Source organism: Neisseria sp. P0019.S003, assembly GCF_051957115.1.
Lineage (GTDB): Bacteria > Pseudomonadota > Gammaproteobacteria > Burkholderiales > Neisseriaceae > Neisseria > Neisseria flavescens_D.
The window spans coordinates 1-55,394 of sequence record NZ_JBQCWT010000005.1; the positions used below are offsets into that span (position 1 = coordinate 1).

The following is a 55,394-nucleotide window of genomic DNA, read 5'->3' on the forward strand; positions in this document are numbered from 1 at the left end:
CGCCTAAGGCCGCCCAGCCTGCCGTGAAAAAATAAGTCTGACGGACGTTTGTGCCGTATATGCCGCCCCGAGGCCGAACCGTTTGCCGGTTCGGGCTGACGGGCGGCTTTGTATGGGCAGTGGCAATGAGAGTTTGGATCAGTGGGGGATTTCAGTGGGTAATAACTGAAAACAGCCGAATCCCTGTGCTTGGATCTCAGCTGTTGAGTACCGAGGGTTATTTTGCAAAGGTATAGGCCGTCTGAAAACTTGAAGGAAGCGGCCGTCTGTTAAATATGAGATAATGTGGGGGATTTCATGGGTGTGGTAGAAACATGGTTGAGACTGTCCGGTGGGAATCATGCCGGACAACGATGGAATCGGTTTGCTTGAAACGCCCGCCTGTTGCGGGATTTTTTATGGGAAGGAATGGTCATGCCTAATCCGCTTTATCGGCAACATATTATTTCAATTTCAGATTTGACGACGGAGCAGCTCGAATTGCTGCTTCAGACGGCCTTGAAGTTGAAAAAGCAGCCTCGTGAAGATTTGCTTGAAGGTAAGTTGATTGGTTCGTGCTTTTTTGAACCGTCCACCCGTACGCGTTTGTCTTTTGAAACGGCGGTACAGCGTTTGGGTGGGAAAGTTATCGGTTTTTCCGATGGCGCGAATACCAGTGCGAAAAAGGGTGAAACGCTTGCGGATACTGCGAGGATTATTTCCAGCTATACGGATGCGATTATTCAGCGACACCCGAAAGACGGTGCGTCCCGTGTAGCGGCTGAATTTTCGAGCGTACCTGTGATTAATGCCGGTGATGGTACCAACCAACATCCGAGCCAGACACTTTTGGATTTGGTAACGATTTATGAAACGCAGGGCAGTTTGAGCAATTTGAAGATTGCGATGGCCGGTGATTTGAAATATGGCCGTACGGTACACTCATTGTGTCAGGCATTGAAGCGTTGGGGTTGTGAGTTTGCATTTGTATCCCCTCCCAGCTTGGCGATGCCGGACTATATTACTGAAGAGCTGGAGGAGGCCGGTTGCCCTTACCAAGTTTTGTCCAGTTTGGAAGAAGCGGTCGAATGGGCGGATATTTTGTACATGACCCGCGTTCAGCGCGAACGTTTTGATGAGCAGGAATTTGCCAAAATCCAGGGTAAATTCAATCTTGATGCGTCAATGTTGGCAAACGCCAAACCCAATTTGCGCGTCTTGCATCCTTTACCGAGGGTAGATGAAATTCATCCGGATGTGGATAAAACACCTCATGCCTATTATTTTGAACAGGCAACCAACGGCGCGTATGCACGGATGGCGATTTTGTCTTTGGTATTGAACGAAGAAGTTTAAGGAGCGAAAGATGGAAAACTCAAAACTCAGCGTTGAAGCGATTGAACAAGGTACGGTGATTGACCATATTCCTGCCGGTAAAGGCTTGGCCATTTTGAGGCAGTTTAAGTTGCTGCATTATGGCAGTGCGGTTACGGTCGGCTTTAATTTGCCCAGCAAAACGCAGGGAAGCAAAGACATTATCAAAGTCAGCGGCGTATGGTTGGATGCCAATGCGGCCAACCGTTTGGCTTTATTTGCTCCTGAAGCAGTGGTAAACAAAATTGATCAGTTTAAAGTGATCGACAAACAGCATTTGTCATTGCCGGACGAAATTTCGGAAGTATTCCGCTGCCCGAATACCAATTGTGCCAGTCATGGAGAGCCGGTCATCAGCCGTTTTTATGTCCGTTCACATAATGGTCAGACGCGTTTGAAATGCCATTATTGCGAAAAAACCTTCTCGCGTGATTCGGTTGCCGAAGCCTGATAAAAATCTCAGGCCGTCTGAAAATACGGCTATACGGTTTGAGTTGTCTGCTTGATACATTAGTTTCATAAAAAGCAAGATATTAAGCAAATTGCGTTAAAATTACGTTAAAATAATGCCTTCCGGGTTGATGACATTATTCGCCCGAAAGGCATTATTTTTTAATAACATGATACGAAATGTAGGAAAACTCATGCACTCATCCATACAAAGCCGGTTTGCCCCAATTTTATACGTCTTGATTTTCTTTGCCGGATTTTTAGCCGCACAAGTTTGGTTTAATCAGCAAGCCTATTTGACCAATCTTCCCCTTTTGGTTACAGCCATTTCTGCCGTTGCATTTGTTTGGTTGATTTGGGCCGTCGTATCTGCGCGATCCAAAGCTAAAAGCAAGATGTTGCACCGTGAGCAGCTGATTCAAAAAGAGAGCATTCATCCGGTTTTGCATGCGACGTTGCAGCGTTCTGACGGGCAAACGGATTTATTGGTTTTGGTTGTCCGCAATAGCGGTAAGGGCTTGGCGAAGAATGTGCGCTTTGAGGCTGAGGCTTTGCCGGATCACTTGCCGAGCAAGCTGGTTGCCGATGCAGTTATGCGCTTGGAGATGTTTTCAGGAGGCGTGGATATGCTGGCATCGGGCGAATTGTATGGCGGCGTGTTTGCAAGCATGTTTGCGCTGGCTGCCGAATTGCCGGACCAGACATTTGGCGGCGTGTTGAAACTGAAGGCCACTTATGAAAATGCCTTTGGCGATCAATGCACTTCTGAAAGCGTCTTGGATTTGAGCATATTGAATTTCAATTTGTCAGAAATTAAATCCAATGGCGAGCAAAAGCCCCGCAAGAAATTGTTGTATTGATATTCAAAATATGCAGGCCGTCTGAAACCGAAATACTTGTTTTCAGACGGCCTGTTGTTATTTTTCAAATGATTTTTGAAGAAAAAGAGGCGTATCGGGTATAATAATCAAAGAATTCGAAACGGATTGTCAGGATCGGCAAGCCGTCTCATCATTGTCGTATTTCAAAACCTTACTGATATTTTTTCAATAATCTGTTGCTATGTATCGGAACTTTTTCTGATGTTGGCACTGGCGAAATATTCCTTCAGCCATTTACTCTCAGGAAGCTGCTTATGTTAGTGTGTAATCCTTATGAAGTTGTGATCCATGGTACGACCAGCAAAGGCAAGATTTTCCGACCAAGCGACTGGGCGGAGCGCCTGTGCGGTATTTTGTCTTCCTTTACTAAAGACAACCGCCTTTCCTATTCGAATTGGGTGCGTCCGATTTTGGTGGACAATGTCCGTTGTGTGGCAGTCGATAAAAAACTGGAAGAAGACAATCCGCAAATGTTCCGTTTCTTGATGGACTTTGCGGCGGATAATGATTTGCGCGTGATTGACTGCAAAGCCTTGCTTAAAGAGCAAGAGAGCAAACAGCAGGGCGAAGTGCCGGTTGAGCGCGTTTTGTTGGCGCAGGTGATTGAAGAAAAACATGCCGCCGAGCGTGCGGAGGCGGCCAATGCGCAGCCTGAGCCTCAAGCTGCCGCTCCTGTGGTCGGCGTATTGCGTGAAATTCCGCCGGAAGAAACCGCGACTGCTTTTGCGGCACTGAGCATTTTGCGTTCTTCTTTGACTGATATTCACCGTTTCGTCGAACAAATCAACGAGCACCAGCGCAAAACCGGCTACCGCCTGTTGGGTATTTTTGAAGAAGGCAAACAAAATGCCGTGGCCGTATGCGGTTTCCATACTGCACATAACTTGGCCAGCGGTTACCATATCCATATTGATGATCTCGTAACCATGCCGCAATGCCGCCAAAAAGGCTATGCTTCTCGTTTGTTGGAAGAAGTACGCAAAATCGGTGCGGAAACTGGCGCGACCAAAATCCATCTGAATGTCCATGTTAACCATGACCGTGCAGGTGCGCATCGTCTCTACTTCAAAAACGGATTTGAAATTTGCGCTTACCATTTCCGTTGCGATCCGAAATAATTTTTGTAGAAAGAGGGAATCCAATGTTGAAGATTTTGACTGCGGTTGTTTTGACACTGAGCTTGGCGGCCTGCGCATCGGGCAGCGGAGGCAGCTCGCAAATGTATGGTGAGATTAAGGCCGGTGTAGAAACCAGCCATCAACGTTGAGATATACAATGACAAGGCCGTCTGAAATAGGTTTTCCTGTTTCAGACGGCCTTTTTGTAACTTGATTAGAGGGTCGTGGAGGTGTCGTCAGCGGCAACAGTCCGATGCAGGCGATACCAATTGTACAGGCGCAGGATGCACAAGAAAGCGATGATGGGCATGCAGGTTGCGGTAACCAGATAACGTGGGTTGCTGAAGTTTAAAACGTTGTGCCCAGAAAGTAGCGACAAAGCGGCATGCAACCATTCCCATAAAGACGAAATGCTGAATGCCAAAACAGCCAACAGGCCGAGGGTTCGGAAAATACCGATGGGCAGGATTTGTCGGCGTAATACGGCGCGGTTGAGTTGGAACAAGACAATCAAACCGAAGCCGATAATGCAGACCATGCCGCCGTTGGCGACGATTTGCAGGCTGTTGAAGGCAATGTCGGGCGTAACGGAAATTGTACCGGACTGGTTGGCGGCGGTTTGTTGCAAATTTAAGCCTTGCATGACATTAAGTACGAAACCGTAGATCAGGTCAGCCAAAACGATGCCTATGGGTAGCGGAGTCAAAAAACGTTTCATGGATCGGTCGGATATTTCAGTATTATTCGTATGAGTGAGGCCGTCTGAAAAATTAAACATGACGACGTGAGGGTATATTGTATCCGATAGGAAAGTAGGTTAATGCAAAAATAAATTTAGTTTAAGTCAGAAAATAATGTAATTTTACGCCAACATTATTGCATTAAGAGTACAATCCTCTTCATTATCAAACGTGAAATCAATAGGAAAGGACGTTTACATGAGCCAATTGCAACGTGATTTAACCCGTATCAGCCACAATACCAAAATTGTTGCCACACTGGGTCCGGGCAGCAACAATGTACAATTGTTGGAAGACATGATCCGTGTCGGCGGCCTTAATGTCGTCCGTTTCAATTTCAGCCACGGTACGCCGGAGTTTCATGAAGAAAATGCCCGTATCGTACGCGAAGCCGCAAAACGTGCGGGTCAGGAAATCGCCATTCTTGCCGACTTGCAAGGGCCTAAAATCCGCGTGGGCAAAATTGCCGGCGGCAGCATCGAGCTAAATAAGGGTGAAACCTTGATTTTGGATGCCGCGCTTGACGGCGAAGGCACCCGTGAAGCAGTGGGTTTGGACTACCGTGATTTGCCCAATGACGTCGCTGCCGGCGATGTTTTGTGGCTGGACGACGGCCTGTTAACGTTGACCGTTGAAGCGGTCGAAGGAAGTAAGATTATTACAAGGGTAGAAAACAGCCATGTGCTGAAAAGTAACAAAGGTATCAATAAACGCGGCGGCGGCCTGTCTGCCGGTGCGTTGACTGAAAAAGACTTTCGTGACCTGAAAACGGCGATTGCCATCGGTTGCGACTACTTGGCCATCAGCTTTGTGAAATCTGCTGAAGATTTGCACATCGCACGCGCCAAAGTCGAAGAAGAAATGAAAGGCAGTACGGCCGTACGCCCCGGTTTGGTTTCCAAAATCGAGCGCGTAGAAGCCATTGAAAACCTGGACGAAATCATCCTTGCCAGCGACGGTATTATGGTTGCCCGCGGCGACTTGGCAGTGGAAGTCGGCCATGCCGCCGTACCTGCCCTGCAAAAACGCATGATCCGCCGCGCCCGTGAGTTGCGCCGCTTCAGCATTACCGCAACTCAAATGATGGAATCCATGATTACCAACCCTGTACCGACTCGCGCGGAAGTCAGCGACGTGGCCAACGCAGTATTGGACGGTACCGATGCGGTGATGTGTTCCGCCGAAACCGCCGTCGGCGCGTATCCGTTTGAAACCGTCAGCCAAATGGCGATTATTTGTGCGGCTGCGGAAAAAGAACAAGATTCGCTCAACGGCGTTGCCGAACAGGTCGAGTATCCCGAAGCCGTCAGCACCAACTTGGCGATTGCCGGCGGTGCGGTCAGCGTGGCGCGAGCAGTTCACGCCAAAGCCATCGTTGCCCTGACTGAAAGCGGTTCGACCGCCTTCGAAGTCAGCCGCCACAACATCACCCTGCCGATTTTTGCCCTGACGCCGAGTGTTTCAGCGCAACGCCGCATGGCGATGTACCGCGGTGTACGTCCGTTGATTTTGGCAACCAGTACCGATCACGATACCGCGCTGAACGAAGTGGAAGCCATGCTGGTAGAACACAAAATCCTCCAAAGCGGCGACCAATACATCATCACCAGCGGTTCGCAAATGCGCGAATCCGGTTCGACCAATACGCTGGAAGTGTTGCAGGTCAAATAATTGCAGTGATCCAATGATTGGAAAAGCAGGCTGTTTCAGCCTGCTTTTTTTGTGTAAAAAAAGAAAAGATTAGGCAAAAATAATGATGTAGTATAGAATTGAGTGCCTATACTAAATCAATAAAGGACGTTTCAGACGGCCTTTTTCTTTGTCCGCTACTTTCACGGTAAACCAAAATGATTCATTTCAATCTGAAAAAAACAGCATTTATTTTAAGCGCAGTACTGTTATCTACCGCCGTCCAAGCCTCCGGCTACCACTTCGGCACACAATCCGTTAACGCACAAGGCACGGCCAACGCCGCTGCCGCCGAAGCCGCCGATGCCTCAACTATTTTCTACAATCCGGCCGGTTTGAGCAAAATCGACAGCAGCCAAATTTCCGTCAACGCCAATATCGTTTTCCCAAGCATTCATTATGAGGCAGAATCTGCGAAACACTTCCGCACGGGTGCCGATGTCAGCGGCTCGACCAGCGGCAAAATTACCGAAACTACCGTTGCTCCGCACGTCTATGGTGCGTACAAAGCCAGCGACGATGTGACTTTGGGTTTGGGCGTGTACGTTCCTTTCGGTTCCGCAACCGAATACGAAAAAGATTCCGTCTTGCGCCACAACATCAACAAACTGGGTTTGACCACCATCGCCATCGAGCCGGTAGTCGCGTGGAAACTGAATGAGCAACACGCCGTCGGTGCTGGTTTGATTGCCCAATATTCCAAAGCCGAATTGCGCAAATACTCCGACTGGGACGCTTCCGGCGCCATCAGCCAGTTGGCCAGCGGCTTGGCTTCCCGTCAAGCAGGCCGTCCCGTTGCTGTCGATGCGACTGGCAAAGCTGACGGTCATGCCGATGTAAAAGGCCACGATTGGGGCTTTGGCTACCAACTGGCGTGGATGTGGGACATCAACGACCGCGCACGCGTGGGTGTGAACTATCGTTCCAAAGTATCGCATACGCTGAAAGGCACTGCCGATTGGGAAGCGGACGGCGCATATGCAAAACGCGCTTGGGATTTGGGTGCAATGGCTGCACGCGGTTATGTGCCGAACGAAAAAGCCAGCGTAAAAATCGTCACGCCTGAGTCTTTGTCTGTTCACGGTATGTACCGCGCCACCGACAAAACCAACCTGTTCGGCGATGTGACTTGGACACGCCACAGCCGCTTCAACAAAGCCGAGCTGGTGTTTGAAAACACCAAAAAAGTTGTCAACGGCCAATCCGACCGTACCGTCATTACGCCTAACTGGCGCAACACTTATAAAGTTGCATTCGGCGGCTCTTACCAAGTTACCGAACCATTGCAACTGCGTGCCGGTATCGCTTTCGACAAATCGCCGGTTAAAAGCGCCGAAGACCGCATGAACAGCCTGCCTGACGGTAACCGTATCTGGTTCTCCGTCGGTGCCAAATATCAACTGGGCAAAAACCATGTTATCGATGCGGCGTACAGCCATATCCACATCAATGACACGGTTTACCGCACCGACAAAGCCAGCGGCAACGACGTGGACAGCCGTGGTACATCCTCTGCCCGCTTCAAAAACAAAGCGGACATCTTGGGCTTGCAATACACTTACAAATTCAAATAATCGGATTTGAGTTGTGGATAAAAAGGCCGTCTGAAGATTTCAGACGGCCTTTTTGATTGGAAGGAACGGATGGAGCAATCAACAGGCAATAAATGGCGTGCCGTGCTTTTCATATTTCTGATTTGAATGGCAGAACGGGAAAACAATAGAAAAGGGGGACAGCCGATAAATAGCTGGAGAAATGAGATGTTGTTTGCGCTTTAAACAATATGTTACAGATTTCTTTATTCTGATAGGCAATCAAAAGGCCGTCTGAAAAACAGGTTTTTAGACGGCCTTTTGATTGCCGGATGGCTGCTAAAAAAGCTCAATTAGTTGCGGACTTCCAGTTCGATTTCTCTTTCCTGTTCGTCTTCAGCAGGTTTGTCCATGGTTTTTTCATCAGCCATATTGTCCAAATCTCGGCCGGGTTCGGAGGCGGTATCGCCGATGGAAACGCTGTTCAGGCTTTCCAAAATAATGGCTGAGGCCAGATGGTCGGATGTGCGGTACACCATTGCCAAACCGATTTCTTCCGCCGGAATGGAAACCAATTCAACCGTATCTTTGTCTTTCGGCTTGCGAATCAGATTGTTGGACAGATTGACACGGACTTGGCGGCCGCGTTTGTAGAGGCTGACCACCGTGCCTTTGTCCAAACCGTCGAGTTCGCCTTTATCCAACGTAATGGTTTGGAACTGGCCGGCTTCGCCCACGCCGTCGAAGATGGAAACGACTTTGGCCTGAATCGGACGGGCAGGGGCGTGAGGCATCACATTGAAGCTCTCAAGGCCTTCGGGCAGTTTCAGCAGATAGTCGTCTTTGCGGATTTCGGAAACGGCTTCTTCAATAACCAAAGGTTGTGCGGATTGGGTGCGCAGCTTCATGGCTTTGTTGACTTGGGTGTAATACTCGTTGCTTTTGAGTTTTTCGTCAGAAGCGCGGGTGCGGTTTTCCAAGGCGGAGTCGGTGTAAGGTAGCGTGTTGGCGATGCCGCTGAACACGACTTCTTGACCGAGGAATTTGCCGGTTTCCGGATCAGTGATGTTTTTATTGACGCGGTAGGTCAGGTAGCGGCCGGGTTCGGTCAGGCCGTATGCGTACACGCGGTTGCCTTGGGTGTAGAGGACGCGGTTGTCGGGACCGGCAATCAGGCGCGGCGCGTTGGCGGTTTCTTCCGGGGCGATAATCTGCGGATGTTTCATGAACATGCGGTAGAGGTTGACGTTGACGGTCGGAATGCCGTAGCCGGAAGTTTCGCGTACGCGCGGATGCAGTTTGATCACGGGAATGCCGTCTGAACGGGTTTGAGCGTGTTCAAAACCCAGTCGCGGCTGGCCGTTGACGTAGCGTAAAACCAACACCTGACCCGGATAGATCAGGTGCGGATTGCGGATGGCGTTGCGGTTGGCGCCCCAAAGGCGGTTCCATTGCCATGGGCTGTACAGATATTTGCCGGAAATACCCCACAAGGTATCGCCGTTTTTAACGACATAGCGTTGCGGCGCATTGGGGCGGATTTTTAAAGAAGCTGCCTGAGTGTGGGCAGAAATAGCCATGCCTGCTATGCAAAGCAGGGTTATAATACGTTGTTGCATAACCGTTCCCCTTGAAATCGATTCGGTTTGTCTTCAGATGATAAACAGAGAAGGCTGGAGTTTGCGAAACTGCCGCCCATTCATCAATACGATAACGAACGGCCTCCGTCGCGCTATCTTAACATTTTTCGGCGTTATTTTAGCATTGAATGTTGCTGTCATGACAGGAGATTGTGGCGGCGGAAACCAAATCTGTATGAAAATCACACATCAGTTTTATAAAACGAGAATATTATGGCTTTACTGAACATCCTCCAATACCCCGATGAGCGTTTGCACACGGTTGCCAAACCTGTTGAAAAAATCGACGAGCGCATCCAGACATTGGTTGCCGATATGTTTGAAACCATGTACGAAGCACGCGGTATCGGCTTGGCGGCCACTCAGGTCGACGTACACGAGCGTATCGTCGTGATGGATTTGACTGAAGACCGCAGCGAGCCGCGCGTGTTCATCAACCCCGTCATTGTTGAAAAAGACGGCGAAACTACTTACGAAGAAGGCTGCCTGTCTGTGCCGGGCATTTACGACACCGTTACTCGCGCCGAGCGCGTCAAAGTCGAAGCCTTGAACGAAAAAGGCGAGAAATTCACGCTGGAAGCAGACGGCTTGCTGGCAATCTGCGTTCAGCACGAATTGGACCACCTGATGGGCATCGTGTTTGTCGAACACCTGTCGCAGCTGAAACAAGGCCGCATCAAAACCAAACTGAAAAAACGTCAGAAACACACCATCTGACCTAAGCATCGCTTAAAGGCCGTCTGAAAAGACAAAACAGAAGGCAGACTTCGGTTTTCAATCTTTCAGACGGCCTTTTCAGCTGAAACAGTTTGCCCAACGCGCCCATTCAAACCATTTCCACAAGGACACAACATGAAAGTCATCTTTGCCGGTACGCCCGATTTTGCCGCCGCCGCCTTGAAAGCCATCGCCGCCGCAGGTTTTGAAATTCCGCTGGTGCTGACCCAGCCCGACCGCCCCAAAGGCCGCGGCATGCAGTTGACCGCATCGCCGGTCAAACAGGCTGCCTTGGAATTGGGTTTGACTGTGGCGCAGCCGGAAAAGTTGCGCAATAACGCCGAAGCCCTGCAAATGCTCAAAGATACGGGCGCGGATGTGATGGTGGTGGCCGCGTATGGCTTGATTTTGCCGCAGGAAGTGTTGGATACGCCCAAACACGGCTGCCTCAATATCCACGCTTCGCTGCTGCCCCGTTGGCGCGGCGCGGCACCGATTCAACGTGCGATTGAAGCCGGCGACGCAGAAACCGGCGTGTGCATCATGCAGATGGACATCGGCTTGGACACCGGCGATGTGGTCAGCGAACACTGCTATGCCATCCAACCTACGGATACCGCTAACGAAGTGCATGACGCGCTGATGCATTTGGGTGCGGAAGCGATTGTTGCCGACTTGCAGCGTCTGCAGGCAGAAGGCCGTCTGAACGCGGTTAAACAGCCTGAAGAAGGCGTTACCTACGCCCAGAAATTGAGCAAAGAAGAAGCGCGTATCAATTGGAACGAGTCCGCGGACATTATCGAACGCAAAATCCGCGCCTTTAACCCCGTACCTGCCGCGTGGGTCGAGTATCAAGGTAAACCGATGAAAATCTGGCGTGCCGAAGTCGTGGCCAAACAGGGTAAGGCAGGCGAAGTATTGTCCTGCACTTCAGACGGCCTGCTGGTGGCGTGCGGTGAAAATGCGCTGAACATTACCGAATTGCAGCCTTCCGGCAGCAAACGCATGAGCATACAGGCATTTGCGGCAGGCCGGACGATTGAAGTCGGAACGGTTTTGTAACAGGCTGGAAACCAACACAGAGGAAAGAAAACAATGGCTGTTTTTGAAGTGGTCGAGAGTGATATTACCCGATTGGCAGTCGATGCGATTGTCAATGCTGCCAATTCATCGCTGCTGGGCGGTGGCGGCGTGGACGGTGCGATACACCGCGCTGCGGGCAAAGAGCTGCTGGACGAGTGCCGCACTTTGGGCGGTTGCCGGACAGGCGAAGCCAAAATAACCAAAGGCTACCGTTTGCCTGCGCGTTTTGTCATTCATACGGTCGGGCCGGTATGGTTTGGCGGAAAACAAAATGAAGAGGCCAAATTGGCACAATCCTATGCCAATTCTTTGCTGCTTGCCCAGAAACACGATCTTCACAGCATCGCCTTTCCGTGCATCAGCACCGGTGTGTACCGCTTCCCGGCCGAAGCCGCCGCGCGTATCGCTTTGGAGAGTTTGAAGCAAACCCTGCCGCAATGTCTGGCAGTGGAAAAAATCATCTTTTGCTGTTTTTCCAAAACAGATGCCGAATATTATCGGGCATTGCTGGCTGCCGAACAGGCCGTCTGAAATCCGCCGAACACTTGAAATCAAATATAAATCAGAAAGCAAAAATATGAGTATGTCCCTCGCCCAAAAACTGGCCGCCGACAGCGTTGCCGCGGTTGCCGAAGGGCGCAATCTTCAGGATGTCTTGGCGGAAATCCGTGCGGCGCATCCGCAGTTGACGGCGCAGGAAAACGGCGCGTTGCAGGATATTGCATACGGTTGCCAGCGTTATTTGGGCAGTTTGAAGCACATGCTTGGTCAAATGCTGAAAAAGCCGATTGACAATCCTCAGCTTGAAAGCCTGCTTTTGGCGGCAATGTACCAACTGCATTACACGCGTAATGCCCCTCATGCCGTGGTCAATGAAGCGGTGGAAAGCATTGCCAAAATCGGCCGCGGCCAGTTCCGATCGTTTGCCAATGCGATTTTGCGCCGCTTTTTGCGTGAACGCGACAAGCTCGCGGCTTCCTGCAAAAAAGACGATGTTGCGAAACACAATTTGCCGCTGTGGTGGGTGGCTTACTTGAGAAACCATTATCCGAAACATTGGCACAACATCACCACCGCGCTGCAATCGCATCCGCCGATGACTTTGCGCGTCAACCGCCGACACGGCAATGCCGAAAGCTATTTGGAAAAATTGGCAGCGGAAGGTATTCCGGCCAGGGCATTGGACGAATACGCCGTGATGTTGGAAGAAGCTGTGCCGGTAAGCCGCCTGCCCGGTTTTTCAGACGGCCTGGTGTCGGTGCAGGATTTTGGTGCGCAACGTGCTGCCTATTTGTTGAACCCGAAAGACGGCGAACGCATTCTCGATGCCTGTGCGGCGCCGGGCGGTAAGACAGGTCATATCTTGGAGCTGGCAGATTGTCATGTTACCGCTTTGGATATAGACGAGGGCCGTCTGAACAGGGTGAAGAGCAATCTTGACCGTTTAGGCTTTCAAAAGGCCTCTTTGGCTTGTGCCGATGCGCAGGACTTGACAGCGTGGTATGATGGCAAGACCTTTGACGCTGTTTTGGCCGATGTGCCGTGTACCGCTTCGGGTGTGGCGCGGCGTAATCCCGACGTAAAATGGCTGCGCCGACCGACCGATGCCGTCAAAACCGCACGCCAACAGGAAGCATTATTAGACGCGCTGTGGCAGACCCTGACGAAAAACGGCAGGATGTTGCTGGCTACCTGCTCGGTCTTCGTCGAAGAAAACGACGGTCAGTTGCAAAAATTCCTTAACCGCCATGCCGATGCCGAGTTGATCGAGTCGCATGTGCTCTTACCGAACAAACATCAAGATGGCTTTTATTACGCGCTTATTAAAAAGCAGTAAAACGCTGATTGTACCGCTCTTGCTCGCCGTGTCGTTGAATGCGGCGGGCGAGGGCATCAGTGCGACCCGTGCCGAGGCAAAGCTGACCCATGCCGGACAGCTTTCCGTCAGCAGCCGTTTCCGCACCGACCTGCCCGACCAGCTCAAAGAAGCACTCAAACAGGGTGTCCCCCTGCATTTCAATTTGAGTTGGCAGCTGTCAGCGCCGTCTATGTCGTCTTATAAATTCAAGTTCGACCAGCTGCTCAACAACGACAGCACGATTCAATACAAATTGTCCTTCCATCCGCTGACCAACCGCTATCGCGTTACCGTCGGTACGTTTTCTACCGAGTACGACACGCTTGAGACTGCCTTGCGCGCAGTGGGCGCGGTCGCGAATTGGAAAGTTTTGTCCAAAGGCGCGCTGAGTGATGTGGCCGCCAAAGACACGAAGGCTGAAATCCGCCTGCTGCTGACAACTGCCAAGCTGCCCAAACCGTTCCAAATCAATGCCCTGACGTCTAAAAACTGGCATTTGGATTCGGGTTGGAAATCCTTGTCGGTCGAGCAGGAGTAAACCATGCGCCGCTTTCTTCTGATTGCCGCCGTATTCGCCGTTGTTTTGTTGTACGGTCTGACTGTTGCAACGGGCAGCAGCAACGTATTGTCTGATTACTTCTGGTGGATTGTCGCTTTGTGCGGCTTGCTGTTGCTGGTGTTGGCCGCGGTGTTGGTACGCTATGTCGTGCTTTTGATGCGCGACAACAGCAAAAGCGTGTTCGGTTCGCAGATTGCGCGTCGGCTGTCGGGGATGTTTACCTTGGTTGCCGTATTGCCGGGCGTGTTTTTGTTCGGTATTTCCGCCCAGTTTATTAACGGTACGATTAATTCTTGGTTTGGCAACGATACCCATGAGGCTCTAGAGCGCAGCTTAAACTTGAGCAAATCCGCGCTGAACTTGGCGGTGGACAATGCTGTCAGCAACGCCACGCCAGTGCAAATCGACTTAATCAGCGCCGCTTCGCTGGACGGCAACTTGGGGCAAACGCTGACCCAATCCGCACTTACTGCCGACTTTGCCCAGCTGGCGCTTTATAACGCGACCACCCATAAAGCCGAGAAAAGCATCAATCCCCTGAAACTAAATCAACCCGAGCTTAACAAAGAAGGATGGGAGCAGCTGGAGCAGACCGGTTCGGTTCGCAGCTTGGAAAACATCGGCGGCGTGCTGTATGCTCAGGGTTGGATGCTGATCGGTACGCATAAAAATCAGGATTATGTGCTATTTTTCCGGCAGCCGATTCCGAAAGATGTTGCCCAAGACGCGACGTTGATTGAAGCGGCCCGCGCCAAATATGCCGAGCTGAGTTATACCAAAAAAGGCCTGCAAACCTTTTTCTTGTCCACGCTGTTGGTCGCGACATTGTTGGCTATCTTTTTGGCGTTGGTTATGGCTTTGTATTTTGCCCGTCGTTTTGTGGCACCGGTGTTGTCGTTGGCAGAGGGCGCTCGGGCGGTGGCTCAGGGTGACTTCAGCCAGACCCGGCCGGTATTCCGCAATGACGAGTTCGGCCGTTTGACCCAATTGTTCAACCACATGACCGAGCAATTGGCGATTGCCAAAGAGGCGGATGAGCGCAACCGTTTGCGCGAAGAAGCCGCTCGCCATTATTTGGAATGCGTGTTGGAAAGTTTAACCACAGGCGTGATTACTTTGGATGCTGATGGCCGTCTGAAAACCTTTAACAAGGCCGCCGAACAGATTTTGGGCGTTTCGCTGGTGTCTTTGTGGGGCAGCAACTGGCATCAATGGCACGGCAAATCGCCGCAGCAAACCCTGTTGGCCGATGTGTTTGCCGCCATTAATGAAACCGCCGACAGCGACAAACCCGTCCAAGTCGAATATGCCGCGCCCGATGATGCCCGAATCTTGTTGGGTAAGGCCACCATCCTGCCGGAAGACAACGATAACGGCGTGGTAATGGTGATTGATGACATTACCGTCTTGATACGCGCGCAAAAAGAGGCCGCATGGGGCGAAGTGGCGAAACGCTTGGCGCATGAAATCCGCAATCCGCTTACGCCTATCCAGCTTTCCGCCGAGAGATTGGCATGGAAATTGCATGATAAACTTGACGAGCAAGACGCCCAAATCCTCAGCCGTTCAACCGATACCATCGTCAAACAGGTTGCCGCGCTGAAAGAAATGGTCGAAGCATTCCGCAATTATGCGCGTGCGCCATCGCTGAATTTAGAAAAACAAGATTTAAACGGTTTGGTGTCGGACGTATTGGTATTATATGAGGCCGGCGCGTGCAAATTTAATGCGCGGCTCAATACGGACCCTCTGCCGATTGTTGCCGATACGACGGCGATGCGCCAAGTGTTGCATAACCTATTTAAGAATGCCGCAGAAGCGGCAGAGTCGGACGAAGCTCCGCAAGTAAACGTCGAAACAGGGCGCGAAGGCGGACAGGTTTTCCTGACCGTCTGCAACAACGGTAAAAGTTTCAGCAAAGAAATGCTACACAATGCTTTTGAGCCGTACGTTACCGACAAACCGACAGGAACGGGACTGGGTTTGCCCGTTGTGAAAAAAATTATCGAGGAGCATGGCGGCCGCATCAGCCTGAGCAATCAGAACAGCGGCGGCGCGTGTGTCAAAATAGCTTTACCGGAAATGGCAGAAACTTATGCGAAGCAGTGATATTTTGATTGTAGATGATGAAGTAGGCATCCGCGACCTGCTCTCCGAAATCCTTCAAGACGAAGGCTATACCGTTACTTTGGCCGAAAATGCCGAAGAAGCGCGCCAATTGCGTTATCAAACGCGTCCGGCCATGGTATTGCTGGACATTTGGATGCCCGATTGCGACGGCATCACTTTGTTGAAAGAATGGGCGAAAAACGGCCAACTCAATATGCCTGTGGTGATGATGAGCGGCCATGCCAGCATTGACACCGCGGTTGAAGCCACCAAAATCGGCGCGCTCGATTTTCTGGAAAAACCGATTGCCCTGCAAAAACTCTTGTCTGCGGTAGAACGCGCCTTGAAACATGGCGAAGTTCAGACGGCCTCCGGTATGACTTTGGACAAACTGGGCAACAGCCCCGTCATTCAAGAAATGAACGGCAGCATTGAAGCGGCCGCCAAACACAACCGCCCGCTGTTGTTGGCCGGTGAGGCAGGTTCGCCGTTTGAAATTGTCGCCCGCTATCTGCACAAAAGCGGTACGCCTTGGGTGGCAACCGACCGTGTCGAACACATTGTCGATACGCCGATGGAGCTGTTGCAAAAGGCATCAGGCGGCATTTTGTATGTCGGCGATATTGCCCGTTACAGCAAAAATATCCAAAACGGCATTGCTTTCTTGCTGGAAAAAGCCGACCGCTATAATGTCCGTGTGATTGCTTCATGCGGCTTTAAACGCGGTGAGAGCGCCGATGACGTCGTTGCCGGCCGACTGGCGGAGCTGTTGAAAGAGCGCATCAATGTTCCTTCTTTGCGCGGCCAACCAGACGACATTGTCTTTTTAATCAACCGCATCATGACCGATTTGGCCGAAAGTCAAAAAATCCAGCCGGTAAAATTCAGCGACAGCGCGTTGGTGGTTTTGCGCCAATACGATTGGCCGGGCAATTACGACCAGCTTGCCGAAACGGTGAAAAACATCATGTTGGAATCGGACGGCAAAGAAGTGGACGAGCAGGCCGTTGCCGTGGCTTTGGGTCAGAAGGAAAACGCGACGGCGACAGAAATCATCGGCGGCTTCAATTTCAATATGCCTTTGCGCGAATTGAGGGAAGAAGTCGAGCGCCGCTACTTTGAGTACCACATCGCCCAAGAAGGCCAAAATATGAGCCGTGTGGCGCAAAAGGTCGGTTTGGAGCGTACACACCTTTACCGCAAACTCAAACAACTCGGTATCAGCGTATCGCGCCGTAGCGCCGACAAATCCGACGAATAAGCGCAATATCGGTTCAAACAAAAAAGAGGCCGTCTGAAAGCCATCAGGTTTTTCAGACGGCATCGTCATTTGACGGTTTGCTTAGACAAGCAATACTTTATAAAAATAATGGTATGGCTCGGCATTGTTGTTTTGCCTTTTGGGCCGACAAAAGTTTTATATCAATAAAATTTTCAGACGGCCTTGATTTACTTTAGGCCGTCTGAAAAAACATTACGAAAAGGGAACAGATTGATGACGGAAAACGAGCGTTTTGCTTGGTTGCAACTGGCATTTACGCCCTATATCGGCGCAGAAAGTTTTTTGGTGTTGTTGCAGCAATTCGGTAGCGCACAAGCAGCCTTGAATGCGCCGGCAGACAAAATTGCCGCGTTGGTGCGCCATAAACAGGCGGCCGAGTCGTGGCGCAATGCGGATAAACGGGCTTTGGCGCAGCGGTCTGCCGAAGCTGCTTTAAAATGGGAAATGCAGGACGGTTGCCGTCTGTTGCTGCTGCAAGATGATGATTTCCCCGAAATGCTGACACAAGGCATTACCGCGCCACCGGTCTTGTTTTTACGCGGCAATGCAGAGCTGCTGCACACACCTTCTGCCGCGATTGTCGGCAGCCGCCATGCCACGCCGCAGGCAATACGGATTGCCAAAGATTTCGGCAGGGCGTTGAGCGAAAAAGGCATTCCCGTCGTATCGGGTATGGCTTCGGGTATCGATACCGCCGCCCATCAGGGCGCATTGCAGGCAAATGGCGGTACCATTGCCGTCTGGGGAACCGGTATAGACCGCATTTATCCGCCATCCAATAAAAACCTTGCTTATGAAATTGCCGAAAGGGGATTGATTGTCAGCGAGTTCCCTTTAGATACGCGTCCGTTTGCAGGCAACTTTCCGCGCCGCAACCGTTTGATTGCCGCATTGTCGCAGCTGACATTGGTGGTCGAGGCGGCATTGGAATCCGGCTCATTGATTACTGCCAAGCTGGCGGCGGAGATGGGGCGCGAAGTGATGGCGGTGCCCGGTTCGATAGACAATCCGCACAGCAAAGGCTGCCACAAGCTGATTAAAGACGGGGCAAAACTGGTGGAATGTTTGGATGATATTCTCCATGAGTGTCCGCAGCTATTGCAAAATACGCATGTTCCATCATATTCTATAAATAAGACGGTAAAACCGAAAAACGATCAAGTCGAACGTCTGCAATCCAAAACAAGAGCGGATGAACCGCAAAGGCCGTCTGAAAACCTACCTGCCGCCCCATCAACAAGCGCTTTATTGGAAGCAATGGGTTACGACCCGATACATCCCGATATTTTGGCGCAACAAACCAATACGGCAGCGGCAGACGTGTACGCACAGCTTTTGGAATACGAACTTGACGGCATCGTCGCCGCCTTGCCGGGCGGTCGTTATCAGCGTGTCAAAGCATAAATTATCTATATTTAAGGAACCAGCATGACCGAAGTCATTGCCTATTTAATCGAACACTTCCAAGATTTCGACAATTGTCCGCCTCCTGAGGATTTGGGTCGCCTCTTGGAAGATGCGGGTTTTGATGCTACGGAAATCGGCAATACATTGATGATGATGGAAGTCTTGTTCAATACATCCGAATTCTATGCCGAGCCGTTTAACAGCGACTCACTGCGCGTATTCTGCCGTGAAGAAGCTGAAAACCTGCCGCAGGAAGTCATGGGCTTGATGCAGTATTTGGTTGCCGAACACGCAATTACTTATGAGCAACGCGAAATCGTCATTCACGCCCTGATGCACATTCCATCGGACGAAATCACCCTCGATACCGCCAAAGTGTTGGTATTGCTGGTACTGTGGATGCACAAGAGCGAGTTGCCCGTCCTGATAGGAGACGACTTGATGAGTGCGTTGACCGGACAAAATGTGATGCACTAAACCTTTTTTCAGACGGCCTGAACAAAATGACAAAAGGCCGTCTGAAACATAAATCCAATACATCCAAAAGAGAACAACAATGGCGAAAAACCTATTAATCGTCGAATCCCCGTCCAAAGCCAAAACCCTGAAAAAATATCTGGGCGGTGATTTTGAAATCTTGGCGTCTTACGGCCACGTCCGCGATTTGGTTCCGAAAAGCGGAGCAGTCGATCCCGACAATGGCTTTGCCATGAAATACCAATTGATCAGCCGCAACAGCAAACACGTTGATGCCATCGTTGCCGGTGCCAAAGAAGCTGAAAACATCTACCTCGCAACCGACCCGGATAGGGAAGGCGAAGCCATTTCTTGGCATCTTTTGGAAATCCTTAAATCCAAACGTGGCTTGAAAAACATCAAGCCGCAGCGTGTCGTGTTCCACGAAATCACCAAAAACGCCGTGCTCGATGCGGTTGCCCATCCGCGCGAAATCGAAATGGACTTGGTCGATGCGCAACAAGCCCGTCGTGCTTTGGACTATCTTGTCGGTTTCAACCTCTCGCCATTGTTGTGGAAAAAAATCCGCCGCGGTTTGAGCGCAGGCCGTGTACAAAGCCCTGCTTTGCGCCTGATTTGTGAGCGCGAAAACGAAATCCGCGCGTTTGAAGCGCAGGAATATTGGACGGTACATCTCGACAGCCACAAAGGCCGCAGTAAGTTTACCGCCAAACTGGCCCAATACAACGGCGCGAAACTCGAACAATTCGACCTGCCGAATGAAGCCGCGCAAGCCGACGTATTGAAAGAGCTCGAAGGCAAAGAGGTTGTCGTTACTGCTATTGAAAAGAAAAAGCGCAGCCGCAATCCTGCCGCGCCGTTCACCACTTCTACCATGCAGCAGGATGCCGTGCGCAAACTCGGCTTCACCACCGACCGCACCATGCGTACCGCTCAGCAACTTTATGAAGGTATAGACGTAGGGCAGGGTGCTATCGGTCTGATTACCTATATGCGTACTGACAGCGTGAATTTGGCCGATGAAGCGTTAACCGAAATCCGCCATTACATCGAAAACAAAATCGGCAAAGAATATCTGCCAAGTTCGGCCAAGCAGTACAAAACCAAATCCAAAAACGCCCAAGAAGCGCACGAAGCCATCCGTCCGACTTCCGTGTACCGCACGCCCGAAAGCGTCAAACCCTTCCTGAGCGCAGACCAGTTCAAACTCTATCAAATGATTTGGCAGCGCACCGTCGCCTGTCAGATGACGCCCGCCAAATTCGACCAAACCACCGTCGATATTACCGTTGGTAAGGGCGTATTCCGCGTAACCGGACAAGTGCAGACTTTTGCAGGCTTTTTGAGCGTGTATGAAGAAAGCAGCGATGACGAAGAGAGCGAAGACAGCAAAAAACTGCCCGAAATGAGCGAAGGCGACAAACTGCCTGTGGACAAACTTTACGGCGAACAACACTTCACCACTCCGCCGCCGCGCTACAACGAAGCCACACTGGTTAAAGCCCTCGAAGAATACGGTATTGGCCGCCCTTCCACCTACGCCAGTATTATTTCCACACTCAAAGACCGTGAATACGTTACCCTTGAGCAAAAACGCTTTATGCCTACCGACACAGGTGACATCGTCAATAAATTCTTGACCGAACACTTCGCCCAATACGTCGATTACCACTTCACTGCCAAACTTGAAGACCAGCTTGACGAAATTGCCAACGGTAAACGCCAATGGATTCCCGTGATGGATAAATTCTGGAAGCCGTTTATCAAGCAAGTGGAAGAAAAAGAGGGTATCGAACGCGCCAAATTTACCACGCAGGAACTTGATGAAACCTGCCCGAAATGCGGCGAACACAAGTTGCAAATCAAATTCGGCAAAATGGGTCGTTTTGTTGCCTGCGCCGGTTATCCCGAGTGCAGCTACACGCGCAATGTCAATGAAACTGCCGAAGAAGCTGCCGAACGCATCGCCAAAGCGGAAGCAGAGCAAGCCGAACTTGACGGGCGCGAGTGCCCTAAATGCGGCGGTCGCCTAGTGTACAAATACAGCCGTACCGGCAGCAAATTCATCGGCTGCGCCAACTATCCGAAATGCAAACATGTCGAGCCGTTGGAAAAACCCAAAGACACCGGCGTCCAATGCCCGCAATGCAAAAAAGGCAACCTCGTCGAACGTAAATCCCGCTACGGCAAACTGTTTTACAGTTGCAGCACTTATCCGGATTGCAACTACGCCACTTGGAATCCGCCCATCGCCGAAGAATGCCCGAACTGCCATTGGCCGGTCTTGACCATCAAAACCACCAAACGCTGGGGCGTAGAAAAAGTCTGCCCGCAAAAAGAATGCGGCTGGAAAGAGCAGATTGAACCGCCTGCACCGAAAGAGTGAGATTAGGTTGGTTTGAAAGAGAAAAGGTCGTCTGAAAAATTTTCAGACGACCTTTTGCTTTTCTGTGATTGGTTTATTTGAATCCGCGTGTCGTTTTAAAGTCCGATAAAATACGGTTCATTTCTGGTTCAAATAAGGCTATGTAATCGTAAGATAGACCGCGGCTGGCACTGGGGTGAGGCAGGCAGACGACTTCGCAATTTTCAAACGATTGGAATCTGATTTTGAAACGTGTACCGCTAAAATCTTTTTGTACTACTCGGAGCGGTTGAGTTTGTTTTCCGACAAGCTGCTCGAAGCGCGGCAATACATTTGCGCGATTAAGATAATTTGTCAGATTGCTTCCCATGAAGAGAATCAATTTAGGGCGTAGTTTCTCAACGTGGTAGAGAAAATTATCGACGTGTTCAGGCTGGAGAAATTTGTTTGGATTGTCGATTTTGTTGCCCTGAGTAGCTGCCCAGTTGGTTTGTACCAGGGATTTTTCAAATGCACCGCCCAATTCATTTTCGTCTAAGGGATGTCCCCACATTTCAAACCAAATTTTTATCGTATTGTCGTAACGCCACTTTTTTGCCTGTTCACCGAAATAGAGGGATTTATTGGCAAATGTATGGTCGATTTTGTTTTCAGGGAGTTTGTATTCACCTGCTACATAAGCAGCCTCATCGGCTTTACTCCAACCCCATTCATACCCACAAATCATTAAGCCATGTTTGTCGTTGTAACCTTGAAATATACTGTTACTGAGATTCAGATCGGACATGATAGTAGCCTTACATTAATGTTTCAAAAATGACTACTCATTATAAATAAGCAAATGTAATTTATCTAGTTTTGTGTTTAAGTTGAAAACATACTTCACACGGTGAAACGCAATTCAATATTTCATGTCGTCAAATTCAAAACCCAAAGGTCGTCTGAAAAATTTTTCAGACGACCTTTGGGTTTTGTAAAAGACAAGTTTTAACGCCGCGCGAAAACCAACGTGGCAAGAAAGAATAAACTGACTATCAAAGCGACAGTTTTGCCAATCAAGGGCAGACAAAAGACGAACCAAAGCAGACCCCGCCCCAAGTTCGGTATCAATCCCAAGTGGCGGTAATATTCATCAAAAAAAATGGGCGTGGGCGGTAAAGGCAATCACACCGCTGATATAAACACCCAAAATAATTTTCCAAAGCGGCATTGTCAGCCATCCATATTTTCATTTAAGTATTATGGTAAATAGACTGAAAAAGCGAGGGGAAAGTTCTAGCGGCGAACGTAAGCAACCTTTTTATTTGAGAAAATATTTTATAATTTATAAAATTTTGTAAGTTTACCATCATAAAAAATAAATTTTTGCGATGGGTAGATTTGTTTTCATGCGGCCTTAAATGAAAAAACGCTGCGGTATAATGACTGCTTTGTCATTCTTTAGAGGTCGTCTGAAACTGTCGGACGATCCGTTTTAATTATGAGTAAACACAGCAAACATTCAAATCAAGTCCGCATCATCGGCGGACAATGCAGGGGACGAAAGTTAACATTTTTATCTGCAGATGGTCTGCGCCCGACGCCTGACAGCGTGCGTGAAAAACTGTTTAACTGGCTGGGTCAGGATTTAACCGGTAAAACAGTATTAGATTTATTCAGCGGTAGCGGTGCTTTGGGAATGGAGGCCGCTTCTCGTAATGCAACAAAAGTGGTAATGGTCGATAACCACCGCCAAACTGTTCAAACGCTTCAGAAAAATATTCGTGAATTAGGTTTGAAACAAGTAGAAATCGTGTGTTCAGACGGCATAGCTTATCTGGCAAGGCCGTCTGAAAAATTTGATGTTGTGTTCCTTGATCCGCCGTTTGCATGGGAAGATTGGCAAAATCTGTTTATCCGATTGCAAAGCCACTTGAAAAATGGGGCAATGGTCTATATTGAAGCAGGGAAGCTGCCTGAAAAACCGGATTGGCTGGAAGTTTATCGGGAAGGGAAGGCGGGAATGAGTAGGTTTGAATTGTTGCTCTATTTGCAAGTTGCTGAATAGTATAGAATTTGAGAATCATTCCCAAGGTGTAAAACATTCTTTCAAACGGATTGTTCCGACGTCATTTGTGCTATAATCCGCGCCCAATCGGTTTTGATAATTTAAGAAAAAAGGAAATAGAAATGTCGCTCTTTATTACAGATGAGTGCATTAACTGCGATGTGTGCGAACCGGAATGCCCTAATGATGCCATTTCGCAAGGTGAAGAAATTTACGAAATCAATCCAAATTTGTGTACGCAATGCGTAGGTCATTACGATGAGCCGCAGTGCCAACAGGTATGTCCTGTCGACTGTATCTTGATCGATGAAGAACATCCTGAAACGCACGAAGAACTGATGGCCAAGTACGAAAAAATCATTCAGTTTAAGTAAATAATGTTTAAAAGCAAAAACTTGGATATTTTTAAAGAAATAAATGAAAAAAAATCTTGACGGAAATCTGAGTTGCCAATAAACTAGCGTTCTCTTTTGGAGGGATTCCCGAGCGGTCAAAGGGGGCAGACTGTAAATCTGTTGCGTGAGCTTCGAAGGTTCGAATCCTTCTCCCTCCACCAAAAATTCTTACTTGGAGCAAATAGTGAGTATGCGGGTGTAGCTCAATGGTAGAGCAGAAGCCTTCCAAGCTTACGGTGAGGGTTCGATTCCCTTCACCCGCTCCAAACAATTCGCCCATGTAGCTCAGGGGTAGAGCACTCCCTTGGTAAGGGAGAGGTCGGCAGTTCAAATCTGCCCATGGGCACCATCTCATTATTACCCTTTCTTTCAAAAGCTTAGATTATAGGATATTGCCATGGCTAAGGAAAAATTTGAACGTAGCAAACCGCACGTAAACGTTGGCACCATCGGTCACGTTGACCATGGTAAAACCACTCTGACTGCTGCTTTGACTACTATTTTGGCTAAAAAATTCGGTGGCGCTGCAAAAGCTTACGACCAAATCGACAACGCTCCTGAAGAAAAAGCTCGTGGTATTACCATTAATACCTCACACGTAGAATACGAAACTGAAACCCGTCACTACGCACACGTAGACTGCCCGGGCCACGCCGACTACGTTAAAAACATGATTACCGGTGCTGCCCAAATGGACGGCGCGATCTTGGTATGTTCCGCAGCTGACGGTCCTATGCCACAAACTCGCGAACACATCCTGTTGGCTCGCCAAGTAGGTGTACCTTATATCATCGTATTCATGAACAAATGTGACATGGTTGACGATGCCGAGTTGTTGGAACTGGTTGAAATGGAAATCCGTGACTTGTTGTCAAGCTACGACTTCCCAGGCGACGATTGCCCAATCGTACAAGGTTCTGCACTGAAAGCCTTGGAAGGTGATGCAGCTTACGAAGAAAAAATCTTCGAACTGGCAGCTGCTTTGGATAGCTACATCCCAACACCTGAGCGTGCTGTGGACAAACCTTTCTTGTTGCCTATCGAAGACGTATTCTCTATCTCTGGCCGTGGTACAGTAGTAACCGGTCGTGTAGAGCGCGGTATCATCCACGTTGGTGACGAGATCGAAATCGTAGGTCTGAAAGAAACTCAAAAAACCACTTGTACCGGTGTTGAAATGTTCCGCAAACTGCTGGACGAAGGTCAAGCAGGTGACAACGTAGGTGTGTTGCTGCGTGGTACTAAACGTGAAGACGTAGAGCGTGGTCAAGTATTGGCTAAACCAGGTACTATCACTCCTCACACCAAATTCAAAGCAGAAGTATACGTACTGAGCAAAGAAGAGGGTGGTCGTCACACTCCATTCTTCGCTAACTACCGTCCACAATTCTACTTCCGTACTACTGACGTAACTGGTGCAGTTACTTTGGAAGAAGGCGTAGAAATGGTAATGCCGGGTGAGAACGTAACCATTACTGTAGAACTGATTGCGCCTATCGCTATGGAAGAAGGTCTGCGCTTTGCGATTCGCGAAGGTGGTCGTACCGTAGGTGCGGGTGTGGTTTCTTCTGTAATCGCTTAAGTTTAGAGGCCAATAGCTCAATTGGTAGAGTATCGGTCTCCAAAACCGAGGGTTGGGGGTTCGAGACCCTCTTGGCCTGCCAAATAAAAAATTAACCGGCCTTGTGCTGGTTAATTTTTTTTGTACTTAAGTTTTAAGATTATTTGGAATTAATTAATGGATCAATGCCACTATCTAAAATGAAGGCGGGTGGGGTATTGATAAGTGAGTAAAGATGACAGAACATCCGTCTGGACGCAAAGAAGACCATCAGAAAAAGGAAGTTGTGGTAAGTAATAAGCCGGCTCCTGAAAAGAAAGAAGGTCTGTTTGCATATTTTAAGAGCTCTTGGACTGAATTCAAGAAGGTAGTTTGGCCGAGTCGTGATGAAGCGGTCAAAATGACTGTATTCGTGATTATCTTCGTTGCAGTTTTAGCAGCCTTCATTTATGCGGCAGATACAATTATTTCATGGTTGTTTTTTGATGTTTTATTAAATAGGAAAGGGTAAAGATGTCAAAGCGTTGGTATGTGGTACAGGCCTATTCCGGTTTCGAGAAAAATGTTCAAAAAACATTGAAAGAGCGTATTGCTCGTGAAAACATGGAAGAATATTTCGGTCAGATTCTCGTTCCTGTGGAGGAAGTGGTAGATATCAAGAATGGCCGAAAAACCATCAGTGAGCGTAAATTCTATCCAGGCTATGTATTGGTTGAAATGGAAATGACCGATGATTCATGGCACTTGGTTAAGAGTACCCCTCGAGTAAATGGTTTTGTGGGTGGTAGCGGAAATCGCCCAATCCCAATTTCTCAAAAAGATGCAGATGCTATTTTGCAACAAGCCAAAACAGGTGTTGAGAAGCCAAAACCAAAAGTTGAATTCGAGGTTGGTCAGCAGGTTCGTGTGAATGAAGGCCCATTTGCTGATTTCAATGGAATTGTTGATGAAGTTAACTACGAGCGTAATAGACTGCGTGTTTCGGTTCAGATTTTTGGTCGTGAAACACCGGTTGAATTAGAGTTCGGTCAGGTTGAAAAGATTTAAGTGGTTTAATTCGCTTGAAAATTTTTTTTTAAGCGGATATAATCGCAAATTCTGTTTGGGAAGCGGAATGGTTCCGCGTTATACCCGTTTTTAGGAGTCCTTAAGTGGCAAAGAAAATTATCGGCTACATCAAACTGCAAATTCCTGCAGGTAAAGCCAATCCATCTCCCCCAGTTGGTCCTGCTTTGGGTCAGCGTGGTTTGAATATCATGGAATTCTGTAAAGCATTTAATGCTGCAACCCAAGGTATGGAACCTGGTTTGCCAATTCCAGTCGTTATTACTGCATTTGCAGATAAATCATTCACTTTTGTGATGAAAACCCCTCCAGCTTCTATCTTGTTGAAAAAAGCTGCTGGTCTGCAAAAAGGTAGTTCTAATCCTCTGACTAATAAAGTGGGTAAATTGACCCGCGCTCAGTTGGAAGAAATTGCTAAAACTAAAGAGCCTGATTTGACTGCTGCTGACTTGGATGCGGCTGTTCGCACTATTGCCGGCTCTGCTCGCTCAATGGGCTTGGACGTGGAGGGTGTTGTATAATGGCTAAAGTATCTAAACGCTTGAAAGCTCTGCGCTCTTCTGTTGAAGCTAACAAACTGTACGCAATCGACGAAGCAATTGCTTTGGTTAAAAAAGCTGCTACTGCTAAATTTGACGAGTCTGTTGACGTATCTTTCAACCTAGGTGTTGATCCTCGTAAATCTGACCAAGTTATTCGTGGTTCAGTCGTTCTGCCTAAAGGTACCGGTAAAACAACTCGCGTAGCTGTGTTTACTCAAGGTGCAAATGCAGATGCTGCTAAAGAAGCTGGTGCAGATATTGTCGGTTTTGAAGATCTGGCCGCTGAAATCAAAGCTGGTAACCTGAACTTTGACGTTGTTATTGCTTCTCCTGATGCAATGCGTATCGTTGGTCAATTGGGTACCATCTTGGGTCCTCGTGGTCTGATGCCAAACCCTAAAGTAGGTACTGTTACTCCTAACGTTGCTGAAGCAGTTAAAAATGCAAAAGCAGGTCAAGTACAATACCGTACAGATAAAGCCGGTATCGTTCACGCAACTATCGGTCGTGCTTCTTTCGCTGAAGCTGACTTGAAAGAAAACTTCAATGCGTTGCTGGATGCTATCGTTAAAGCCAAACCTGCTGCTGCTAAGGGTCAGTACCTGAAAAAAGTTGCTGTATCCAGCACTATGGGTTTGGGTGTTCGCGTTGATACTGCAAGCGTGAACAACTAAGAAATTTTCAGGTGATCCGGTTTTCTGGATTGCCTGAATTTGGGCTACTTAAAATTAAGTAGATGTCCAAGACCGTAGGGATCGTAAGATTTAATCGTGACTGCCCTACGCAGACGGTAGTCCTGAAACACATTGCAAGATTGCTTGTAAGATGTCTTTTTAGGTTACCGCGCTGGTGGGATATCATTTCGGTATCCTGTTTATAAACAGTGGGAGGTAGACCTTGAGTCTCAATATTGAAACCAAGAAAGTGGCCGTAGAGGAAATTAGCGCAGCAATTGCTAACGCTCAAACTCTCGTAGTCGCTGAATATCGCGGTATCAGTGTTTCCAGCATGACTGAGCTTCGTGCGAATGCACGTAAAGAAGGCGTTTACTTGCGCGTTCTGAAAAATACTCTAGCTCGTCGTGCAGTAGAGGGTACTTCATTCGCAGGTTTGGCCGATCAAATGGTTGGTCCATTGGTTTACGCTGCTTCTGAAGATGCTGTTGCTGCTGCTAAAGTGCTGCACCAATTCGCGAAAAAAGATGACAAAATTATCGTTAAAGCCGGTTCTTACAATGGCGAAGTGATGAACCCTGCTCAGGTTGCTGAGTTGGCTTCTATTCCAAGCCGCGAAGAACTGTTGTCCAAACTGTTGTTCGTTATGCAAGCTCCTGTATCAGGATTTGCACGTGGTTTGGCTGCTTTGGCAGAGAAAAAAGCTGGCGAAGAAGCCGCTTAATCGATTTTGTTTCATTTAATCAATTATTTTTTAATACAATATTTGGAGTAAAATAGCATGGCTATTACTAAAGAAGACATTTTGGAAGCCGTTGGTTCTTTGACCGTAATGGAATTGAACGATCTGGTTAAAGCTTTTGAAGAGAAATTTGGCGTTTCTGCTGCTGCCGTTGCAGTTGCAGGTCCTGCAGGTGCTGGTGCAGCTGCTGCTGAAGAAAAAACTGAATTTGACGTAGTATTGGCTTCTGCCGGTGATCAAAAAGTTGGCGTGATTAAAGTTGTCCGCGCTATCACTGGCTTGGGTCTGAAAGAAGCTAAAGACATCGTTGACGGTGCACCTAAAACTCTGAAAGAGGGTGTTTCTAAAGCTGAAGCTGAAGACATCCAAAAACAACTGGAAGAAGCCGGCGCTAAAGTCGAAATCAAATAATTTGATGCTTCCTGTGAAGGCTGGCAGTTTTCTGCCAGCCTTATTTTGCTTCTTAAAATAAGCATCAGGCATTGTTTACATTTATTTGCATAGTCTTGATAAAACCATTGCAAATAAATGTAAATATCAGGTTGATGCATGCCGTTGTTTTAGACGGCCTATTATTTAAAATTGCTTTTCGGAGTGTATATGAGCTATTCGTTTACCGAGAAAAAACGTATCCGTAAGAGTTTTGCAAAGCGAGAGAATGTCTTGAATGTTCCTTTCCTGCTGGCAACCCAAATTGATTCTTATGCGAAATTTTTACAGTTGGAAAACGCTTTTGACCAACGTACTGATGATGGTCTGCAAGCAGCATTCAATTCTATTTTCCCGATTGTGAGCCATAATGGTTATGCACGATTGGAGTTTGTGCATTACACATTGGGCGAACCTTTGTTCGATATTCCTGAATGTCAATTGCGCGGTATTACTTATGCGGCTCCATTGCGTGCACGTATCCGTTTGGTGATTTTGGATAAAGAAGCGTCTAAACCGACCGTAAAAGAAGTTCGTGAAAACGAAGTATATATGGGCGAAATTCCGTTGATGACGCCAAGTGGCTCTTTTGTCATCAATGGTACAGAGCGTGTAATTGTTTCCCAGTTGCACCGTTCTCCTGGTGTGTTCTTTGAGCATGACCGTGGTAAAACACATTCTTCCGGTAAGTTGTTGTTCTCTGCTCGTATTATTCCTTACCGTGGTTCATGGTTGGATTTCGAATTTGATCCAAAAGATTTGCTGTATTTCCGTATCGACCGTCGCCGTAAAATGCCGGTTACGATTTTGTTGAAAGCTTTGGGCTACAATAATGAACAAATCTTGGATATTTTCTACGACAAAGAAACTTTCTATTTGTCTTCAAACGGTGTTCAAACTGATCTGGTTGCAGGCCGTCTGAAAGGTGAAACTGCCAAAGTTGACATCTTGGATAAAGAAGGCAATGTACTGGTTGCCAAAGGTAAACGCATTACTGCGAAAAATATCCGTGATATTACCAATGCAGGCTTGACTCGTTTGAATGTAGAGCCAGAAAGCTTGATAGGCAAAGCATTGGCTGCTGACCTGATTGATCTGGAAACTGGCGAAGTATTGGCTTCTGCTAACGATGAAATTACAGAAGAACTGTTGGCTAAACTTGATATCCATGGCGTAAAAGAAATTACGACCCTTTATATCAATGAATTGGATCAAGGTGGTTACATCTCCAGCACTCTGCGTACAGACGAAACTGCTGATCAGCAAGCTGCACGCGTAGCGATTTACCGCATGATGCGTCCTGGCGAACCGCCTACCGAAGAAGCTGTTGAGCAGCTCTTCAACCGCTTGTTCTTCAGTGAAGACAGCTATGATTTGTCTCGCGTAGGCCGTATGAAATTTAATACGCGCACATACGAGCAAAAATTGTCTGAAGCACAACAAAACTCTTGGTATGGCCGTTTGCTGAACGAAACTTTGGCTGGTGCATCTGAAAAAGGCGGTTACGTTCTGAGCGTTGAAGACATCGTTGCTTCCATTGCTACATTGGTGGAACTGCGTAACGGTCATGGCGAAGTAGACGATATTGACCACTTGGGTAATCGTCGTGTTCGTTCTGTGGGTGAGTTGACTGAAAACCAATTCCGCAGCGGTTTGGCTCGTGTAGAACGTGCAGTTAAAGAGCGTTTGAACCAAGCAGAATCTGAGAACTTGATGCCGCATGACTTGATCAATGCGAAACCTGTTTCTGCCGCGATTAAAGAATTCTTCGGCTCCAGCCAATTGAGCCAATTTATGGATCAGACCAACCCATTGTCTGAAGTTACCCATAAACGCCGTGTATCTGCATTGGGCCCGGGCGGTTTGACTCGCGAACGTGCAGGCTTTGAGGTGCGAGACGTACATCCGACCCACTATGGCCGTGTATGTCCTATTGAAACACCTGAAGGCCCAAACATTGGTTTGATCAACTCATTGTCCGTGTATGCGCGTACCAATGATTATGGTTTCTTGGAAACCCCTTACCGTCGTGTTGTCGATGGCAAAGTAACTGAAGAAATCGATTACTTGTCTGCTATCGAAGAAGGCCGTTATGTGATTGCACAGGCGAATGCCGATTTGGACAAAGACGGTAATTTGATTGGCGACTTGGTTACTTGTCGTGAAAAAGGCGAAACCATTATGGCAACGCCTGATCGCGTTCAATATATGGACGTGGCAACCGGTCAAGTGGTATCCGTTGCAGCATCTCTGATTCCATTCTTGGAACATGATGACGCGAACCGTGCATTGATGGGTGCCAACATGCAACGTCAGGCTGTACCGTGTCTGCGCCCTGAAAAACCAATGGTTGGTACCGGTATCGAGCGCTCTGTTGCCGTTGACTCTGCAACTGCAATCGTTGCCCGCCGTGGTGGTGTGGTTGAGTATGTAGATGCCAACCGCGTTGTAGTTCGTGTTCATGATGATGAAGCGACTGCAGGTGAAGTGGGTGTCGATATTTATAACTTGGTTAAATTCACTCGTTCTAACCAATCTACCAACATCAACCAACGTCCGGCCGTAAAAGCAGGCGATGTGTTGCAACGTGGTGACTTGGTGGCCGACGGTGCATCTACCGACTTGGGCGAGTTGGCTTTGGGTCAAAACATGACCATCGCCTTCATGCCATGGAACGGTTACAACTACGAAGACTCGATTCTGATTTCTGAAAAAGTAGCTGCAGACGACCGCTATACTTCGATTCACATTGAGGAATTGAACGTTGTTGCCCGTGATACCAAGCTGGGTGCGGAAGACATTACCCGCGATATTCCGAACTTGTCCGAGCGTATGCAAAACCGTTTGGATGAATCCGGTATTGTTTACATCGGTGCAGAAGTAGAAGCTGGTGACGTCTTGGTAGGTAAAGTAACACCTAAAGGCGAAACCCAACTGACTCCTGAAGAAAAACTGCTGCGTGCTATCTTCGGTGAAAAAGCGTCTGACGTAAAAGATACTTCATTGCGTATGCCTACCGGCATGAGCGGTACCGTTATCGATGTTCAAGTCTTTACTCGTGAAGGTATTCAACGCGACAAACGTGCTCAATCCATTATTGATTCTGAGCTGAAACGTTACCGTCAAGACTTGAGCGACCAGTTGCGTATTTTTGATAACGACGCATTTGACCGTATTGAGCGCATGATTGTCGGCCAAAAAGCCAACGGTGGCCCGATGAAGCTGGCTAAAGGCAGCGAAATCACTACCGAATATTTGGCAAGCCTGTCCAGCAAACATGATTGGTTTGACATCCGTCTGGCTGACGAAGATTTAGCCAAACAGTTGGAGCTGATTAAATTGAGCCTGCAACAAAAACGCGAAGAAGCGGATGAGTTGTATGAGATCAAGAAGAAAAAACTGACCCAAGGCGACGAGCTGCAACCGGGCGTACAAAAAATGGTGAAAGTATTTATCGCCATCAAACGCCGTCTGCAAGCCGGTGACAAAATGGCGGGTCGCCACGGTAACAAAGGTGTGGTATCACGCATTCTGCCAGTGGAAGACATGCCTTACATGGCTGACGGCCGTCCGGTAGACATCGTACTGAACCCGTTGGGCGTACCTTCCCGTATGAACATCGGTCAGATTTTGGAAGTTCACTTGGGTTGGGCGGCAAAAGGTATCGGCGAACGCATCGACCGTATGCTGAAAGAGCAACGCAAAGCCAGCGAGCTGCGTGAATTCTTGAACAAACTCTACAACGGTAGCGGTAAGAAAGAAGATTTGGACAGCCTGACAGATGAAGAAATCATCGAATTGGCTTCCAACCTGCGTAAAGGTGCATCTTTCGCCTCTCCTGTATTCGACGGTGCGAAAGAGTCTGAAATCCGCGAAATGTTGAACTTGGCTTACCCAAGCGAAGATCCTGAGGTTGAGAAACTGGGCTTCAACGACAGTAAAACTCAAATTACGCTGTATGACGGCCGTTCAGGCGAAGCATTTGACCGTAAGGTTACAGTCGGTGTGATGCACTATCTGAAACTGCACCACTTGGTTGACGAAAAAATGCACGCCCGTTCTACCGGTCCGTACAGTCTGGTTACCCAGCAGCCTCTGGGCGGTAAAGCTCAGTTCGGTGGCCAACGTTTCGGTGAGATGGAGGTTTGGGCATTGGAAGCATACGGTGCGGCATACACGCTGCAAGAGATGCTGACTGTGAAGTCTGACGACGTGAACGGCCGTACCAAAATGTACGAAAACATCGTCAAAGGCGAACACAAAATCGATGCCGGTATGCCTGAATCCTTCAACGTATTGGTTAAAGAGATTCGCTCACTGGGCTTGGATATCGATTTGGAACGCTACTAAACAGAAGTTTTCAGACGGCCTTTGAAGGTCGTCTGAAAAAACGGTTTCAGAATAAGAATGAAGCAATCGGCATTTAGGCCGTCTGAAATCAAAAGTACCGTTTCCCAATATCGAAAATCCGCCATGCGGTAAAAATACTTCCTTCAAGGAGCAAAAATGAATTTGTTGAACTTATTTAATCCGTTGCAAACTGCCGGCATGGAAGAAGAGTTTGATGCCATCAAAATCGGTATTGCCTCTCCCGAAACCATCCGCTCATGGTCTTATGGCGAAGTTAAAAAACCTGAAACCATCAACTACCGTACGTTCAAACCTGAGCGCGACGGTTTGTTCTGCGCCAAAATCTTTGGCCCGGTCAAAGACTACGAATGTTTGTGCGGTAAATACAAACGCTTGAAATTTAAAGGCGTAACCTGTGAAAAATGTGGCGTAGAAGTGACCCTGTCCAAAGTGCGCCGCGAACGCATGGGCCACATTGAATTGGCAGCACCAGTTGCCCACATTTGGTTTTTGAAATCCCTGCCTTCCCGCTTGGGTATGGTACTGGACATGACTTTGCGCGACATCGAACGCGTATTGTACTTTGAAGCATTTGTGGTAACCGATCCCGGCATGACTCCGTTGCAACGTCGTCAATTGCTGACTGAAGACGATTACTACAACAAACTGGACGAGTACGGCGACGACTTCGATGCAAAAATGGGTGCAGAAGGTATCCGCGAATTGCTGCGCACCTTGGATATTACCGGCGAAATCGAAATCCTGCGTCAAGAGCTGGAATCTACCGGTTCTGACACCAAAATTAAAAAAATTGCCAAACGTTTGAAAGTATTGGAAGCCTTCCACCGTTCCGGTATGAAACTGGAATGGATGATTATGGACGTGCTGCCGGTATTGCCGCCTGATTTGCGTCCGTTGGTTCCATTGGATGGTGGTCGTTTTGCCACTTCCGATTTGAACGATTTGTACCGTCGCGTTATCAACCGTAATAACCGTCTGAAACGTCTGTTGGAACTGCATGCGCCTGACATCATCGTTCGTAACGAAAAACGTATGTTGCAAGAAGCAGTTGACTCTCTGTTGGATAACGGCCGTCGCGGTAAAGCCATGACCGGTGCCAACAAACGTCCGCTGAAATCATTGGCAGATATGATTAAAGGTAAAGGCGGCCGCTTCCGTCAAAACCTGCTGGGTAAACGTGTGGACTACTCCGGTCGTTCCGTGATTACCGTAGGCCCATACCTGCGTCTGCACCAATGTGGTCTGCCGAAAAAAATGGCTTTGGAACTGTTCAAACCATTTATTTTCCACAAATTGGAAAAACAAGGTTTGGCGTCTACCGTTAAAGCTGCGAAAAAATTGGTAGAGCAAGAAGTGCCTGAAGTATGGGATATCTTGGAAGAAGTAATCCGCGAACATCCGATTATGCTGAACCGTGCGCCAACCCTGCACCGTTTGGGTATTCAAGCGTTCGAACCCATTCTGATCGAAGGTAAAGCGATTCAGTTGCACCCATTGGTGTGTGCCGCATTTAACGCCGACTTTGACGGTGACCAAATGGCTGTACACGTTCCATTGAGCTTGGAAGCACAAATGGAAGCACGCACGCTGATGCTGGCTTCAAACAACGTATTGTCTCCAGCCAACGGCGAACCAATCATTGTACCTTCTCAAGATATCGTATTGGGTCTGTACTACATGACCCGCGACCGTATCAATGCTAAAGGCGAAGGTAGCCTGTTTGCCGATGTGAAAGAAGTGCATCGTGCATACCATACCAAACAGGTTGAATTGGGTACGAAAATTACCGTACGTCTGCGCGAATGGGTGAAAAACGAAGCAGGTGAGTTTGAGCCTGTTGTTAACCGTTATGAAACAACCGTCGGCCGTGCATTGTTGAGCGAAATCTTGCCTAAAGGCCTGCCGTTCGAGTACATCAACAAAGCGCTGAAGAAAAAAGAAATTTCTAAACTGATTAACGCATCATTCCGTCTGTGCGGCTTGCGTGATACAGTTATTTTCGCCGACCACTTGATGTATACCGGTTTCGGTTTTGCGGCTAAAGGCGGTATTTCCATTGCGGTTGACGATATGGAAATTCCGAAAGAAAAAGCAGCCTTGCTGGCCGAGGCTAATGCCGAAGTTAAAGAAATCGAAGACCAATACCGTCAAGGTTTGGTAACCAACGGCGAACGTTACAACAAAGTGGTCGATATTTGGGGTCGTGCCGGCGATAAGATCGCTAAAGCGATGATGGACAACCTGTCTAAACAAAAAGTCATCGACCGTGACGGCAACGAAGTTGATCAAGAGTCTTTCAACTCTATTTACATGATGGCCGATTCTGGTGCCCGTGGTTCTGCGGCTCAGATTAAACAGTTGTCCGGTATGCGTGGTTTGATGGCCAAACCTGACGGCTCTATTATTGAAACGCCGATTACCTCTAACTTCCGCGAAGGTTTGACCGTATTGCAATACTTTATTGCGACCCACGGTGCGCGTAAAGGTTTGGCGGATACCGCGTTGAAAACGGCAAACTCTGGTTACCTGACCCGTCGTCTGGTAGACGTAACTCAAGACTTGGTCGTTGTTGAAGACGATTGTGGTACTTCAGACGGCTTTGTCATGAAGGCAGTTGTGCAAGGCGGTGACGTAATTGAAGCATTGCGCGATCGTATTTTAGGCCGTGTTACAGCATCAGATGTTGTTGATCCTTCAACTGGCGAGACTTTGGTTGAGGCAGGTACACTGCTGACTGAGAAATTAGTTGATATCATTGACCAATCTGGTGTTGACGAGGTTAAAGTCCGTACGCCAATTACTTGTAAAACCCGTCATGGCTTGTGTGCACACTGTTATGGCCGCGACTTGGCGCGCGGTAAACTGGTTAACGCTGGTGAAGCTGTAGGTGTCATTGCTGCACAATCTATTGGTGAGCCAGGTACTCAGCTGACCATGCGTACGTTCCACATCGGTGGTGCGGCATCTCGTGCGGCTGCTGCCAGTCAAGTGGAAGCCAAATCCAATGGTACAGCTCGTTTCAGCAGCCAAATGCGTTACGTTGCCAACAACAAAGGCGAATTGGTTGTCATTGGCCGCTCTTGTGAAGTAGTGATTCACGACGATATCGGTCGCGAACGTGAACGTCACAAAGTACCTTACGGTGCAATCCTGCTGGTACAAGACGGCGAAGCCATTAAAGCCGGTCAAACTTTGGCAACTTGGGATCCGCATACCCGTCCGATGATTACCGAACACGCAGGTATGGTGAAATTCGAGAACGTGGAAGAGGGTGTTACCGTTGCGAAACAAACTGACGATGTAACCGGTTTGTCTACTCTGGTAGTGATTGACGGCAAACGTCGTTCTTCTAGTGCTTCTAAACTGTTGCGTCCGACTGTCAAACTGTTGGATGAAAATGGTCTGGAAATTTGCATTCCTGGTACGACTACCCCAGTTTCTATGGCATTCCCGGTCGGTGCGGTGATTACCATCCGTGAAGGTCAGGAAGTCGGTAAGGGCGATGTGTTGGCGCGTATTCCACAAGCGTCTTCTAAAACCCGCGATATTACCGGTGGTCTGCCACGCGTAGCCGAATTGTTTGAAGCACGCGTGCCGAAAGATGCAGGTATGTTGGCAGAAATTACCGGTACCGTTTCCTTCGGTAAAGAAACCAAAGGTAAACAGCGTCTGATTATTACCGACGTAGACGGTGTAGCATACGAAACCCTGATTTCTAAAGAGAAACAGATTTTGGTACACGATGGTCAAGTAGTAAACCGTGGTGAAACCATCGTAGACGGTGCCGTAGATCCACACGACATTCTGCGTCTGCAAGGTATCGAAGCATTGGCTCGCTACATTGTTCAAGAGGTGCAAGAGGTTTACCGCCTGCAAGGTGTGAAGATTTCCGATAAACACATCGAAGTCATCATCCGTCAAATGCTGCGTCGAGTGAACATTGTCGATTCCGGTGATACAGAGTTCATTACTGGTGAGCAAGTTGAGCGTGGCGATGTGATGCTTGCCAATGAAAAAGCCATGGCTGAAGACAAAGAGCCTGCACGTTATGAAAACGTGTTGTTGGGTATTACCAAAGCTTCCTTGTCTACAGACAGCTTCATTTCTGCGGCATCGTTCCAAGAAACAACCCGCGTCTTGACAGAGGCCGCTATTATGGGCAAACAAGACGAACTGCGTGGTTTGAAAGAGAACGTGATTGTCGGTCGTTTGATTCCTGCCGGTACAGGTTTGACTTACCACCGCAGTCGCCATCAACAATGGCAGCAAGCCGATCAAGAAGTTTCTGAAACCGAAGCTTCAGACGAATAATCCCGAGGGATTGTTGTGAAAATAAAACCGCAAGCCAGTCTTGCGGTTTTATTTTTTAGAGGACTTAAAAGAGGGTAGAGTTTAAGGCCGTCTGAATAAATAAGGAAAGCAATGGAGAAAATAAGTAGAGAACTATTTAAAATGACAAAGGCCGTCTGAATGTTTCAGACGGCCTTTGTTTCTAAAATTTAGGCATAAATTGGAAAACACCAAACTTTATCAGTCATTTGCTTGACTAAACCCTTGCAATAAAAATATAATTCCAATCTTGTCGACATGGTGTCGGCAAGTATTTAACTCAACAGGACGAGAAAATATGCCAACTATTAACCAATTGGTACGCAAAGGCCGTCAAAAGCCTGTGTACGTAAACAAAGTGCCTGCACTGGAAGCTTGCCCACAAAAACGTGGCGTCTGCACCCGTGTATACACAACTACCCCTAAAAAACCTAACTCTGCATTGCGTAAAGTATGTAAAGTTCGCCTAACCAACGGTTTTGAAGTAATTTCATACATCGGCGGTGAAGGCCACAACCTGCAAGAGCACAGCGTCGTATTGATTCGCGGCGGTCGTGTAAAAGACTTGCCAGGTGTACGTTACCACACTGTACGCGGTTCTTTGGATACTGCAGGTGTTAAAGACCGTAAACAAGCCCGTTCTAAATACGGTGCTAAGCGTCCTAAATAATTATCGGGACTCAAATAGGCACGTCGGCCGCCTAAGCTGAACAACGGCCGAGTAAGTGAATACTCAATTGGGTATTCATGGGAATTGACCCAACTGAATAGATTAAAGGAAATTAAAATGCCAAGACGTAGAGAAGTCCCTAAGCGCGACGTACTGCCAGATCCTAAATTCGGCAGCGTTGAGTTGACTAAATTCATGAACGTATTGATGATTGACGGTAAAAAATCTGTTGCAGAACGTATCGTTTACGGTGCTCTGGAGCAAATTGAGAAAAAAACCGGCAAAGTAGCAATCGAAGTATTTAACGAAGCCATTGCAAACGCCAAGCCTATCGTGGAAGTGAAAAGCCGCCGTGTAGGTGGTGCAAACTACCAAGTTCCTGTTGAAGTTCGTCCTTCACGTCGTCTGGCTTTGGCAATGCGCTGGGTTCGCGATGCGGCCCGTAAACGTGGTGAGAAATCTATGGACCTGCGCTTGGCAGGCGAATTGATTGATGCGGCTGAAGGTCGTGGCGGTGCGTTGAAAAAACGTGAAGAAGTACACCGTATGGCTGAAGCTAACAAAGCATTCTCTCACTTCCGTTTCTAATATTGAAAGGCTAACAAAATGGCTCGTAAGACCCCTATCAGCCTGTATCGCAATATTGGTATTTCTGCCCATATTGACGCGGGTAAAACAACCACAACAGAACGTATTCTGTTCTATACAGGTTTGACTCACAAGTTGGGCGAAGTGCATGACGGCGCAGCTACTACCGACTACATGGAGCAAGAGCAAGAGCGTGGTATTACCATTACTTCTGCTGCTGTGACTTCTTATTGGTCTGGTATGGCGAAACAGTTCCCTGAGCACCGTTTCAACATCATCGACACCCCGGGACACGTTGACTTTACTGTAGAGGTAGAGCGTTCTATGCGTGTATTGGACGGCGCGGTAATGGTTTACTGTGCAGTAGGCGGTGTTCAACCTCAATCTGAAACCGTATGGCGTCAAGCTAACAAATACCAAGTACCTCGCTTGGCATTTGTAAACAAAATGGACCGTCAAGGTGCCAACTTCTTCCGCGTTGTTGAACAAATGAAAACCCGTTTGCGCGCAAACCCAGTACCTATCGTGATTCCGGTTGGTGCGGAAGACAGCTTCAGCGGTGTTGTTGACCTGTTGAAAATGAAATCCATTATTTGGAATGAAGCCGATAAAGGTACAACCTTTACCTATGGCGATATTCCTGCTGAATTGGTTGAGACTGCTGAAGAATGGCGTCAAAACATGATTGAAGCTGCAGCAGAAGCCAGCGAAGAATTGATGGACAAATACTTGGGCGGTGATGAGCTGACTGAAGAAGAAATCGTAGGCGCATTGCGTCAACGTACTTTGGCTGGTGAAATTCAACCAATGTTGTGCGGTTCAGCATTCAAAAACAAAGGTGTTCAACGTATGTTGGACGCAGTTGTAGAATTGCTGCCTGCTCCTACCGACATTCCTCCAGTTCAAGGTGTTAACCCTAACACTGAAGAAGCCGACAGCCGTCAAGCCAGCGATGAAGAGAAATTCTCTGCATTGGCGTTCAAAATGTTGAACGATAAATACGTTGGTCAGTTGACTTTCATCCGCGTTTACTCTGGTGTGGTAAAATCCGGTGATACCGTATTGAACTCAGTAAAAGGTACTCGCGAACGTATCGGTCGTCTGGTGCAAATGACTGCTGCAGACCGTACTGAAATTGAAGAAGTACGCGCTGGTGATATTGCAGCTGCGATCGGTCTTAAAGACGTTACCACTGGTGAAACCCTGTGTGCTGAAAGCGCACCAATCATCTTGGAACGCATGGAATTCCCTGAGCCGGTAATCCATATTGCCGTTGAGCCGAAAACCAAAGCTGACCAAGAGAAAATGGGTATCGCCCTGAACCGTCTGGCGAAAGAAGACCCTTCTTTCCGCGTTCGTACAGACGAAGAATCCGGTCAAACCATTATTTCCGGTATGGGTGAGCTGCACTTGGAAATTATTGTTGACCGTATGAAACGAGAATTCGGTGTGGAAGCTAACATTGGTGCGCCTCAAGTGGCTTACCGTGAAACCATCCGCAAAGAAGTTGAAGCTGAATACAAACATGCCAAACAATCTGGTGGTAAAGGTCAATACGGTCACGTTGTGATCAAAATGGAACCTATGGAACCAGGTGGTGCGGGTTACGAATTTATCGATGAAATTAAAGGTGGTGTGATTCCTCGCGAATTTATTCCGTCTGTCGATAAAGGTATTCGCGATACTTTGCCTAACGGTATCGTTGCCGGTTACCCAGTTGTTGACGTTCGTGTACGTTTGATTTTCGGTTCTTCGCATGATGTTGACTCTTCACAACTGGCCTTCGAATTGGCAGCTTCTCAAGCCTTTAAAGAAGGCATGCGTAAAGCCAATCCAGCTCTGTTGGAACCAATCATGGCAGTTGAAGTGGAAACCCCTGAAGAATACATGGGTGACGTAATGGGCGACTTGAACCGTCGTCGCGGCGTCGTATTGGGTATGGATGATGACGGTATCGGCGGTAAAAAAGTCCGTGCCGAAGTGCCTCTGGCAGAAATGTTCGGTTATTCTACCGACCTGCGTTCTGCGACCCAAGGCCGCGCTACTTACTCTATGGAGTTCAAGAAATATTCTGAAGCTCCTGCACATATAGCTGCTGCTGTAACTGAAGCCCGTAAAGGCTAATCAGGCAAATAGGTCGTCTGAAAGGCTGAAATGATTTTTCAGACGGCCTCTGTTCTTTAATCGATCTTTAATGTAAAGGAATTAGCTCATGGCTAAGGAAAAATTTGAACGTAGCAAACCGCACGTAAACGTTGGCACCATCGGTCACGTTGACCATGGTAAAACCACTCTGACTGCTGCTTTGACTACTATTTTGGCTAAAAAATTCGGTGGCGCTGCAAAAGCTTACGACCAAATCGACAACGCTCCTGAAGAAAAAGCTCGTGGTATTACCATTAATACCTCACACGTAGAATACGAAACTGAAACCCGTCACTACGCACACGTAGACTGCCCGGGCCACGCCGACTACGTTAAAAACATGATTACCGGTGCTGCCCAAATGGACGGCGCGATCTTGGTATGTTCCGCAGCTGACGGTCCTATGCCACAAACTCGCGAACACATCCTGTTGGCTCGCCAAGTAGGTGTACCTTATATCATCGTATTCATGAACAAATGTGACATGGTTGACGATGCCGAGTTGTTGGAACTGGTTGAAATGGAAATCCGTGACTTGTTGTCAAGCTACGACTTCCCAGGCGACGATTGCCCAATCGTACAAGGTTCTGCACTGAAAGCCTTGGAAGGTGATGCAGCTTACGAAGAAAAAATCTTCGAACTGGCAGCTGCTTTGGATAGCTACATCCCAACACCTGAGCGTGCTGTGGACAAACCTTTCTTGTTGCCTATCGAAGACGTATTCTCTATCTCTGGCCGTGGTACAGTAGTAACCGGTCGTGTAGAGCGCGGTATCATCCACGTTGGTGACGAGATCGAAATCGTAGGTCTGAAAGAAACTCAAAAAACCACTTGTACCGGTGTTGAAATGTTCCGCAAACTGCTGGACGAAGGTCAAGCAGGTGACAACGTAGGTGTGTTGCTGCGTGGTACTAAACGTGAAGACGTAGAGCGTGGTCAAGTATTGGCTAAACCAGGTACTATCACTCCTCACACCAAATTCAAAGCAGAAGTATACGTACTGAGCAAAGAAGAGGGTGGTCGTCACACTCCATTCTTCGCTAACTACCGTCCACAATTCTACTTCCGTACTACTGACGTAACTGGTGCAGTTACTTTGGAAGAAGGCGTAGAAATGGTAATGCCGGGTGAGAACGTAACCATTACTGTAGAACTGATTGCGCCTATCGCTATGGAAGAAGGTCTGCGCTTTGCGATTCGCGAAGGTGGTCGTACCGTAGGTGCGGGTGTGGTTTCTTCTGTAATCGCTTAATTGAGGGATATTGATAAATGGCAAACCAAAAAATCCGTATCCGCCTGAAAGCTTATGATTACAGTCTGATTGACCGTTCTGCGCAAGAAATCGTTGAAACTGCCAAACGTACTGGCGCTGTTGTTAAAGGTCCGATTCCTTTGCCAACTAAAATCGAACGTTTTAACATCTTGCGTTCTCCTCACGTGAACAAAACTTCTCGTGAACAATTGGAAATCCGTACCCACTTGCGTCTGATGGACATCGTGGACTGGACTGACAAAACTACTGATGCACTGATGAAACTGGATCTTCCAGCGGGTGTGGATGTAGAAATTAAAGTTCAATAAGAACTGAAAAACCGAACAGCTTGGCTGTTCGGTTTTTTATAGAATTCTTAGGCCGTCTGAAAATTTTCAGATATTTGGCAACACTTCATCCGAAAAAATGATGGTTTTAAGAAGTTAAATTGAAATTTTTGTTGATATTTCTTTGATTTGTCAATTATAATGGCGGACTTGGTACATCCGTATCAAGTTTAACTTTGTCTGAAAGGCAGGCCAATCGTAGCCCGCCCCTTTACTTAAAAGGAAAATAATCATGACTTTAGGTCTGGTTGGACGCAAAGTTGGTATGACTCGCGTGTTCGACGAACAGGGTGTTTCTGTTCCGGTAACTGTTTTGGATATGTCTGCCAACCGCGTTACACAAGTGAAATCCAAAGATACTGACGGCTACACTGCTGTACAAGTTACCTTTGGTCAGAAAAAAGCTAATCGTGTCAACAAAACTGAAGCCGGTCACTTTGCTAAAGCAGGTGTTGAAGCTGGCCGCGGTTTGGTTGAGTTTGCTTTGACTGAAGAAAAACTGGCTGAATTGAAAGCCGGTGATGAAATTACCGTTTCTATGTTTGAAGTTGGTCAATTGGTAGATGTAACCGGTACCTCTAAAGGTAAAGGTTTCTCTGGTACGATCAAACGTCATAACTTCGGTGCTCAACGTACTTCCCACGGTAACTCCCGTTCCCACCGTGTTCCTGGTTCTATCGGTATGGCACAAGACCCTGGTCGCGTGTTCCCTGGTAAACGTATGGCAGGTCAATACGGTAACACTAAAGCAACTGTTCAAAAATTGGAAGTTGTACGTGTTGATGCTGAACGCCAACTCTTGTTGGTTAAAGGTGCTGTTCCGGGTTCGGTTAACAGCGACGTCGTGGTTCGTCCTAGCGTGAAAGTAGGTGCGTAATGGAATTGAAAGTAATTGACGCTAAAGGACAAGTATCTGGCAGCTTGGCTGTTTCTGATGCTTTGTTTGCTCGCGAATACAATGAAGCTCTGGTTCACCAACTGGTTACTGCTTACTTGGCAAATGCCCGTTCTGGTAATCGTGCTCAAAAGACTCGTGCCGAAGTAAACCACTCTACTAAAAAACCATGGCGCCAAAAAGGTACAGGTCGTGCTCGTTCCGGTATGACTTCTTCTCCGCTGTGGCGTAAAGGTGGTCGTGCATTCCCAAACAAACCTGACGAAAACTTCACTCAAAAAGTGAACCGTAAAATGTACCGTGCCGGTATGGCGACTATTTTGTCCCAATTGGCTCGTGATGAACGTTTGTTTGCAATCGAAGCATTGACTGCTGAAACTCCTAAAACCAAAGTTTTTGCTGAACAAGTGAAAAACTTGGGTTTGGAGCAAGTTCTGTTTGTGACTAAACAGCTCGACGAGAATGTTTACTTGGCTTCACGCAACTTGCCTAACGTATTGGTTTTGGAAGCTCAACAAGTTGATCCTTACAGCTTGCTGCGTTACAAAAAAGTCGTTATCACTAAAGATGCAGTTGCACAATTAGAGGAGCAATGGGTATGAATCAACAACGTTTGACTCAAGTAATCTTGGCACCTATCGTTTCTGAAAAAAGCAACGTATTGGCTGAAAAACGTAATCAAATGACGTTTAAAGTTTTGGCAAATGCAACCAAACCTGAAATTAAAGCGGCTGTTGAGTTGCTATTCGGTGTTCAAGTTGCAGACGTTACTACTGTTACCATTAAAGGTAAAGTTAAACGTTTTGGTCGCACTTTAGGTCGTCGCAGCGATGTTAAAAAGGCTTATGTAAGCCTGGCTGCCGGTCAAGAGTTGGATTTGGAAGCCGCTGCTGCAGCTGCAGATAAGGAATAAACAAAATGGCAATCGTTAAAATGAAGCCGACCTCTGCAGGCCGTCGCGGCATGGTTCGCGTGGTAACAGAAGGTTTGCACAAAGGTGCACCTTATGCACCTCTGCTGGAAAAGAAAAATTCTACTGCCGGTCGTAATAACAATGGTCATATCACTACCCGTCATAAAGGTGGTGGCCATAAACATCATTACCGTGTTGTAGATTTTAAACGTAACAAAGACGGTATCCCTGCAAAAGTAGAGCGTATCGAATATGACCCTAACCGTACTGCATTTATCGCACTGTTGTGCTATGCAGATGGTGAGCGTCGCTACATCATTGCTCCTCGTGGTATTCAAGCCGGTGCGGTATTGGTTTCCGGTGCTGAAGCTGCAATCAAATTAGGTAACACTCTGCCGATCCGCAATATTCCTGTTGGTACAACTATTCACTGTATCGAAATGAAACCAGGTAAAGGCGCGCAAATTGCGCGTTCTGCTGGTGCTTCTGCGGTATTGCTTGCAAAAGAAGGTGCTTACGCACAAGTTCGTTTGCGTTCTGGTGAAGTACGAAAAATTAGCGTAAATTGCCGTGCAACTATCGGTGAAGTTGGTAACGAAGAACAAAGCCTGAAAAAAATCGGTAAAGCTGGTGCTAACCGTTGGCGTGGTATTCGTCCGACCGTTCGTGGTGTTGTAATGAACCCTGTTGATCACCCACATGGTGGTGGTGAAGGCCGTACTGGTGAGGCTCGCGAACCGGTTAGCCCATGGGGTACTCCTGCTAAGGGCTACCGCACTCGTAATAACAAACGCACGGATAACATGATTGTTCGTCGTCGTTACTCAAATAAAGGTTAATTAGTATGGCTCGTTCATTAAAAAAAGGCCCATATGTAGACCTGCATTTGCTGAAAAAAGTAGATGCTGCTCGTGCAAGCAACGACAAGCGCCCAATTAAAACTTGGTCACGTCGTTCTACCATTTTGCCTGATTTCATCGGTCTGACTATCGCTGTACACAATGGTCGCACTCACGTGCCTGTTTTCATCAGCGACAATATGGTTGGTCATAAATTAGGTGAGTTCTCATTGACCCGTACCTTTAAAGGCCACTTGGCTGATAAAAAGGCTAAAAAGAAATAAGGTGAATCATGAGAGTAAGTGCACAACATAAAAATGCCCGTATTTCAGCTCAAAAAGCTCGTTTAGTAGCTGATTTGATTCGTGGTAAAGACGTTGCCCAAGCTTTGAATATCTTGGCATTCAGCCCTAAAAAAGGTGCTGAGCTGATTAAAAAAGTATTGGAATCAGCAATCGCCAATGCCGAGCACAACAATGGTGCTGACATTGACGAACTGAAAGTGGTAACTATCTTTGTTGACAAAGGCCCAAGCTTGAAACGTTTCCAAGCTCGTGCCAAAGGTCGCGGTAACCGCATCGAGAAACAAACTTGTCATATTAACGTGACAGTGGGCAACTAAGGAAAAGCTATGGGACAAAAGATTAACCCTACAGGCTTTCGCCTGGCGGTAACTAAAGACTGGGCTTCAAAATGGTTTGCTAAAAGCACCGACTTTTCTACTGTTTTGAAACAAGATATTGATGTTCGTAACTACTTGCGTAAAAAACTGGCTAATGCTTCAGTTGGTCGCGTAGTGATCGAGCGTCCTGCTAAATCTGCACGTATTACCATTCACTCTGCTCGTCCAGGTGTGGTTATTGGTAAAAAAGGCGAGGATATTGAAATCTTGAAACGTGACTTGCAAGCTCTGATGGGTGTGCCTGTTCATGTAAATATTGAAGAGATTCGTCGTCCTGAATTGGATGCGCAAATCATTGCTGATGGTATTGCCCAGCAGCTTGAAAAACGTGTTCAATTCCGTCGCGCTATGAAACGTGCAATGCAAAATGCAATGCGTTCTGGTGCTAAAGGCATCAAGATCATGACTTCAGGCCGTCTGAATGGTGCTGATATCGCTCGTAGCGAATGGTACCGTGAAGGTCGTGTACCTTTGCATACTTTGCGTGCGAATGTGGATTATGCAACTAGCGAAGCACACACTACTTATGGTGTACTGGGTCTGAAAGTTTGGGTTTATACAGAAGGTAATATTAAATCTTCTAAACCTGAGCATGAGAAGAAACAAAGAAAGGCAGGTGGACGTAATGCTGCAGCCAACTAGACTGAAATATCGCAAGCAACAAAAAGGTCGTAACACCGGTATTGCTACTCGCGGTAACAAAGTAAGTTTCGGTGAGTTCGGTTTGAAAGCCGTAGGCCGTGGTCGTTTGACTGCCCGCCAAATCGAAGCTGCTCGTCGTACTATGACTCGTCATATTAAACGTGGCGGTCGTATTTGGATTCGTGTATTCCCTGATAAACCAATTACTGAGAAACCTATCCAAGTTCGTATGGGTGGCGGTAAAGGTAATGTGGAATATTACATTGCTGAAGTTAAACCAGGCAAAGTATTGTACGAAATGGACGGTGTTCCTGAGTCTTTGGCTCGTGAAGCATTTGAATTGGCCGCTGCCAAATTGCCTATTCCTACAACCTTTGTAGTAAGACAGGTGGGTCAATAATGAAAGCAAATGAATTGAAAGACAAATCTATTGAGCAATTAAACTCTGATTTGTTGGACTTGTTGAAAGCTCAGTTTGGCTTACGCATGCAAAATGCAACCGGTCAGTTGGGTAAATCTAGCGAGTTGAAACGTGTACGTCGCGATATTGCTCGTATTAAAACCATTTTAACTGAAAAAGGTGCTAAGTAATGAGCGAAGCTAAAAATGTTCGTACTTTGCAAGGCAAAGTGGTAAGCGACAAAATGGACAAAACTGTTACAGTATTGGTTGAGCGTAAAGTTAAACATCCTCTGTACGGTAAAATTATTCGTTTATCAACTAAAATCCATGCTCATGATGAAAACAATCAATATGGCATTGGTGATGTAGTGGTAATCGAGGAATCTCGTCCTTTGTCAAAAACCAAGTCTTGGGTTGTGAAAGAATTGGTTGAGAAAGCGCGTACTGTTTGATTTAAAACACAGTAATGTAGCTTAATAAGAAACGAAGTCTTGCAGCAAAGTTAATTTGCGTGTAAACTTCGTTTCTTATCTTCCAGCTTCTTATGGAAGTTTCTCTCCCTTCGGGATCCAAGACTGGTTTACTAGAACCGTGATGGTTTCATTTAATAAGCAGCTTAAAGTAAGGTGCGAGTTATATGAAAGTGGTAAATTAAGTTGGTTAATTTAAAGGTACTAATATGATTCAAATGCAGACCATCTTAGATGTGGCTGATAACTCTGGTGCGCGTCGCGTAATGTGCATCAAAGTATTGGGCGGATCTAAGCGTCGCTACGCTTCTGTTGGCGACATTATTAAAGTTGCAGTTAAAGATGCAGCCCCACGTGGTCGTGTCAAAAAAGGTGATGTATACAATGCGGTAGTTGTTCGTACTGCTAAGGGTGTGCGTCGTCCTGATGGTGCGTTAATTAAATTCGATAACAATGCTGCTGTGTTGTTGAATAATAAACTTGAACCTCTGGGTACTCGTATTTTTGGTCCGGTAACCCGTGAATTGCGTACTGAGCGATTTATGAAAATCGTTTCATTGGCGCCTGAAGTATTATAAGGAATAGCGCGATGAATAAAATCATTAAAGGCGATCAGGTTGTAGTGATTACCGGTAAAGATAAAGGTAAGCAAGGTCAAGTAGTTCGAGTGTTGGGTGATAAAGTTGTTGTTGAGGGTGTTAATGTTGTGAAGCGCCATCAAAAACCTAATCCAATGCGTGGTATTGAGGGTGGCATTATTACTAAAGAAATGCCTTTGGATATTTCTAATATTGCAATCCTGAATCCGGAAACTAATAAAGCAGACCGTGTTGGTATTAAGCTGATTGAAAATGAAGGCAAAGTTAAACGCGTTCGTTTCTTCAAATCAAATGGCTCTATCATTGGAGCATAAGGAGATAACATGGCTCGTTTGAGAGAGTTTTATAAAGATACAGTTGTTCCTGAATTGGTTAAGCAATTTGGTTACAAATCAGTAATGGAAGTTCCACGTATTGAAAAAATCACCTTGAATATGGGTGTAGGTGAAGCCGTTGCTGATAAAAAAGTTATGGAACACGCTGTTTCTGATTTAGAGAAAATTGCTGGTCAAAAACCAGTTGTTACTGTTGCTCGTAAATCTATCGCAGGTTTTAAAATCCGTGATAACTATCCAGTTGGTTGCAAAGTAACATTGCGTCGTGATCAAATGTTTGAATTCTTGGATCGTTTGATTACTATTGCGTTGCCTCGTGTACGTGACTTCCGTGGTGTAAGCGGTAAATCATTTGATGGTCGTGGCAATTACAATATGGGCGTTCGTGAGCAAATTATTTTCCCGGAAATTGAATACGATAAAATCGATGCTTTGCGTGGTTTGAATATTACTATTACAACTACTGCAAAAACTGATGAAGAAGCGAAAGCTTTGTTGTCACTGTTCAAGTTTCCGTTTAAAGGATAATCATGGCTAAGAAAGCACTTATTAATCGTGAGCTGAAACGTCAAGCATTGGCGAAAAAGTTTGCAGCTAAACGTGAGGCAATTTTCGCTGTTATTAATGATGCTAATGCGACTGAAGAAGAACGTTTTGAAGCACGTTTGAAATTTCAATCCATTCCTCGTAATGCAGCACCTGTACGTCAACGTCGTCGTTGTGCTTTAACAGGTCGTCCTCGTGGCACTTTCCGTAAATTTGGTTTGGGCCGTATTAAAATCCGTGAAATCGCTATGCGTGGCGAGATCCCTGGTGTTGTTAAAGCTAGCTGGTAATAGGAGTATAAATAATGAGTATGCATGATCCTATTTCCGATATGTTGACTCGTATTCGCAATGCGCAACGTGCTAATAAAGCGGTAGTTGCCATGCCTTCCTCTAAACTGAAATGTGCAATTGCAAAAGTTTTGAAAGAAGAAGGTTATATCGAGGATTTTGCGGTTTCTGCTGATGCAAAACCGGTATTGGAAATTCAATTGAAATACTATGCAGGTCGTCCTGTGATTGAGCAAATTAAACGTGTTTCACGTCCAGGTTTGCGTATTTACAAAGCATCAAGTGAGATCCCTAGCGTAATGAATGGCCTGGGTGTCGCTATTGTTAGTACTTCTAAAGGTGTAATGACTGATCGCAAAGCCCGTTCTGAGGGTGTTGGTGGTGAGTTGTTGTGCATCGTAGCCTAGTGGAGAAAAGTAAATGTCACGCGTCGCAAAAAACCCAGTGACTGTTCCTGCTGGTGTAGAAGTAAAATTCGGAACAGATGCATTGGTTATCAAAGGTAAAAACGGCGAATTGTCTTTTCCTTTGCATTCCGATGTTGCTATTGAACTGAACGATGGTAAATTGACTTTTGGTGCAAAAAATGACAGTAAACAGGCTAATGCTATGTCTGGTACTGCTCGTGCATTGGTTAATAACATGGTTAAGGGTGTTTCTGAAGGTTTTGAGAAAAAACTTCAATTGATTGGTGTGGGTTATCGTGCCCAAGCTCAAGGCAAAGTTCTGAACTTGTCTTTGGGTTTCTCTCATCCAATCGTATACGAAATGCCTGAAGGTGTTTCTGTTCAAACTCCTAGCCAAACAGAAATCGTTTTGACTGGTGCAGATAAACAAGTGGTTGGCCAAGTCGCTGCTGAAATTCGTGCATTCCGTTCTCCTGAGCCTTATAAAGGTAAAGGTGTTCGTTATGTAGGTGAAGTAGTAGTGATGAAAGAAGCCAAGAAAAAATAATTGAGGTTCACTAATGGATAAACATACAACCCGACTCCGTCGTGCACGCAAAACCCGTGCGCGTATTGCGGACTTGAAAATGGTAAGATTATGTGTGTTCCGCAGCAATAATCATATTTATGCTCAAGTAATTAGTGCTGAAGGTGATAAAGTATTGGCTCAAGCCTCTACATTGGAAGCTGAAGTACGTAGTAGCCTGAAATCAGGTAGCAACGTTGAAGCAGCGGCTGTAGTTGGTAAGCGTATTGCTGAAAAAGCTAAAGCAGTGGGTGTTGAAAAAGTTGCTTTTGACCGTTCAGGTTTCCAATATCACGGTCGTGTGAAAGCTTTAGCTGAAGCTGCACGTGAAAATGGTTTAAGCTTCTAATATTTGGAGACTTTCAGATGGCAAAACATGAAATTGAAGAACGCGGTGACGGCCTGATTGAAAAGATGGTCGCAGTTAATCGCGTGACTAAAGTAGTTAAAGGTGGCCGTATCATGGCTTTCTCTGCACTGACTGTTGTTGGTGATGGTGATGGCCGCATCGGTATGGGCAAAGGTAAATCAAAAGAAGTACCAGTTGCTGTTCAAAAAGCAATGGATCAAGCTCGACGCTCTATGATTAAAGTACCTTTGAAAAATGGTACTATTCATCATGAGGTTATTGGCCGTCATGGTGCTACTAAGGTATTTATGCAACCTGCTAAAGAAGGTAGCGGTGTAAAAGCTGGTGGTCCAATGCGTTTAGTATTTGATGCTATGGGTATCCATAACATTTCAGCTAAAGTACATGGTTCTACTAATCCTTACAATATTGTACGCGCTACATTAGACGGTTTGTCTAAACTGTATACCCCTGCTGATATTGCTGCTAAACGTGGCTTGACAGTAGAAGATATTTTGGGAGCTAACCATGACTGAGCAAAAAAAGATTAAAGTTACATTGGTTAAGAGCCTGATTGGTACAATTGAATCTCATCGTGCATGTGCTCGTGGTTTAGGTTTGCGCCGCCGTGAACATACTGTAGAGGTTTTGGATACCCCTGAAAACCGTGGCATGATCAATAAAATCAGCTACTTGTTGAAAGTGGAGTCTTAATATGTTTTTGAATACTATTCAACCTGCTGAGGGTGCTACTCACGCTAGTCGTCGTGTAGGCCGTGGTATTGGTAGCGGCTTGGGTAAGACAGGTGGTCGTGGTCATAAAGGTCAAAAAAGCCGTTCTGGTGGCTTCCACAAGGTAGGTTTTGAAGGCGGTCAAATGCCTTTGCAACGCCGTCTGCCGAAACGTGGTTTCAAATCTTTGACTGCTGCCGCTAATGCTGAAGTTCGTTTGAGTGAATTAAATCTGATTGCTGTGAACGAGATTGATGTCTTGGTTCTTAAACAAGCTGGTCTGATTTCTGCAACTGCTTCTAATGTAAAAGTTATTGCTTCTGGTGAAATTTCAAAAGCAGTTACCTTGAAAGGTGTAAAAGCTACTAAAGGTGCTAAAGCTGCTATTGAAGCTGCCGGTGGTAAAGTAGAAGAATAAGGCTTGCACTACAGTGGCTAATCAACAATCTTTATCAGGATTATCCAAATTTGGTGATCTGAAAAAACGTCTGGTGTTCCTTTTAGGTGCTTTAGTCGTTTTCCGTATTGGTGCTCATATACCGGTACCGGGCGTAGATGCTGTTGCATTAGCTAAGTTATACGAAGGCGCTGCAAACGGCATATTCGGAATGTTAAATATGTTCTCGGGTGGTTCGTTGGAGCGCTTTAGTATATTTGCAATTGGTATCATGCCTTATATTTCGGCATCGATTATTGTTCAGCTTGCTTCTGAAATTGTTCCTTCTTTAAAAGCTTTGAAGAAGGAAGGTGAGGCTGGTAGGAAAATAATTACGAAATATACTAGGTATGGGACGGTATTATTGGCTGTATTGCAAAGCTTTGGTGTTGCAACATTTGTTTATCAACAAGGTGTTGTTGTAACGAGTTCGCTTGAGTTTCATATTTCTACAGTAGTCTGTTTGGTTACAGGTACTATGTTTCTGATGTGGTTAGGGGAGCAAATTACCGAGCGTGGTATTGGTAATGGTATTTCTTTAATTATTACAGCAGGCATTGTATCGGGTATTCCATCCGGTATTGTCCGGATGCTAACTTTGACTGAACAAGGCTCTATGAGTATGTTGATGGCGGTATCAATTGTGATTGGTATTTTGCTGTTGATCTATGCTGTAGTTTATTTTGAGAGTGCTCAGCGTAAAGTTCCTGTGCATTATGCTAAAAGACAGTTTGGCTCTGAAATGATGCCAGGACAAAGCATTCATATGCCGTTCAAGCTAAATATGGCAGGTGTTATTCCTCCTATTTTTGCTTCCAGTATCATTTTATTTCCGTCTACACTTTTAGGTTGGTTTGGTTCAAATAGTACGAATTCTGTTCTTCATAAGGTTGCTGCAATGCTGCAACACGGACAGCCTTTATATATTGTATTATTTGCCACAACTATTATCTTCTTCTGCTATTTCTATACTGCTTTAGTATTTAGCCCTAAAGAGATGGCTGAAAATTTGAAGAAGAGTGGTGCATTTGTGCCAGGTATTCGCCCAGGTGAGCAAACCTCTAGATATTTGGAAAAAGTGGTACTAAGACTGACATTGTTTGGTGCTTTGTACATTACTACAATCTGTCTGATACCTGAATTTTTAACGACGGCATTGAAGGTTCCTTTCTATTTAGGTGGAACATCTTTGCTTATTTTGGTTGTCGTTACAATGGATTTTAGGACACAAATCAATTCATATCGAATGAGTAGTCAGTATGAAGACTTGATGAGCCGTCCAGATATGAAATCTTTGTCACGTAAGTAGGCTTATGGCTAAAGAAGATACCATACAGATGCAGGGCGAAATCCTTGAGACTTTGCCCAATGCAACATTTAAAGTAAAACTGGAAAATGATCATGTAGTACTTGGTCATATATCTGGAAAAATGCGAATGCACTATATTCGTATTTCTCCAGGTGATAAGGTAACAGTTGAATTAACTCCTTATGATTTAACCCGTGCTCGGATTGTTTTCCGAGCAAGATAAACGATAAAAGGAAATAAAATGCGTGTACAACCTTCTGTAAAGAAAATTTGTCGCAATTGCAAGATTATTCGTCGTAATCGTGTAGTTCGCGTAATTTGTACTGACCCACGTCACAAACAACGTCAAGGTTAAGAAGTTAGTTTTCTTAACTATTGATTTTGTGGTATAGTGACATAATTTGCCCTAAAAAGGAAAAAATATGGCTCGTATTGCAGGGGTAAATATCCCTAATAATGCCCATATCGTAATTGGCCTTCAGGCTATTTATGGTATTGGTGCGACTCGTGCTAAATTGATTTGTGAGGCAGCAAATATTGCTCCTACTACTAAAGCAAAAGATTTGGACGAGGCTCAATTAGACGCTTTGCGTGAGCAAGTTGCTAAATATGAAGTTGAAGGTGATTTGCGTCGTGAAGTAACGATGAGCATTAAACGACTGATGGATATGGGTTGCTATCGTGGCTTCCGTCATCGTCGTGGCTTGCCTTGTCGTGGTCAACGCACTCGCACAAATGCCCGTACCCGTAAAGGTCCGCGCAAAGCGATTGCCGGTAAGAAATAAATTTTAAGGAATTTGATTAATGGCTAAAGCAAACACAGCTTCGCGTGTACGTAAAAAAGTACGTAAAACCGTAAGCGAGGGTATTGTGCACGTTCATGCATCTTTCAACAATACCATCATTACAATCACTGACCGTCAAGGCAATGCATTGTCTTGGGCTACCTCTGGCGGCGCTGGTTTTAAAGGTTCTCGTAAAAGTACACCATTTGCAGCACAAGTTGCAGCAGAAGCAGCTGGTAAAGTTGCCCAAGAGTATGGCGTTAAAAATTTAGAAGTCCGCATTAAAGGCCCTGGCCCTGGTCGCGAATCTTCTGTACGTGCTTTAAACGCTCTTGGTTTCAAGATTACCAGCATTACTGACGTTACCCCGTTGCCTCATAACGGTTGCCGTCCGCCTAAAAAACGTCGTATTTAATATTGGAGTGATTTAAAACATGGCACGTTATATTGGCCCTAAATGTAAATTAGCACGTCGCGAAGGTACGGATCTGTTTTTGAAGAGTGCACGTCGCTCTTTAGATTCAAAATGTAAAATGGATTCTGCACCTGGTCAGCACGGTGCGAAAAAACCACGTTTGTCAGACTACGGTTTGCAATTGCGTGAAAAACAAAAAATCCGTCGTATTTATGGCGTGTTAGAACGCCAATTCCGTCGTTACTTTGCGGAAGCTGATCGTCGTAAAGGTTCTACCGGTGAATTGCTGTTGCAATTGCTGGAGTCCCGTTTGGACAATGTCGTTTATCGTATGGGTTTTGGCTCTACCCGCGCTGAAGCACGTCAATTGGTTTCTCATAAAGCTATCGTTGTAAACGGTCAGGTTGTTAATATCCCTTCTTTCCAAGTTAAAGCAGGCGATGTTATAGCTGTTCGTGAAAAAGCTAAGAAACAAGTACGTATCCAAGAGGCATTGAGCTTGGCTACTCAAATTGGCTTGCCAAGCTGGGTATCTGTTGATGCCGACAAATTGGAAGGTGTATTCAAAAATATGCCGGATCGCTCAGAATTGTCTGGCGATATTAATGAACAGCTGGTGGTAGAGTTCTACTCTAAATAATGCTAGCTCAATGAGGGACAGTTAAATGCAAAATAGCACAACCGAATTTTTGAAACCTCGTCAAATCGATGTAGATACCTTGTCTTCTACTCGAGCTAAGGTGTCTATGCAGCCATTTGAGCGTGGTTTTGGTCATACTTTAGGTAATGCTTTGCGTCGTATCTTACTGTCATCCATGAATGGCTTTGCCCCAACTGAAGTAGTTATTTCTGGCGTATTGCACGAATACTCTACTATTGATGGTGTTCAGGAGGATGTTGTTGACGTTCTCTTGAACATCAAAGGTATCGTATTTAAGCTTCACGGTCGTAATCAAGTTCAGTTGACTTTGAAAAAAGCAGGTGCCGGTGCTGTTGTAGCCGGTGATATTGATTTGCCACATGATGTGGAAATCATCAATCCTGAACATGTTATTTGCCACTTGTCCGACAATGGTCAAATCGACATGGAAATTAAAGTAGAGCAAGGTCGTGGTTATCAATCTGTTTCAGGTCGTCGCGTATTGCGTGATGAGAATAAACAGATTGGTGCGATTCAGTTGGATGCGAGCTTTTCGCCCATCAGTCGTGTTAGCTTTGAAGTTGAACCTGCACGCGTAGAGCAACGCACGGATTTGGATAAATTGGTTTTGGATATTGAAACCAATGGTTCTATTGATCCAGAAGAAGCTGTACGTAGTGCCGCACGTATCTTAATTGACCAAATGTCTATTTTTGCAGATCTGCA

The 55,394-nt window shown here is 46.7% G+C and carries 62 protein-coding genes, 4 tRNA genes and 2 pseudogenes (1 of these 68 running past the window's edge); 65 read left to right on the forward strand and 3 right to left on the reverse strand.

The genetic code is table 11. The annotated features are described in order from the left end of the window. The first annotated feature begins 414 nt into the window (after positions 1-414). The 5 genes from pyrB to ACTHTS_RS08350 all read left to right on the forward strand — a co-directional run bounded on the left by pyrB (position 415) and on the right by ACTHTS_RS08350 (position 3,951). Positions 415-1,335 (forward strand): aspartate carbamoyltransferase, encoded by a 921-nt coding sequence (gene pyrB / locus ACTHTS_RS08330; protein WP_440369776.1) that lies wholly within the window; start codon positions 415-417, stop codon positions 1,333-1,335. A 10-nt stretch (positions 1,336-1,345) separates the two neighbouring features. Then, complete coding sequence (gene pyrI / locus ACTHTS_RS08335; RefSeq protein WP_003684689.1) at positions 1,346-1,804, forward strand: aspartate carbamoyltransferase regulatory subunit; 459 nt, start codon at positions 1,346-1,348, stop codon at positions 1,802-1,804. Between the two features lie 193 nt (positions 1,805-1,997). Further along, a complete protein-coding gene (locus ACTHTS_RS08340) occupies positions 1,998-2,663 on the forward strand; it encodes a hypothetical protein (RefSeq protein ID WP_107858146.1) in 666 nt (221 codons plus the stop codon). Positions 2,664-2,938: 275 nt separating this feature from the next. Beyond that, positions 2,939-3,802, forward strand: a complete 864-nt coding sequence (locus ACTHTS_RS08345) for a GNAT family N-acetyltransferase (RefSeq protein ID WP_440369777.1) — start codon at positions 2,939-2,941, stop codon at positions 3,800-3,802. A gap of 23 nt (positions 3,803-3,825) precedes the next feature. Next, a complete protein-coding gene (locus ACTHTS_RS08350; protein WP_263339083.1) occupies positions 3,826-3,951 on the forward strand; it encodes a hypothetical protein in 126 nt (41 codons plus the stop codon). A gap of 65 nt (positions 3,952-4,016) precedes the next feature. On the opposite strand, the gene ACTHTS_RS08355 is transcribed toward ACTHTS_RS08350, so the two are convergent. Then, positions 4,017-4,520 carry a hypothetical protein gene (locus ACTHTS_RS08355; protein WP_440369778.1) on the reverse strand — a complete coding sequence of 168 codons (504 nt, stop codon included), beginning with the start codon at positions 4,518-4,520 and terminating at the stop codon, positions 4,017-4,019. A gap of 220 nt (positions 4,521-4,740) precedes the next feature. On the opposite strand from ACTHTS_RS08355, the gene pyk reads away from it, so the two are divergent. Then, on the forward strand, positions 4,741-6,213 hold the full coding sequence (gene pyk, locus ACTHTS_RS08360) for a pyruvate kinase (RefSeq protein ID WP_440369779.1): 1,473 nt from the start codon (positions 4,741-4,743) through the stop codon (positions 6,211-6,213). 176 nt (positions 6,214-6,389) lie between these two features. Beyond that, positions 6,390-7,805: an OmpP1/FadL family transporter gene (locus ACTHTS_RS08365; protein WP_440369780.1), complete on the forward strand. Its 1,416-nt coding sequence runs from the start codon at positions 6,390-6,392 to the stop codon at positions 7,803-7,805. 311 nt (positions 7,806-8,116) lie between these two features. Here the strand turns inward: ACTHTS_RS08365 and ACTHTS_RS08370 are convergent, their stop codons facing one another. Then, a complete protein-coding gene (locus ACTHTS_RS08370; protein ID WP_440369781.1) occupies positions 8,117-9,382 on the reverse strand; it encodes a LysM peptidoglycan-binding domain-containing protein in 1,266 nt (421 codons plus the stop codon). A gap of 234 nt (positions 9,383-9,616) precedes the next feature. Between ACTHTS_RS08370 and def the strand changes: the two genes are divergently transcribed. From def to topA, 11 genes and pseudogenes are all read left to right on the forward strand, one after another. Next, the gene (gene def, locus ACTHTS_RS08375) at positions 9,617-10,120 is read left to right on the forward strand and encodes a peptide deformylase (RefSeq protein ID WP_003678675.1); all 504 of its coding nucleotides are present in this window, start codon (positions 9,617-9,619) and stop codon (positions 10,118-10,120) included. A 135-nt stretch (positions 10,121-10,255) separates the two neighbouring features. After that, positions 10,256-11,182 (forward strand): methionyl-tRNA formyltransferase, encoded by a 927-nt coding sequence (gene fmt / locus ACTHTS_RS08380; RefSeq protein WP_440369782.1) that lies wholly within the window; start codon positions 10,256-10,258, stop codon positions 11,180-11,182. Between the two features lie 33 nt (positions 11,183-11,215). Further along, positions 11,216-11,734: an O-acetyl-ADP-ribose deacetylase gene (locus ACTHTS_RS08385; protein ID WP_440369783.1), complete on the forward strand. Its 519-nt coding sequence runs from the start codon at positions 11,216-11,218 to the stop codon at positions 11,732-11,734. A 46-nt stretch (positions 11,735-11,780) separates the two neighbouring features. After that, positions 11,781-13,040 carry a 16S rRNA (cytosine(967)-C(5))-methyltransferase RsmB gene (gene rsmB / locus ACTHTS_RS08390; RefSeq protein WP_440369784.1) on the forward strand — a complete coding sequence of 420 codons (1,260 nt, stop codon included), beginning with the start codon at positions 11,781-11,783 and terminating at the stop codon, positions 13,038-13,040. Next, positions 13,006-13,599 (forward strand): DUF4390 domain-containing protein, encoded by a 594-nt coding sequence (locus ACTHTS_RS08395; RefSeq protein WP_300480998.1) that lies wholly within the window; start codon positions 13,006-13,008, stop codon positions 13,597-13,599. The genes rsmB and ACTHTS_RS08395 overlap by 35 nt, the downstream gene beginning before the upstream one ends. A gap of 3 nt (positions 13,600-13,602) precedes the next feature. After that, positions 13,603-15,729: an ATP-binding protein gene (locus ACTHTS_RS08400; RefSeq protein ID WP_440369785.1), complete on the forward strand. Its 2,127-nt coding sequence runs from the start codon at positions 13,603-13,605 to the stop codon at positions 15,727-15,729. Further along, entirely contained in the window at positions 15,716-16,990 is a 1,275-nt protein-coding gene (locus ACTHTS_RS08405) for a sigma-54-dependent transcriptional regulator (protein WP_440369786.1), read from the forward strand. Before ACTHTS_RS08400 ends, ACTHTS_RS08405 begins: the two co-directional genes overlap by 14 nt. A 234-nt stretch (positions 16,991-17,224) precedes the next feature. Next, positions 17,225-18,155 (forward strand): annotated as a pseudogene (gene dprA, locus ACTHTS_RS08410) (DNA-processing protein DprA); the annotation flags it as partial. Positions 18,156-18,259: 104 nt separating this feature from the next. Further along, positions 18,260-18,415, forward strand: a pseudogene (locus tag ACTHTS_RS08415) (DNA-processing protein DprA); the annotation flags it as partial. Between the two features lie 24 nt (positions 18,416-18,439). Then, on the forward strand, positions 18,440-18,895 hold the full coding sequence (locus ACTHTS_RS08420; protein ID WP_003749244.1) for a DUF494 family protein: 456 nt from the start codon (positions 18,440-18,442) through the stop codon (positions 18,893-18,895). Positions 18,896-18,974: 79 nt separating this feature from the next. Continuing rightward, complete coding sequence (gene topA / locus ACTHTS_RS08425) at positions 18,975-21,281, forward strand: type I DNA topoisomerase (protein ID WP_440369787.1); 2,307 nt, start codon at positions 18,975-18,977, stop codon at positions 21,279-21,281. Between the two features lie 73 nt (positions 21,282-21,354). Here the strand turns inward: topA and ACTHTS_RS08430 are convergent, their stop codons facing one another. Continuing rightward, on the reverse strand, positions 21,355-22,050 hold the full coding sequence (locus tag ACTHTS_RS08430; protein WP_440369834.1) for a hypothetical protein: 696 nt from the start codon (positions 22,048-22,050) through the stop codon (positions 21,355-21,357). 690 nt (positions 22,051-22,740) lie between these two features. On the opposite strand from ACTHTS_RS08430, the gene rsmD reads away from it, so the two are divergent. The 47 genes from rsmD to ACTHTS_RS08665 all read left to right on the forward strand — a co-directional run. Beyond that, complete coding sequence (gene rsmD / locus ACTHTS_RS08435; protein WP_440369788.1) at positions 22,741-23,307, forward strand: 16S rRNA (guanine(966)-N(2))-methyltransferase RsmD; 567 nt, start codon at positions 22,741-22,743, stop codon at positions 23,305-23,307. A gap of 122 nt (positions 23,308-23,429) precedes the next feature. Further along, positions 23,430-23,681 (forward strand): YfhL family 4Fe-4S dicluster ferredoxin, encoded by a 252-nt coding sequence (locus ACTHTS_RS08440; protein WP_003679513.1) that lies wholly within the window; start codon positions 23,430-23,432, stop codon positions 23,679-23,681. Positions 23,682-23,779: 98 nt separating this feature from the next. After that, positions 23,780-23,863: transfer RNA gene (locus ACTHTS_RS08445), tRNA-Tyr, on the forward strand. Positions 23,864-23,894: 31 nt separating this feature from the next. After that, positions 23,895-23,968 (forward strand) — tRNA-Gly (locus tag ACTHTS_RS08450). A gap of 8 nt (positions 23,969-23,976) precedes the next feature. Further along, positions 23,977-24,051: transfer RNA gene (locus ACTHTS_RS08455), tRNA-Thr, on the forward strand. A 48-nt stretch (positions 24,052-24,099) separates the two neighbouring features. Next, positions 24,100-25,284, forward strand: a complete 1,185-nt coding sequence (gene tuf / locus ACTHTS_RS08460; RefSeq protein WP_002215366.1) for an elongation factor Tu — start codon at positions 24,100-24,102, stop codon at positions 25,282-25,284. A gap of 6 nt (positions 25,285-25,290) precedes the next feature. Further along, positions 25,291-25,366: transfer RNA gene (locus ACTHTS_RS08465), tRNA-Trp, on the forward strand. A 132-nt stretch (positions 25,367-25,498) separates the two neighbouring features. Continuing rightward, positions 25,499-25,774, forward strand: a complete 276-nt coding sequence (gene secE / locus ACTHTS_RS08470; protein ID WP_003680696.1) for a preprotein translocase subunit SecE — start codon at positions 25,499-25,501, stop codon at positions 25,772-25,774. A gap of 2 nt (positions 25,775-25,776) precedes the next feature. Further along, a complete protein-coding gene (nusG, locus tag ACTHTS_RS08475; RefSeq protein WP_003680697.1) occupies positions 25,777-26,310 on the forward strand; it encodes a transcription termination/antitermination protein NusG in 534 nt (177 codons plus the stop codon). Between the two features lie 104 nt (positions 26,311-26,414). Beyond that, positions 26,415-26,849 carry a 50S ribosomal protein L11 gene (gene rplK / locus ACTHTS_RS08480; protein WP_002220151.1) on the forward strand — a complete coding sequence of 145 codons (435 nt, stop codon included), beginning with the start codon at positions 26,415-26,417 and terminating at the stop codon, positions 26,847-26,849. Next, positions 26,849-27,544 (forward strand): 50S ribosomal protein L1, encoded by a 696-nt coding sequence (gene rplA / locus ACTHTS_RS08485; protein ID WP_003677918.1) that lies wholly within the window; start codon positions 26,849-26,851, stop codon positions 27,542-27,544. Before rplK ends, rplA begins: the two co-directional genes overlap by 1 nt. 223 nt (positions 27,545-27,767) lie before the next feature. Further along, positions 27,768-28,268, forward strand: coding sequence for a 50S ribosomal protein L10 (gene rplJ / locus ACTHTS_RS08490; protein ID WP_003680699.1), 501 nt, complete (start codon positions 27,768-27,770; stop codon positions 28,266-28,268). Positions 28,269-28,325: 57 nt separating this feature from the next. After that, positions 28,326-28,697 carry a 50S ribosomal protein L7/L12 gene (rplL, locus tag ACTHTS_RS08495; RefSeq protein WP_003677916.1) on the forward strand — a complete coding sequence of 124 codons (372 nt, stop codon included), beginning with the start codon at positions 28,326-28,328 and terminating at the stop codon, positions 28,695-28,697. A gap of 189 nt (positions 28,698-28,886) precedes the next feature. Further along, positions 28,887-33,065 (forward strand): DNA-directed RNA polymerase subunit beta, encoded by a 4,179-nt coding sequence (gene rpoB, locus ACTHTS_RS08500; protein ID WP_440369789.1) that lies wholly within the window; start codon positions 28,887-28,889, stop codon positions 33,063-33,065. Between the two features lie 156 nt (positions 33,066-33,221). Beyond that, positions 33,222-37,397 (forward strand): DNA-directed RNA polymerase subunit beta', encoded by a 4,176-nt coding sequence (gene rpoC, locus ACTHTS_RS08505; protein WP_440369790.1) that lies wholly within the window; start codon positions 33,222-33,224, stop codon positions 37,395-37,397. A 316-nt stretch (positions 37,398-37,713) separates the two neighbouring features. Beyond that, positions 37,714-38,085: a 30S ribosomal protein S12 gene (gene rpsL / locus ACTHTS_RS08510; RefSeq protein WP_002218431.1), complete on the forward strand. Its 372-nt coding sequence runs from the start codon at positions 37,714-37,716 to the stop codon at positions 38,083-38,085. A 117-nt stretch (positions 38,086-38,202) separates the two neighbouring features. Then, positions 38,203-38,673 (forward strand): 30S ribosomal protein S7, encoded by a 471-nt coding sequence (gene rpsG / locus ACTHTS_RS08515; protein WP_002240962.1) that lies wholly within the window; start codon positions 38,203-38,205, stop codon positions 38,671-38,673. 18 nt (positions 38,674-38,691) lie between these two features. Then, the gene (fusA, locus tag ACTHTS_RS08520; RefSeq protein WP_003749269.1) at positions 38,692-40,797 is read left to right on the forward strand and encodes an elongation factor G; all 2,106 of its coding nucleotides are present in this window, start codon (positions 38,692-38,694) and stop codon (positions 40,795-40,797) included. Between the two features lie 88 nt (positions 40,798-40,885). Beyond that, entirely contained in the window at positions 40,886-42,070 is a 1,185-nt protein-coding gene (gene tuf, locus ACTHTS_RS08525; RefSeq protein ID WP_002215366.1) for an elongation factor Tu, read from the forward strand. A gap of 17 nt (positions 42,071-42,087) precedes the next feature. After that, positions 42,088-42,399, forward strand: a complete 312-nt coding sequence (gene rpsJ, locus ACTHTS_RS08530; RefSeq protein ID WP_002642322.1) for a 30S ribosomal protein S10 — start codon at positions 42,088-42,090, stop codon at positions 42,397-42,399. Between the two features lie 250 nt (positions 42,400-42,649). Then, the gene (gene rplC / locus ACTHTS_RS08535; RefSeq protein ID WP_004464584.1) at positions 42,650-43,294 is read left to right on the forward strand and encodes a 50S ribosomal protein L3; all 645 of its coding nucleotides are present in this window, start codon (positions 42,650-42,652) and stop codon (positions 43,292-43,294) included. After that, positions 43,294-43,914 carry a 50S ribosomal protein L4 gene (rplD, locus tag ACTHTS_RS08540; RefSeq protein WP_003684798.1) on the forward strand — a complete coding sequence of 207 codons (621 nt, stop codon included), beginning with the start codon at positions 43,294-43,296 and terminating at the stop codon, positions 43,912-43,914. Before rplC ends, rplD begins: the two co-directional genes overlap by 1 nt. After that, on the forward strand, positions 43,911-44,225 hold the full coding sequence (gene rplW / locus ACTHTS_RS08545) for a 50S ribosomal protein L23 (protein ID WP_002243944.1): 315 nt from the start codon (positions 43,911-43,913) through the stop codon (positions 44,223-44,225). Before rplD ends, rplW begins: the two co-directional genes overlap by 4 nt. A gap of 5 nt (positions 44,226-44,230) precedes the next feature. Continuing rightward, positions 44,231-45,064 (forward strand): 50S ribosomal protein L2, encoded by an 834-nt coding sequence (gene rplB / locus ACTHTS_RS08550; protein ID WP_440369791.1) that lies wholly within the window; start codon positions 44,231-44,233, stop codon positions 45,062-45,064. Positions 45,065-45,069: 5 nt separating this feature from the next. Beyond that, positions 45,070-45,348 (forward strand): 30S ribosomal protein S19, encoded by a 279-nt coding sequence (gene rpsS, locus ACTHTS_RS08555; RefSeq protein ID WP_002215422.1) that lies wholly within the window; start codon positions 45,070-45,072, stop codon positions 45,346-45,348. An 8-nt stretch (positions 45,349-45,356) separates the two neighbouring features. Beyond that, positions 45,357-45,686: a 50S ribosomal protein L22 gene (gene rplV, locus ACTHTS_RS08560; protein ID WP_003749277.1), complete on the forward strand. Its 330-nt coding sequence runs from the start codon at positions 45,357-45,359 to the stop codon at positions 45,684-45,686. A 9-nt stretch (positions 45,687-45,695) separates the two neighbouring features. Further along, positions 45,696-46,388 carry a 30S ribosomal protein S3 gene (gene rpsC / locus ACTHTS_RS08565; RefSeq protein WP_003684753.1) on the forward strand — a complete coding sequence of 231 codons (693 nt, stop codon included), beginning with the start codon at positions 45,696-45,698 and terminating at the stop codon, positions 46,386-46,388. Then, the gene (rplP, locus tag ACTHTS_RS08570; protein WP_003684741.1) at positions 46,372-46,788 is read left to right on the forward strand and encodes a 50S ribosomal protein L16; all 417 of its coding nucleotides are present in this window, start codon (positions 46,372-46,374) and stop codon (positions 46,786-46,788) included. Before rpsC ends, rplP begins: the two co-directional genes overlap by 17 nt. Then, entirely contained in the window at positions 46,788-46,979 is a 192-nt protein-coding gene (rpmC, locus tag ACTHTS_RS08575) for a 50S ribosomal protein L29 (protein ID WP_003684705.1), read from the forward strand. The genes rplP and rpmC overlap by 1 nt, the downstream gene beginning before the upstream one ends. Next, positions 46,979-47,242, forward strand: coding sequence for a 30S ribosomal protein S17 (gene rpsQ / locus ACTHTS_RS08580; protein ID WP_003684766.1), 264 nt, complete (start codon positions 46,979-46,981; stop codon positions 47,240-47,242). Before rpmC ends, rpsQ begins: the two co-directional genes overlap by 1 nt. Positions 47,243-47,469: 227 nt before the next feature. Next, positions 47,470-47,838 carry a 50S ribosomal protein L14 gene (gene rplN, locus ACTHTS_RS08585; RefSeq protein ID WP_002215434.1) on the forward strand — a complete coding sequence of 123 codons (369 nt, stop codon included), beginning with the start codon at positions 47,470-47,472 and terminating at the stop codon, positions 47,836-47,838. An 11-nt stretch (positions 47,839-47,849) separates the two neighbouring features. Then, on the forward strand, positions 47,850-48,173 hold the full coding sequence (gene rplX, locus ACTHTS_RS08590) for a 50S ribosomal protein L24 (RefSeq protein WP_003684754.1): 324 nt from the start codon (positions 47,850-47,852) through the stop codon (positions 48,171-48,173). A gap of 9 nt (positions 48,174-48,182) precedes the next feature. Continuing rightward, positions 48,183-48,722, forward strand: coding sequence for a 50S ribosomal protein L5 (rplE, locus tag ACTHTS_RS08595; RefSeq protein ID WP_003684750.1), 540 nt, complete (start codon positions 48,183-48,185; stop codon positions 48,720-48,722). Between the two features lie 2 nt (positions 48,723-48,724). After that, positions 48,725-49,030, forward strand: a complete 306-nt coding sequence (gene rpsN / locus ACTHTS_RS08600; protein ID WP_003684736.1) for a 30S ribosomal protein S14 — start codon at positions 48,725-48,727, stop codon at positions 49,028-49,030. 14 nt (positions 49,031-49,044) lie between these two features. Next, positions 49,045-49,437: a 30S ribosomal protein S8 gene (rpsH, locus tag ACTHTS_RS08605; protein ID WP_063075320.1), complete on the forward strand. Its 393-nt coding sequence runs from the start codon at positions 49,045-49,047 to the stop codon at positions 49,435-49,437. Between the two features lie 13 nt (positions 49,438-49,450). Further along, the gene (rplF, locus tag ACTHTS_RS08610) at positions 49,451-49,984 is read left to right on the forward strand and encodes a 50S ribosomal protein L6 (RefSeq protein WP_440369792.1); all 534 of its coding nucleotides are present in this window, start codon (positions 49,451-49,453) and stop codon (positions 49,982-49,984) included. Positions 49,985-49,997: 13 nt separating this feature from the next. After that, complete coding sequence (rplR, locus tag ACTHTS_RS08615; RefSeq protein WP_003749287.1) at positions 49,998-50,351, forward strand: 50S ribosomal protein L18; 354 nt, start codon at positions 49,998-50,000, stop codon at positions 50,349-50,351. Between the two features lie 17 nt (positions 50,352-50,368). Next, positions 50,369-50,887, forward strand: coding sequence for a 30S ribosomal protein S5 (gene rpsE / locus ACTHTS_RS08620; RefSeq protein ID WP_003684704.1), 519 nt, complete (start codon positions 50,369-50,371; stop codon positions 50,885-50,887). Next, entirely contained in the window at positions 50,880-51,065 is a 186-nt protein-coding gene (gene rpmD / locus ACTHTS_RS08625) for a 50S ribosomal protein L30 (protein ID WP_003684808.1), read from the forward strand. Before rpsE ends, rpmD begins: the two co-directional genes overlap by 8 nt. A gap of 1 nt (position 51,066) precedes the next feature. Next, positions 51,067-51,501, forward strand: coding sequence for a 50S ribosomal protein L15 (gene rplO, locus ACTHTS_RS08630; protein WP_070645682.1), 435 nt, complete (start codon positions 51,067-51,069; stop codon positions 51,499-51,501). A 13-nt stretch (positions 51,502-51,514) separates the two neighbouring features. Beyond that, positions 51,515-52,828: a preprotein translocase subunit SecY gene (gene secY, locus ACTHTS_RS08635; RefSeq protein WP_440369793.1), complete on the forward strand. Its 1,314-nt coding sequence runs from the start codon at positions 51,515-51,517 to the stop codon at positions 52,826-52,828. 4 nt (positions 52,829-52,832) lie between these two features. Beyond that, positions 52,833-53,051, forward strand: coding sequence for a translation initiation factor IF-1 (infA, locus tag ACTHTS_RS08640; protein ID WP_003684714.1), 219 nt, complete (start codon positions 52,833-52,835; stop codon positions 53,049-53,051). An 18-nt stretch (positions 53,052-53,069) separates the two neighbouring features. Next, complete coding sequence (gene rpmJ, locus ACTHTS_RS08645; RefSeq protein ID WP_003697674.1) at positions 53,070-53,183, forward strand: 50S ribosomal protein L36; 114 nt, start codon at positions 53,070-53,072, stop codon at positions 53,181-53,183. Between the two features lie 67 nt (positions 53,184-53,250). After that, positions 53,251-53,613, forward strand: coding sequence for a 30S ribosomal protein S13 (gene rpsM, locus ACTHTS_RS08650; protein WP_003749295.1), 363 nt, complete (start codon positions 53,251-53,253; stop codon positions 53,611-53,613). 19 nt (positions 53,614-53,632) lie between these two features. Next, entirely contained in the window at positions 53,633-54,028 is a 396-nt protein-coding gene (gene rpsK / locus ACTHTS_RS08655; protein WP_002216249.1) for a 30S ribosomal protein S11, read from the forward strand. 19 nt (positions 54,029-54,047) lie between these two features. After that, positions 54,048-54,668 carry a 30S ribosomal protein S4 gene (gene rpsD, locus ACTHTS_RS08660; protein WP_440369794.1) on the forward strand — a complete coding sequence of 207 codons (621 nt, stop codon included), beginning with the start codon at positions 54,048-54,050 and terminating at the stop codon, positions 54,666-54,668. Between the two features lie 25 nt (positions 54,669-54,693). Then, on the forward strand, positions 54,694-55,394 hold the 5' portion of the coding sequence (locus ACTHTS_RS08665; protein ID WP_003749298.1) for a DNA-directed RNA polymerase subunit alpha. 286 nt of this gene lie beyond the right edge of the window; only the first 701 of its 987 coding nucleotides appear in the window; its start codon is at positions 54,694-54,696; the stop codon falls past the right edge of the window.

What these genes read in the sequence shown, in the direction of transcription:
- def (WP_003678675.1), top strand. Translation starts at nt 9,617, where the DNA reads ATGGCTTTACTGAACATCCTCCAATACCCCGATGAGCGTTTGCACACG.
- rplP (WP_003684741.1), top strand. Translation starts at nt 46,372, where the DNA reads ATGCTGCAGCCAACTAGACTGAAATATCGCAAGCAACAAAAAGGTCGT.
- rplR (WP_003749287.1), top strand. Translation starts at nt 49,998, where the DNA reads ATGGATAAACATACAACCCGACTCCGTCGTGCACGCAAAACCCGTGCG.
- rplW (WP_002243944.1), top strand. Translation starts at nt 43,911, where the DNA reads ATGAATCAACAACGTTTGACTCAAGTAATCTTGGCACCTATCGTTTCT.
- tuf (WP_002215366.1), top strand. Translation starts at nt 24,100, where the DNA reads ATGGCTAAGGAAAAATTTGAACGTAGCAAACCGCACGTAAACGTTGGC.
- rpsL (WP_002218431.1), top strand. Translation starts at nt 37,714, where the DNA reads ATGCCAACTATTAACCAATTGGTACGCAAAGGCCGTCAAAAGCCTGTG.
- rplX (WP_003684754.1), top strand. Translation starts at nt 47,850, where the DNA reads ATGAATAAAATCATTAAAGGCGATCAGGTTGTAGTGATTACCGGTAAA.
- rplD (WP_003684798.1), top strand. Translation starts at nt 43,294, where the DNA reads ATGGAATTGAAAGTAATTGACGCTAAAGGACAAGTATCTGGCAGCTTG.
- rplC (WP_004464584.1), top strand. Translation starts at nt 42,650, where the DNA reads ATGACTTTAGGTCTGGTTGGACGCAAAGTTGGTATGACTCGCGTGTTC.
- rplN (WP_002215434.1), top strand. Translation starts at nt 47,470, where the DNA reads ATGATTCAAATGCAGACCATCTTAGATGTGGCTGATAACTCTGGTGCG.
- rsmB (WP_440369784.1), top strand. Translation starts at nt 11,781, where the DNA reads ATGAGTATGTCCCTCGCCCAAAAACTGGCCGCCGACAGCGTTGCCGCG.
- pyk (WP_440369779.1), top strand. Translation starts at nt 4,741, where the DNA reads ATGAGCCAATTGCAACGTGATTTAACCCGTATCAGCCACAATACCAAA.
- topA (WP_440369787.1), top strand. Translation starts at nt 18,975, where the DNA reads ATGGCGAAAAACCTATTAATCGTCGAATCCCCGTCCAAAGCCAAAACC.
- rpsJ (WP_002642322.1), top strand. Translation starts at nt 42,088, where the DNA reads ATGGCAAACCAAAAAATCCGTATCCGCCTGAAAGCTTATGATTACAGT.
- rplB (WP_440369791.1), top strand. Translation starts at nt 44,231, where the DNA reads ATGGCAATCGTTAAAATGAAGCCGACCTCTGCAGGCCGTCGCGGCATG.
- rsmD (WP_440369788.1), top strand. Translation starts at nt 22,741, where the DNA reads ATGAGTAAACACAGCAAACATTCAAATCAAGTCCGCATCATCGGCGGA.
- ACTHTS_RS08440 (WP_003679513.1), top strand. Translation starts at nt 23,430, where the DNA reads ATGTCGCTCTTTATTACAGATGAGTGCATTAACTGCGATGTGTGCGAA.
- ACTHTS_RS08405 (WP_440369786.1), top strand. Translation starts at nt 15,716, where the DNA reads ATGCGAAGCAGTGATATTTTGATTGTAGATGATGAAGTAGGCATCCGC.
- rpmD (WP_003684808.1), top strand. Translation starts at nt 50,880, where the DNA reads ATGACTGAGCAAAAAAAGATTAAAGTTACATTGGTTAAGAGCCTGATT.
- rplF (WP_440369792.1), top strand. Translation starts at nt 49,451, where the DNA reads ATGTCACGCGTCGCAAAAAACCCAGTGACTGTTCCTGCTGGTGTAGAA.
- rpoB (WP_440369789.1), top strand. Translation starts at nt 28,887, where the DNA reads ATGAGCTATTCGTTTACCGAGAAAAAACGTATCCGTAAGAGTTTTGCA.
- ACTHTS_RS08370 (WP_440369781.1), bottom strand. Translation starts at nt 9,382, where the DNA reads ATGCAACAACGTATTATAACCCTGCTTTGCATAGCAGGCATGGCTATT.
- rpmJ (WP_003697674.1), top strand. Translation starts at nt 53,070, where the DNA reads ATGCGTGTACAACCTTCTGTAAAGAAAATTTGTCGCAATTGCAAGATT.
- rplE (WP_003684750.1), top strand. Translation starts at nt 48,183, where the DNA reads ATGGCTCGTTTGAGAGAGTTTTATAAAGATACAGTTGTTCCTGAATTG.
- fusA (WP_003749269.1), top strand. Translation starts at nt 38,692, where the DNA reads ATGGCTCGTAAGACCCCTATCAGCCTGTATCGCAATATTGGTATTTCT.
- rpsS (WP_002215422.1), top strand. Translation starts at nt 45,070, where the DNA reads ATGGCTCGTTCATTAAAAAAAGGCCCATATGTAGACCTGCATTTGCTG.
- ACTHTS_RS08355 (WP_440369778.1), bottom strand. Translation starts at nt 4,520, where the DNA reads ATGAAACGTTTTTTGACTCCGCTACCCATAGGCATCGTTTTGGCTGAC.
- rplV (WP_003749277.1), top strand. Translation starts at nt 45,357, where the DNA reads ATGAGAGTAAGTGCACAACATAAAAATGCCCGTATTTCAGCTCAAAAA.
- secE (WP_003680696.1), top strand. Translation starts at nt 25,499, where the DNA reads ATGACAGAACATCCGTCTGGACGCAAAGAAGACCATCAGAAAAAGGAA.
- infA (WP_003684714.1), top strand. Translation starts at nt 52,833, where the DNA reads ATGGCTAAAGAAGATACCATACAGATGCAGGGCGAAATCCTTGAGACT.
- rplA (WP_003677918.1), top strand. Translation starts at nt 26,849, where the DNA reads ATGGCTAAAGTATCTAAACGCTTGAAAGCTCTGCGCTCTTCTGTTGAA.
- fmt (WP_440369782.1), top strand. Translation starts at nt 10,256, where the DNA reads ATGAAAGTCATCTTTGCCGGTACGCCCGATTTTGCCGCCGCCGCCTTG.
- rpmC (WP_003684705.1), top strand. Translation starts at nt 46,788, where the DNA reads ATGAAAGCAAATGAATTGAAAGACAAATCTATTGAGCAATTAAACTCT.
- ACTHTS_RS08350 (WP_263339083.1), top strand. Translation starts at nt 3,826, where the DNA reads ATGTTGAAGATTTTGACTGCGGTTGTTTTGACACTGAGCTTGGCGGCC.
- ACTHTS_RS08400 (WP_440369785.1), top strand. Translation starts at nt 13,603, where the DNA reads ATGCGCCGCTTTCTTCTGATTGCCGCCGTATTCGCCGTTGTTTTGTTG.
- rpsK (WP_002216249.1), top strand. Translation starts at nt 53,633, where the DNA reads ATGGCTAAAGCAAACACAGCTTCGCGTGTACGTAAAAAAGTACGTAAA.
- pyrB (WP_440369776.1), top strand. Translation starts at nt 415, where the DNA reads ATGCCTAATCCGCTTTATCGGCAACATATTATTTCAATTTCAGATTTG.
- rpsE (WP_003684704.1), top strand. Translation starts at nt 50,369, where the DNA reads ATGGCAAAACATGAAATTGAAGAACGCGGTGACGGCCTGATTGAAAAG.
- rplL (WP_003677916.1), top strand. Translation starts at nt 28,326, where the DNA reads ATGGCTATTACTAAAGAAGACATTTTGGAAGCCGTTGGTTCTTTGACC.
- rpoC (WP_440369790.1), top strand. Translation starts at nt 33,222, where the DNA reads ATGAATTTGTTGAACTTATTTAATCCGTTGCAAACTGCCGGCATGGAA.
- rpsG (WP_002240962.1), top strand. Translation starts at nt 38,203, where the DNA reads ATGCCAAGACGTAGAGAAGTCCCTAAGCGCGACGTACTGCCAGATCCT.
- rpsH (WP_063075320.1), top strand. Translation starts at nt 49,045, where the DNA reads ATGAGTATGCATGATCCTATTTCCGATATGTTGACTCGTATTCGCAAT.
- rpsM (WP_003749295.1), top strand. Translation starts at nt 53,251, where the DNA reads ATGGCTCGTATTGCAGGGGTAAATATCCCTAATAATGCCCATATCGTA.
- ACTHTS_RS08365 (WP_440369780.1), top strand. Translation starts at nt 6,390, where the DNA reads ATGATTCATTTCAATCTGAAAAAAACAGCATTTATTTTAAGCGCAGTA.
- ACTHTS_RS08345 (WP_440369777.1), top strand. Translation starts at nt 2,939, where the DNA reads ATGTTAGTGTGTAATCCTTATGAAGTTGTGATCCATGGTACGACCAGC.
- rplO (WP_070645682.1), top strand. Translation starts at nt 51,067, where the DNA reads ATGTTTTTGAATACTATTCAACCTGCTGAGGGTGCTACTCACGCTAGT.
- rpsC (WP_003684753.1), top strand. Translation starts at nt 45,696, where the DNA reads ATGGGACAAAAGATTAACCCTACAGGCTTTCGCCTGGCGGTAACTAAA.
- ACTHTS_RS08395 (WP_300480998.1), top strand. Translation starts at nt 13,006, where the DNA reads ATGGCTTTTATTACGCGCTTATTAAAAAGCAGTAAAACGCTGATTGTA.
- pyrI (WP_003684689.1), top strand. Translation starts at nt 1,346, where the DNA reads ATGGAAAACTCAAAACTCAGCGTTGAAGCGATTGAACAAGGTACGGTG.
- tuf (WP_002215366.1), top strand. Translation starts at nt 40,886, where the DNA reads ATGGCTAAGGAAAAATTTGAACGTAGCAAACCGCACGTAAACGTTGGC.
- nusG (WP_003680697.1), top strand. Translation starts at nt 25,777, where the DNA reads ATGTCAAAGCGTTGGTATGTGGTACAGGCCTATTCCGGTTTCGAGAAA.
- rpsN (WP_003684736.1), top strand. Translation starts at nt 48,725, where the DNA reads ATGGCTAAGAAAGCACTTATTAATCGTGAGCTGAAACGTCAAGCATTG.
- ACTHTS_RS08340 (WP_107858146.1), top strand. Translation starts at nt 1,998, where the DNA reads ATGCACTCATCCATACAAAGCCGGTTTGCCCCAATTTTATACGTCTTG.
- rpsD (WP_440369794.1), top strand. Translation starts at nt 54,048, where the DNA reads ATGGCACGTTATATTGGCCCTAAATGTAAATTAGCACGTCGCGAAGGT.
- rpsQ (WP_003684766.1), top strand. Translation starts at nt 46,979, where the DNA reads ATGAGCGAAGCTAAAAATGTTCGTACTTTGCAAGGCAAAGTGGTAAGC.
- ACTHTS_RS08385 (WP_440369783.1), top strand. Translation starts at nt 11,216, where the DNA reads ATGGCTGTTTTTGAAGTGGTCGAGAGTGATATTACCCGATTGGCAGTC.
- ACTHTS_RS08420 (WP_003749244.1), top strand. Translation starts at nt 18,440, where the DNA reads ATGACCGAAGTCATTGCCTATTTAATCGAACACTTCCAAGATTTCGAC.